This window comes from Cobetia sp. PS-4MA (genome assembly GCF_057670765.1).
The window spans coordinates 1,440,042-1,497,712 of sequence record NZ_CM173107.1 but is presented as its reverse complement, the minus strand read 5'-3'; the positions used below and the strand labels follow the sequence as shown (position 1 = coordinate 1,497,712).

Below are 57,671 nucleotides of genomic sequence, written 5' to 3'. Positions count from 1 at the left end.
CCGCCACGTCAGTGATGCCCAGCGCGATGACATTGGCCAGAGACTGCGCCGGAGAGGGCCGCCCCTTGGGCACCTCATCGGTGGCCACGACATGGTCCACCACCAGCCCATTGCCCTTGCCCCGTGCGACCACCTGCTCGAGCACCTCGCGGGGGTAGCCGGAGCAGGAGCCGATCTTGATGCCCTTGTCGCGCAACCCGTTGATGACCTCCAGCGCGCCGGGAATCAGTGCGGAGTGCGCCCCGATCTTGTCGATCTGCAGCGGCATGAAGCGCTCATAAAGCGCCGTGACATCGGCATCACTTGGGGCGTGGCCACAGGCCTCCTCGAAACGGGCCGCGATCGCAGGGACATCACACAGGGTGCGGATGTGTTCCCATTTGCCCATGCCCATCGGGCCGCGCGCCTCTTCCAGACTGATGGCCACGCCGATTTCCGCAAAGGCCTCGACGAAGATCTGGGTCGGCGCGAAGGAGCCAAAATCTACCAGGGTGCCGGCCCAATCGAAGATGGCAGCCTGCAGACGATCCGGGGTGTGATATTGCATGTCAGTTCTCCAGTCAGTTGAGTGCGACAGCGTCAGCGCACGGACGGGCATCGTCGACACCCAGGGTGGCCAACGCGTCATCCACGGCGGCCAGAAGTTGATCCATCACGCGGACATCCAGCTGCCCGATGCTGCCGATGCGAAAGCTCTCCACCTCGGTGAGCTTGCCCGGGTAGATGATGAAGCCACGTGCCTTGAGCTCGGCGTAGAAACGTGAAAAGTCGAAGTCGGAGTGTGCCGGGCTCAGGAAGGTGGTGATGATCGGCGACAGCCAGGCATCGTCGAGCAGGGTCGTGAAGCCGCGCTGACGCATGCCTGCCACCAGTCGCTGCATGTTGGCGCGATACCGGGCGTGGCGGCCCGCGATGCCGCCCTCCTCGGCGTGTTCCTTAAGCGCCTGGTGGAACGCCGCCACTACGTGAGTCGGCGGGGTATAACGCCATTGCCCGGTACGCTTGAGGTACTGCCATTGATCGTGCAGGTCCAGCGACAGCGAGTGACTACGTCCCTGTGCCGCCTGCAGCGCATCACGCCGAGCGATCACGAAGCCGAACCCCGGCACCCCTTCGAAGCATTTGTTGGCCGAGGAGATCAGCGCCAGAAACGGGGTACGTTGCGCATCGATCTCCAGCGCCCCGAAGCCACTCATCGAATCGAGGATCAGCTCACGACCATGTGCTGCCACCACCTCGGCGATGGCCGCCACCGGATTGAGCATCCCGGAGCTTGTCTCGCAGTGAATCATGGCGACATGACCGATCTCGGGACTTGCCGCGAGTCTGTCGGCCACGGCCCTGGCACACGGCGCCTCGGCATCGCCCCACGCCAGTACGTCGCAGTCGCGCCCCATGCGGGTCAGTAGACTGACCAGCCGCTTGCCATAGGCGCCATTGACCAGCACCAGCGTCGTACTCGTCGGCTCGATCAGACTGCCCAGCGCCGCCTCGACCGCGAAGGTACCGCTGCCCTGCATCGGCACGCACTCATGGTGCTCACTGGCATTGGCACAGCGGAGCAACTGCTGGCAGATCTCGGCGGTCTTGGTGTTGAAGTCCTGATCCCATGAGCCCCAGTCCTTCATCATGGCGGCCTTGACGCTCGCACTGGTGGTCAAGGGCCCGGGAGTCAGCAGGTACGGTTGTTGAATACTCATTGGTATATACCAGTTAATTTGCACAAAAAAAAGACGACCAACGGCGTATCAGGTCGCCTGTCGCCAGCGTTGGGCACGGGTCAACAGCAGATGACTGACCACCGCATGCAGCAGCTTGACGCCCAGACAGGTGAAAAAGATCAGCACTGCCATGGCGGCCGCGCTGGCGAAGTGCCCGGCTTCGTCGAGATGCATCACCGCGATGGAGGCCAGTCGGGTATCGCTGTTGTAGAGAAATACCACCGCCGAGACGGTCGTCATCGCGTTCATGAACAGATAGGCCGAGATATCCAGCACTGACGGCAGGGACACCGGCAAGGTGATGCGGCAGAGGGTCTTCCAGAACGGTACCTTGAGTGAGGCACCGACCGCCTCGAATTCCGGATCAAGCTGCTTGAGCGCAGTCACCGAGGTCAGGTGGCAGACGGTATAGAAATGCACCAGGGTGTTGAGCACCAGAATCGCGAAGGTGCCGTAGATCCAGTTCAGCGGGTTGTCGGCCTTGTTGAAGTAGAAGATGTAGGACAGACCCAACACCATGCCCGGCACGGCCATCGGCATCATCGCCATGAAGTGCAGCCCCTGGCGCAGCGGACGATAACCCTGACTCTTCTCGGTCAGCCAGGCATTGAAGAAGATGACCAGCGTGCCGATCAAGGTGACCCAGAAGGCCAGCGTCAGCGAGTTGAGCCACGCGTCCCAGCCACCGCCCGCCAGCGCCTTGAAGGCGTAGTGATCCAGGGTCAGGCTCAGGTTGTAGGGCCAGAACTGCACGAGCGAGGCATAGATGGCGGTGGCGATCACGGCCAGAATCGCGGCGGCCACGCCGTAGCAGAGCAGCGCGAAGACCCAGTCACGCAGCGGGCTTGGCGTCGGCTGCCAGGGAACGGCGCGCGCCGAGAGCTGCGCGACCTGACGGCGCTGGATCCAGCGGTCCACCGCGAAGGACAGCAAGGCCGGCAACAGCAGGATGACGCTGACCACCGCGCCCATCTGGAAGTTCTGCTGCCCCACCACCTGACGATAGACATCGGTGGCCAGCACACTGAACTGCCCGCCGATGATCTTCGGCACGCCGAAATCGGTGATCGCCAGTGTGAAGGCCACGAAGGCACAGGAGATGATGCCGTAGCGCGCCCCCGGCAAGGTGATGGTCAGAAAGCTGCGCCATTTGGGCGTTCCCAGCGCATCCGCGGCTTCATAGAGACGGGCATCGCTGTTACTGAGCGCCGTCATCATGATCATCAGCGCATGCGGGAAGATCCAGAAGGTCATGCCCATCACGATGCCGATGGGGCCGTAGATGCTCTCCCCCAGCAACGCTTCCTTGAACCAGCCCTGATTGCCGAACAGATACACCAGACTGATGGCTGGCAGCAGTGACGGTGCCAGTAGCGGCAGGATGGACAGCATGCGGAAGACGCGCTTGCCCGGCATGCAGGTGCGGGTGATGCCGTACGCGCACAGGAACGCCAGACTCACCACCGTCAGGGTACTGATCAGCGCGATGCTGACGGAATTGATGATCGAGCCGACCAGCGCCGGCGTCTGCACATAGCGCGCGAAGTTGGCCAGGCCGACGAAGTCGCCGCTGCGGTCCTGCACGCTCTTGATCAGCATGGTGGCCAGCGGCAACAGCAGCCCGATGACCAGCAGCGCCAGGGCCAGCAGCAACATCAACAGACGCAAGCCGGACTCGCCTGACAGCCTTCCCGACAAGGGCAATGCACGCGCCATCATGCCTGCGCCTCCACCAGCGGGTACAGGCGGATCGCCTCGGACGGCAGACGCACACCCACCCGGGCACCGACCCGCACGCCCAGTGACTCACTGTCCTTGAGCGCCACATCCGCCGACAGTGTCTGCCCACAGCCCTCAAGCGTCAGAGTGATACGCAGGAAGGCGCCGAGAAACTCGACGTGCTCCACCTGCGCCGGCAGCCCCTCACCCACTGCGCACAGCGAGACGGCTTCCGGGCGAATGGCCAGACGCGCCTGATCCAGCCCCTCAAGATCATGCGCCGCGCATTCCAGACGCTGCTGACCCAGACGCAGAGTACTGGCGTTCTCGGGACAGCATTGCAGGAAGTTCATGCTGCCGATGAATTCGGCCACGAAGGCGCTCGCCGGCTGACGATAGATCTCGGCGGGGGTGCCGATCTGCTCGATCACACCATGGTTCATCACCACGATGCGGTCCGCCATGGCCAGGGCCTCTTCCTGGTCGTGGGTCACCATGATGGTGGTGACGCCCAGCCGAGCCTGCAGCGCCTTGATCTGACTGCGCAGATGCAGGCGTACGCGCGCATCCAGTGCTGAAAGCGGCTCATCGAGCAACAGCAGCCCCGGCTCGGTCGCCAGTGCCCGCGCCAGTGCCACGCGTTGCTGCTGGCCCCCGGACAGGGCCGCCGGATACTTGCCTTCACTGCCGGCCAGGTCCACTAGGGTGAGCAGCTCCGTCACGCGCCGGCGCATCGCGTCACGCGCATCGCGCCGATTGCGTAGCCCATAGGCCACGTTGTCGAACACCGTGAGATTGGGGAACAGCGCATAGGACTGGAGGACGATGCCGAAGTCGCGCGCCTGCGGCGGCAGCCGCGAGATGTCCTGGCCGCGCTGGTGGATGGTGCCTTCGCTCTGCGGCGCAAGCCCGGCGATGGCGCGCAGCAAGGTGGTCTTGCCACAGCCGGAGGGGCCGAGGAAGCACACGAACTCGCCTTCGCGGATCGCGAGGTCGATCTCGCTCAGGGCCGTGAACTGGCCATAGCGCTTGGTGAGGCCGCTGATCTTGAGGTGGATGCTATCTGACGACGCAGAACGCGAGATGGGTGCCTGAGGCGCTGCGTCACCCGCAGGTGCCCGGGCTGCAGGGCCGGAGGCCGCGCGAGGCGAGGCGCCGGCAGTCGCTGGCAGCGCTTGACGCGAGGCGTGATGACGCGGGGGTGCGGTCACAAGAGACATGCGAGAAACTCCCGGCCCCGGCGCAAGGCGCCGGGGCAATGACGAAGGTGGCTGGGCGTGACTTACTGACTGTCGGACTTGCCGTCGTAACGGCGCTGCCATTCGGCGAGCACTGCATCCCGCTGGTTGGCCGCCTTGGCAAAGTCAGCCTCGATCATCATCTCGGTGATATTGGCCGGATAATGCTCGATCGGCTTGGCCACCCCCGGATAGGCCACGACCGCATAGCCTTCGTTGTAGAGTTCATTGGCCGGCTTGGACACTGCCCAATCCATCAGTGTCTGCGCCGCCTCACGCTTGTCGGTGCCCTTCATGATCGCCGCGGCTTCCATGTCCCAGCCCAGCCCTTCCTCGGGGAAGACCAGGTCCACCGGTGCGCCCTGTGCCTTGAGGCGCGCGCCTCGGAAGGCGAAGGACACACCGACCACGGCCTCGCCGGAACCGGCCAGGTTGCAGGGCGCGGAGCCTGAGTGGGTGTAGCGGGCGATATTGTCGTGCAGGCGGTCCATGTACTCCCAGCCGCCCTCGTCACCCCACAGCTGCAACCAGCTGGCGACATCCAGATAGCCGGTACCGGAAGAACTCGGGTTGGGCATGATCACGTGGCCCTTGAACTCGGGACGCGTGAGGTCTTCCCAAGACGTCGGCTTGGGCACTCCCAGTCGCTCACCTTCGACGGTGTTGTAGCAGAGCGAGGCGACCCAGGCGTCCATTCCGACCCAGGACGGGTCCTGGCTATCACGGTAGGCGGGGTCGACGAACTTGGTATCCAGCGCCTCGACTCCCTTGGGGGCATAACGCGACAGCATGCCTTCCTTCTCGAGCACCAGCAGGCTGGTCGCGGCCAGGCCCCACACCACATCCGCCTGCGGGTTGTCCTTCTCGGCCAGCAATCGTGCGGTGATCACGCCCGTGGAGTCGCGTACCCATTTGATGTCGATATCCGGATGCGCCTGCTGGAAGCGCTCGGCATATTTCTGCAGATCATCGGACTCCACCGCGGTATAGACGGTGAGCTCGGTGGCCGCCTGGGCATTGAGGGAAACGACTAGACCAACGGCACTGGCCAGCAAGGAACGGGTCAAGAAGGACATCGGGACTCTCCAACGCTTGGAATGAATGGCTCTCGCCATCTGGTATATACCAAGAGTATGGGCGGGCCGAATGACACCCCCGTGACAGTCAGTTGAAGGCCCAGTGAAACAGTGTTACCTCATATAGTGTCCCTGTAGCGCGGGTTCAGGGCTTGTTCTTGAGCGTGACGGTGATGCACAGCGCATTGTGCAGCCAGCGCTCTTCGTCATAGCCGATGGGACGATGCTGCTCATCGAAGGTAGCGCGACGTACGGTCAGACCGGGACTACCCATGGCGACCCCCAGCTCCCGGGCGGCCTGCTCCCCCAGCGACTCGGAGTAGAAGCGCAGCTCACGGTGGGCCAGCGTCAGGCCATAGCGCCCGCGCAGCTCCGCCCACAGTGACACCCCGAACTGGCCCTCCTCGAGCAGTCCCGGGGCACGCTCCGGCACCACCCACATCGACTCGCTGAGCACGGCGCGCTCATCCACGAAACGCCGGCGGCGAATATGATAGAGCGGTGTCTGGGCCGCCAGGCCCAGCGCTTGCGCAGCCGGTGGGTAGGCCTGAACATCGGTCAGCAGCACTTCCGTCCGTGGCCGCCGCCCCTGCGCCGTCACATAGTCATTGAAGCCGGAGTCACGCGTGGGGTCGTAATCCAGCCGCGGCGGCGACACGAACCACCCACGCCGATTGCTGCGATGAATGCGCCCTTCTCCCTCCAGCTGCCCCAACGCCTGACGCAACGTCACGCGCGTGGTATCGAAGCGCTCGGCCAGCACGCGTTCCGAGGGCAATCGCCCATCTTCAAAGGCATCAGGGTCCTTCAGCTGTTCGCGCAGGCGATCGGTAAGGTGGAGGTAATACGCATCACTCATGACGAGGGGTCCTGACCAAAGATGATGGGGTTGCCACTACCGGGTAATAACACGGCGCCGCTTGCCCCGCCGGCGAAGAAAATGCCCGGGACTCTGCGCCGCCAAACGGCTGGACGCTCCAGAAACTATCACATTCGCGTGACTCGCACTGGCCTGCCAGCTTACATGCCGCTGGCGCTGCAGGATTTGATGACAGCTGCCTGGTTGATCTCACAAGCGTGGATGGCGGTGGGATGGCACGCTGATGTTCAAAGGGGGGTGAACGCACAATGCGCAGCCTCTAAGGGCTGCGCATTCAATGGGCAAACAGGAAACGAATGACCGGCGGGATAACTCAGAACTCGCTGACGATATTCAGGTACTGCTTCATATCCCCGACCATGGCCTGCTCCAACAGCTTGCCTGTCTCGATGGCATAGGGCTGCTGGAAGTGAATGTCCCACAGGTCTGACTCCGTGCGCCAATGCTCGTATATCACCAGCGTGTCGTCCTGCCCGTCGATGGTATACAGATCAAACACGAGATTGCCCGGCTCCTCACTGCGCGTCTTCGCCACATGCGTGGTGAATTGCTGCAGCAATCGAGCGCGATATTCTTCCTTGATCTTGAAGATAAAGAAGATACTGAATACCTCATCTTCCGGCTGCACGTGCCTGGGGTTCGCATTATGCAATGGCGCCGGGTCAGTATCGTTCAAGGGCATCACCTCGAATGGCGATGCCAACGCCGTTAAATACAAGTCATGCCGAGTAATATTATTTATATAACAAGTCATGTTTTCCATTCTGCTCTGACACGTGTCACGCAACTGAACATCGTCGCCCCCGCTCGTTCAACCATCGTTGACGTGAATGAGAGGCAAGCTTCCCCCGCCAGTGTGTGGACATTGACATGCGAATAATTTATCGTTGCCAGCGAATTTGATAACGAGAGAAAATAAAAAAACACCGTTTCGCCAAGCTTGGGGCTGACCAACAACTCGCATCAGCGCTCTTGCAAGGCTTAACCGATCACAAGGACGCGTATGCGATATCATTATTCCGATGAAGGCAGATGCATGCCACGCCGCCCTCCCCCAAGTTCCCGCCTGACCGGGAAGTGCCACCAACTCCGTCTTCATTGACCGAGATTGCCGATTATTGATGACGCGGCCCATGTGCTGCGCTGGATGCCATTTGCTTGAGCAAATGACGCAGAACTACGTCCACGGCTAAGAACCTTCCCCTCCTTACTCGTCGCTATCGACAACCGTTTGCCCTCGGGCAACTGCGTTGCGTAGCGCCCTGTTTCCCTACCGAGGGCCAGTTCTTGAACAACGAATCGCTATATCAATTCTCTACCCTGACTGTCGTACTGCTGCTGCTTGCCTTCTATGGCGGCACCTACCTGATGACGCTGGGGATCCGCAAGAAAAATGAAGATGCCGATGCCTTCATGGTCTCTAACCATCGCGTTGGCTTCGGCATGGGTGCGGCGAGCATGACGGCTACCTGGATCTGGGCGGCCTCCTTCTATGCTGCCGCTACCTCCGGCTATACCTATGGTGTCTCAGGGCCGATCCACTATGGCCTGTGGGGGGCACTGATGATTCTGTTTATCTATCCCTTCGGCCGCCGCTTCCGCAAGCTGGCGCCCAATGCGCATACACTGGGCGAGCTGATCCATGCGCGCCACGGCTCCTCCAGCCAGCTGATTCTGGCGCTCTCCAACCTGCTGGGTAGTGTGATCAGCCTGATGGTCAACTTCACCGCCGCCGGGGCGCTCGTCTCCGTGCTCTCACCGCTGTCCTTCCAGGCAGGCGTGATCATGGCGGGTGTGGGGGTGCTGTTCTACACCCTGTGGTCCGGCTTCCGCGCCTCGGTACTGACCGACTTCGCGCAACTGGTTGCCCTGATGGCGATCGCCATCGTGATCATTCCAGCGGTGTTCTTCGCCATGGGCGGCCCGACGGAGCTGGTCGCTGGCCTAGATAATCTGACGCCTGAGCAGGCCAACTTCTTCTCGACGGATGCCATCCTGAACCAGGGGGCGCCCTTCTTCGTCGCTGTACTGGCCTATGCGATCGGTAACCAGACCATTTCCCAGCGCCTGTTCGCCGTCAACGAAGACCACATCAAGCCGACCTTCCTCACCGCGACGCTGGGCTATGGCGCCATCGTCATCGGCCTGGGCATGATTGGCCTGATGGCACTGACACTCGGGGTGGAGCCGCTCAACGGCGACATGAACAACCTCATCCCGCAGATGGTGTCCGAGTATCTGCCGCCGTTCTTCATCGCGCTGTTCTTCATTCTGGTGATCGGCTCGCTGTCCTCTACCGCGGATTCCGACCTTTCCGCGCTATCCGCCATCATCATGGCTGATGTCTATGGCAAGAATATCGCCCGCGGCAAGCCAGACCCGAAGCGCATGCTCTTCATCGGCCGCTTGACCATGATCATCGCCACGGTGCTGGGCATCGTCTTCGCCAGCTTCTCACTGGATATCCTGGTGATGCTGGTCTTCGTCGGGGCTCTGTGGGGCGCGATCGTTTTCCCGGTCATCGCCAGCTGCTTCTGGAATCGCGTGACCAACACCGCCTTCACCACGTCGGTCATCGTCGCGATGGTGATGTTCTGCCTGGCACGCTTTGAACTGGTGCCGCTGACGGGCATGAGCGGCCTGTTCTTCGAGCTGCTCGCCAGCATCGGCGGCGGCGTGATCATCGGTCTGATGGTATTCGGCTTCCTGGGGCGCATTCTCGGCATCATCGCTGCTGTCGCCGCCATGATCGCCATGCTGATCTTCGCGACCGACTTCCTGCGTGACTACACCGTTCTGCTCGCCTCACTGACCGCTTACGGCACCAGCACTCTGGTGTGTGTGGTCATGAGCCTCGCCAGCCGCCAGGAGCGCTTCGACTTCGACACCATCACCGCACGTGTCGGCAACTATGACGAAGCACTCGACGCAGACGACCACAAGACTTCAGCGCCCAACCAGCCACAGCCGGCGGCCTGAGCCTCGCATGAAGCTGGATAACGTCTGAAGACGGACAACAGGAGACATGCCCCATGACATTGCTTTTCGCTACCTATGTACTGATATGGCCAGCACTCACCCTGGCGGTATTGACCGTCATCTGTCGCGCGGTCGCACGTGATCGTCGCATCGCACGTGAAGAAAAGCGCGAGCTGGTATGAAGCTCTTGGCGTAATGTGACGCCATGAACGCAAAAGCCCGCCTCTGGAATGTCCAGAGGCGGGCTTTTTTACAGCTTACCGAAGAATAGCCTATCTATCACACCTGCTCGACGATCCACTCATGCGCGGGGTCATTCTTGAACTTCCAGACCCGCTTGGGGCCGGCACTGTCGTTGAGACCACGCTGGCCATCAGAAAATCGAGCACATTTCCACGGGCAAGATCGAAACACTGGCAGGCGATGACGGTCTTAGCACCCTGCTCCTAGAACCATACCTCGCTCTGGACACCGAAGGCCCATTCGCCTCCCGTAAAGCCTGCACTCCCGAGGGCATCGTCTTCGGAGTAATCATTGAGCTCTTCATCCCAGTCACTCCAGGACGCGAACAAGCGAATTTCCGGACGCTTCCAGAAGCCACCGACTTCAGGCTTGAAGGTCGGTGCAATGGTGAACTTGCGATACCCGCCTTCCACGGCATTGCCTGTCGAGCCGGGGTCCAGGTCCATCCATTGATAGCTCAGCTCGTACTGCATCTCGAAATTCGTCGTCAGCTCATTGGCCAGACGCGCATTGAAGGTCGCCCAGGAATACTCATCTCCGTCGTCGTAGCGATCTTTGCTCACCTCTGCCAGAACGGCTGGTGCGAAGCGCCACTTGGGTGCGAGATAGGTCGTGCCGTAAAGCCCCAGACGAGTAGAAGTGGCGTCATCCGTCAGGTTCCCGTCAGCCCCGATGACCTTGGTCTCCGCGCCGAGCCCGCGACCATGCAGCACGGCGGCCTTGAAGCTGCCATCGGCGAGGCCAAAGAAGCTGTCGCCATGGTAGGCCAGCATGGTGTGGAAGCCGGAATCGGCCGCTTCGGCCCCCGTGTCCATGGCGCGCTCTTCATTGTCTGCCGCCGACAGGGCACTGACCATCCACTGCCAGTGGCCGACATAGTTATTCATGGTGAACGTCAGGTTGTCGGTATTGCCGCCAGTATCGGAGTCCTCTGTCGGGTATTCACTGTAACTGCGCCCGTAGACCGAGAAGTTGGCTTTCCAGTCATCGGCAAGCTGGACGTCGTAGATACCTGCGCCGGTCCCGGCGAGGAAGATGAAATCGCTGTCTAGCCAGTGGATATCGAAGTTGTCCCGATCGAAGCGCTTGCCCGCCCAGATGGAGGAGTTCTCGAAGGCGCCGGTAAAGCTCGGCAGATCGCTCAACTCCACGAAGACCTGTCGTACGTTCAGACTGGACTCGTCCGAGGTCCAGTCGTTACTGGTCTCTACTCCGTCGGCAATCATGGTGCGGTAAAGCGCCTTCGTCCCGTTGTCGTAGCGGGTCTTGTAGTTGAATACCGACTCGACGTAGGTGTCGGGCTCGTTCCCCAGCCGCCCGACCGCCCCGCCCACCGAGCCCGCCGGCGTGAGATAGGGGCCGCCTTCGATGCTCTTGCCTCCTTCGCCGATCAATAGCCCAGAGCGAGCATAGGCATTGAAGGAGAAACCTTCTTCGCCACTGGCCTGGCGCTCGACGGCCGCCAGACGCTCTTCGAGGTCCTCGGTCTGCGCGGTCACGCGCGCGGGTTGATCAGCCTCATTCGACTGGCGCTGAACGGCCATCGCGCGCTCTGCCTCGGCGGCGCGACGCTCAGCCGCTCTGGCCCGTTGTTCGGCGTCATCGATACGCTGTTCCAGCTCTGCGAGCCGCGCCTCGATATCGCCTGTCCCGTCGGCATTGGCGAGTCCACTGGTGCTCATGACCGCTATGGCAACGGCCATGACAAGTGGGGTCTTGAGCGGGTGCTGAGGGGGAGTTGTCATGTTGAAGAGAGCCTTTGTTGTTGTTGACGAATCACTCGCTTGGCGATGATCAGCGAAGTGGCGCCCGAATCATTGGCGTTGGAGGGGTTGCCACACTCACTTAATCGTTTAAGACCCTAGTGGCAATCCGGCGCTCCAGACACACGACTTATGTCGAAATTCGACCAAAGGGGAGCGATCACCGCGTAAAACTCCCATTTCTGGCGACATATCGGTGACAGCAAGACCAAAGTTCAGGTTGCGGATATCGACGCCAATCGTTTGACTGTGACTACGCCTTAATCGATTAAGAAGCCACCATCGGACGACGTTGTGACTCTCCCCCACCCAGTCGTCCGATGCGGGTCAAACAACAACAAGTGACGAGGATCCACCATGCAACGCAAGACGCTAATCGCCTCAAGCTTCGCCCTGCTGGGAGCGGCCACCACCGCCCCTGCGATGGGCGCGGACCTGACCATCTCCTGCGGTGCGGTCGGGGCCGAACTGGAACTCTGTGAACAGGGCGTCGCTGCCTGGGAAGACAAGACCGGCCATGAGGTCGATATCGTCTCCACGCCCAATTCCTCGACGGAACGCCTCTCGCTCTACCAGCAGATTCTGTCAGCGCAGTCCGGTGACATCGACGTCTTGCAGATCGATGTGGTCTGGCCGGGCCTGCTCGGCAATCACCTGCTTGATCTGCACCAGACGCTCGGCGAAAAGGCATCGCAGGGCCACTTCAAGACCATCATCGACAACAACACGGTCGATGGCCGCCTGGTGGCCATGCCCTGGTTCACGGATGCCGGGGTGCTCTACTACCGCAAGGACCTGCTGGAGAAATACGGGTTCGCACCTCCCGAGACATGGCAGGAGCTGACAGAGACTGCCACGCAGATCCAGGCAAAGGAACGCGAGGCCGGCAGCGAGAAGATGTGGGGTTACGTCTTCCAGGGGCGTGCCTATGAGGGCCTGACCTGCAATGCGCTGGAATGGGTCGCCAGCAACGACGGTGGCGCCATTGTCGATGCCGATGGCGAGATCACCGTCGACAACCCCAATACGGCCTCCGCTCTCGACCTGGCCGCCAGCTGGATCGGCGAGATCACCCCGCAGGGGGCGCTCAATTATTCCGAGGAAGAAGCCCGCGGTATCTTCCAGTCCGGCAACGCCGTCTTCATGCGCAACTGGCCCTACGCCTGGTCGCTGACCCAGAGCGATGACAGCAAGGTGGCTGGCAAGGTCGGAGTGGTCAAGCTGCCCCACGGCGCCGAGGGAGAAAGCGCGGCGGCGCTGGGCGGCTGGAACCTGGCGGTCTCGAAGTACAGCGAGAACCCCGAGCTCGCCTCGCAGCTGGTGGCCTTCCTCACCGGTGAGTCCGAGCAGAAACGCCGGGCCATCCAGGCCGCCTACAACCCGACCCTCACGGCGCTGTATCAGGACGAAGAGGTGCTCACCGCCGTGCCCTTCTTCGGCACGCTCTACGACACCTTCACCAATGCCGTGGCACGTCCGTCTGCCGTCACCGGTGACAACTACGGCCAGGTCAGTAACGCCTTCTTCAATGCGACCCACAGTGTGCTGAGCGGCGAGCAGAGCGGCGCCCAGGCCGTGGCTCAGCTGAAGGGCGAGCTGGCTCGCATCAAACGTCGTCGCTGGTAACCCGGGAGGTTTCGCATGACAACCACGCTCAATGAGTCAGTGCCGACGGACACGCCCTCGGCCCGGACCCGCAAACGCGGCACCAAGGTCAGACGCCAGCGGGTACGTGCGGCCTGGACCTATCTCGCGCCGATGCTGGTCGCGCTGGCCCTGGTGGCCGGCTGGCCACTGCTGAGAACCTTCTACCTCAGCCTGACCGATGCCTCGCTCTCGGACACGACCGGCGCCGCCTTCATCGGCTTTGAAAACTATCTCGTGAAGGACGACGGCGTCTGGTACGGCCTGCTGGCTGACCCGGTGTGGTGGAATTCCGTCTGGAACACCGTCTATTTCAGCGTCATCTCGGTGTCGTTGGAAGTCGTCTTCGGCATCATCGTGGCCCTGCTGCTCAACGCCGAATTCAAGGGGCGCATGCTGGTCCGCGCCGCGGTGCTCATCCCCTGGGCCATCCCGACCATCGTCTCCGCCAAGATGTGGGCCTGGATGCTCAATGACCAGTTCGGGATCATCAACCACCTGCTGATGGGGCTGGGGCTGATTGATGCGCCCCTGGCCTGGACGGCGGATGCCGATCTGTCGATGTGGGCCGTGATCATGGTCGATGTCTGGAAGACCATCCCCTTCGTGGCACTACTGGTACTCGCCGCGCTGCAGATGCTGCCCAAGGACTGCTATGAGGCCGCCGAGGTCGATGGCATCCACCCGGTGAAGGTGTTCTTCCGTGTCACCCTGCCATTGATCACCCCGGCCCTGCTGGTCGCTGTGATCTTCCGCCTTCTCGATGCACTGCGCGTCTTCGATGTCATCTATGTGCTGACCTCCAACTCGTCGAGCACCATGACCATGTCCATCTACGCCCGCCAGCAACTGGTGGAGTTCCAGGACGTGGGCTACGGCAGTGCCGCCTCCACGATGCTGTTCCTGATCATCGCGCTGGCCGTCGTGGTCTACCTCTACCTTGGCCGCCGCCAACTGGGAGTGGAGAAATGAATCAGACTCCGATGAACCGCTACCAGCTGACCCGACTCGCCAAGCATGTCGGCAAATGGGCCTTGATCGCCATCATCATCGTCTACGCCGTGTTCCCCTTCTATTACGCGGTGATCACCTCACTGAAACCGTCCAGTGAGCTGTTCGAGGTCAACTACTGGCTGACCTCTCTGGACTTCAGCAACTATGCCCAGATCTTTGCGCAGAAGAGCTTCCTACAGGCGATCGGCAACTCGATCCTGATCGCCTTGAGCGTCGTGTTGATCGCGCTGCTGCTGGGCATCACCGCCTCCTATGCGTTGGGGCGCGTGCGCTTTCGCGGCCGCTCCACCGTGATGCTGATCATCCTCGGGGTCTCGATGTTCCCTCAGGTCGCGGTGCTCTCCGGGCTGTTCGAGGTGATTCGCAGCCTGAATCTCTACAACAACCCCGGTGGCCTGATTCTCAGTTACACCATCTTCACGCTGCCCTTCACCGTCTGGGTACTGACGACCTTCATGCGTCAGCTGCCCATGGAACTGGAAGAGGCCGCGATCATGGACGGCGCCACACCGTGGGAGACCATCACCAAGGTCTTCCTGCCCCTGATGTGGCCGGCCATGGCCACCACCGGGTTGCTCGCCTTCATCGCGGCCTGGAACGAGTTCCTGTTCGCCTTGACCTTCACGCTGACCGACAGCGAACGCACCGTGCCGGTCGCCATCGCCCTGATCTCCGGCGGCAGCCAGCATGAGCTCCCCTGGGGCCCCATCATGGCCGCCTCCGTCACCGTCACCATACCGCTGGTCATCCTGGTGATGATCTTCCAGCGCCGCATCGTATCCGGCCTGACCGCCGGCGCCGTCAAAGGATAATTTTCATGTCATTGCTCGAAGCCCAAATGCAGACCTCCTCCAACTGGTGGCGCGGTGGCGTCATCTACCAGATCTACCCGCGCAGCTTCCTGGACAGCAACGGCGACGGGATCGGCGATCTGCCGGGCATCACCGCCAGACTCGATTACGTGGCCTCCCTGGGCGTGGATGGCATCTGGCTGTCGCCCTTCTTCACCTCTCCGATGCTCGACTTCGGGTATGACATCAGCGATTACCGTGATGTCGACCCGATGTTCGGCACCCTGGAGGACTTCAAGGCCCTGCTGGAGCGCGCTCACTCGCTCAATCTCAAGGTCATGATCGACCAGGTGATCAGCCACACCTCCGACCAGCACCCCTGGTTCCAGCAAAGCCGTCAGGACCGCACGAATGACAAGGCCGACTGGTTTGTGTGGGCAGACCCCAAGCCCGATGGCACGCCGCCCAACAACTGGCTGTCGATCTTCGGCGGCTCGGCCTGGACCTTCGATTCGCGCCGCCAGCAGTATTACCTGCATAACTTCCTGACCAGCCAGCCCGACGTGAACTTCCATCACCCGGAGGCCCGTCAGGCTCAGCTCGACAACATGCGCTTCTGGCTGGAACTCGGCGTCGATGGCTTCCGACTGGATACCGTCAACTTCTACTTCCACGATCAGGCTCTGCGCGACAATCCGCCAGTGCCAGCAGGCGAAGCCAAGACACTGGGCGCGCCGGATTCCAACCCCTATACCTGGCAGCGCCACGTCTATGACTTGAGCCGCCCGGAAAATCTCGACTTCCTGAGAGACCTACGTGCCCTGATGGATGAATACCCCGGCACCACCACGGTCGGTGAAATCGGTGACGACAAGCCGCTGGAGCGCATGGCGGAATACACCGCTGGGGGCGACAAGCTGCACATGGCCTACGGATTCGATCTGCTCAATGCGCCGCATTCCGCAGGCTATATCCGAGAAGTCATCGAGCGCTTCCAGCGCCTGGCCGGTGATGCCTGGCCATGCTGGGCCCTGTCAAACCACGACGTGGTGCGCAGCGCCACCCGTTGGGGGGCCCACGAAGACCCGGTGTCCTACCCCAAGGTCGCCTTGGCCATGGTGTTGTCACTGCGCGGCAGCGTCTGCCTCTACCAGGGTGAGGAGCTGGGCCTGCCAGAAGCCGAGGTGCCCTTCGAGCGTATTCAGGACCCTTACGGCAAGGTGCTGTGGCCGGAGTTCAAGGGCCGTGATGGCTGCCGGACCCCCATGCCCTGGCGTCAAGCGGCGCAAGGGGACTTCTCAAGTGTCGAGCCTTGGCTACCGGTCGATGAGCGCCACCTGCCACTGGCCGTGGCCAACCAGGAAGACGACGCTAACTCTGTGCTTCATGCCACGCGGATTCTGCTGAACTTCCGCCGTCAGCATCCGGTCTTGCGTGAGGGGGACATTCAACTGGTCGACGTGGGGGACGAGCTTCTGGGCTTCCTGCGTGAGCATGACGGTCAGCGCATGCTGTGCCTGTTCAATCTCACAGGCACTGAACTAAGTACCGCGCTGCCGCAAGCCTACGCAGGCGGCGCGCGTCTTCTCAAGGGCACGGGTTTCACTGCCGAACTGGATGAGGCTCAGCCCCAGACAGCGCGCCTGGTACTGCCGCCCTATCAGGCTGCCTTCCTGGCACTCGACTAACCTTCTTTCGAAAGCCGGTGCCGAGCACCGGCTGGGAGTCGCAAGATGACAAGCGTAACCCTCTCCAAGATCAACAAGACCTTCGGCAGCACGCACATTATCAAGGACCTGGACCTGAAGATCGGCAGCGGAGAATTCGTGGTCTTCGTCGGGCCGTCAGGCTGTGGCAAGTCGACCTTACTGCGCCTGATCGCCGGGCTGGAATCGATCACCGAGGGTGAGATGCATATCGCCAACGATCTGGTCAATGACCTCCCCCCGCGTGAGCGCGGCGTGGGCATGGTCTTCCAGTCCTATGCCCTCTACCCGCACATGACGGTGTACGAGAACATGGCCTTCGGCCTCAAGCTTGCCAAGACCGACAAGGAAAGCGTCGAACAACGCGTGATGGAGACGGCGCGCATCCTTCAGCTCGAGGAGTTGCTGCACCGCAAGCCCAAGGCGCTTTCCGGCGGCCAGCGACAGCGCGTCGCCATGGGGCGCGCCATGGCGCGTGAGCCGAAGATCCTGTTGTTCGATGAGCCGCTCTCCAACCTGGATGCCTCACTGCGGGTGCAGATGCGCAATGAGATCGCCCGCCTGCACCACCGCCTGGGCTCCACCATGGTCTACGTCACCCACGACCAGGTCGAAGCCATGACCCTGGCCGACAAGATCGTGGTACTGCGTGATGGCCGTATCGAACAGGTCGGCAGTCCCCAGACACTTTATCAGGCACCGGCGACCCGCTTCGTGGCCGGCTTCATCGGCTCCCCGACCATGAACTTCCTGCCGGCGGAGCTATTGAGCAGCGATGCCAATAACTGTCGCATCACGACGGCCGGGATCGGCGAGCTAGGCCTGCCTCGCGATGCCGGTAGCGAGCGCGTTGGTAGCCGTCTGATGCTGGGGGTTCGTCCCGAACACCTCTGCCTGGAAGAGGCCCGTGGCGACAACGCCTTCGAGATCGTCAACGTCGAGTACCTGGGCAACGAAGTCTATGTCTATCTGGATCCGAAAGTCGGCGACAGCCTGCTGATCCACCGCAGTGAAGCCCCCAGTCAGTGGAAGATCGGCCAACGCGTCGCGCTGGTGCCGGACCTGGAGCACGTGCATCTCTTCGACAGCCAGGATCGCGCGCTGAGCCTGACCCAGCAACGCCAGGCAGCCTGACGTTCAGGGCCTGTTCTGCAGGGCTTTTTCTCGAGGGCCTGAGCGTCAGGAGCGAGTATCCAGCGCCTGCTCACGGCGCCTCAGGCCAACCGCTTCATTCTCCGCAAGGACCGCACGGGCGGGAGCCATGGCTCCCGCCCAGGAGACTCGCATGTCCACGATTCGAGACACCCAGGTGTCGGCCCACGATTGGTGGCGCGGCGCCGTCATCTATCAGATCTACCCGCGCAGCTTTCAGGACAGCAATGGCGATGGCATCGGTGATCTGCCGGGCATCCTCGAGCGCCTGGATTACATCGCCTCGCTGAATGTCGATGCGATCTGGCTATCCCCCTTCTTTACCTCGCCCATGAAGGACTTCGGCTATGACATCAGCGACTATCGCGATGTCGACCCGATGTTCGGCACCCTGGAGGACTTCGACCGTCTGGTCGAGGCAGCGCATGCGCGCGGCCTGAAAGTCATCATCGATCAGGTGCTCTCACACACCTCCGACGCCCACCCGTGGTTCGAGGAAAGCCGCCAGAGCCGCGATAACCCGCGCGCCGACTGGTATGTCTGGGCAGACCCCAGACCCGATGGCGCACCGCCCACCAACTGGCAATCGATCTTCGGGGGCTCCGCGTGGCAATGGGACACTCGCCGCTGCCAGTACTACCTGCACAACTTCCTGATCGAGCAGCCGGACCTCAACTTCCATCACCCCGAGGTCGTGACGGCCATTCTTGAAGAAGTGCGATTCTGGCTGGAGCGGGGGGTGGATGGTTTCCGCCTGGACGCCATCAACTTCTGCACACATGGTGAGCTAAAGGATAACCCGCCGCGGCGTGAGATCGCCGAGGGCTTCATTGGCGTGCGCCCGGACAACCCCTACGGCTATCAACAACATCTTCACGACAAGACCCAACCCGAGAACCTCGCCGTTCTCGAACGGCTGCGGAGTCTGCTCGATGAATACCCCGGCACCACCAGCGTTGGCGAGGTCGGCGACGATGACTCCTTGCGCGTCATGGCCGAGTACACCCGGGGCGACCAGCGGCTGCACATGGCCTATTCCTTCGATCTGCTGACCGAGAACGCCTCACCCGGCCACCTCCTGGCGACCCTACAGACGATGGAAGCGCAGATCGGGGACGGCTGGCCGTGCTGGGCGCTGGGAAATCACGATGTCACACGTCTGGCAACGCGCTGGGACGCCGAAGCCTCGCCGGCGCGCCTGCGCCTCTATCTCGCCTTCCTGCTGACCCAGCGCGGCAGCGTCTGTCTGTATCAGGGCGAAGAACTGGGGCTGAGTGAAGCCCAGCTACGCCATGACCAGTTGGTGGACCCCGCCGGCATCACCTTCTGGCCACGCTACAAGGGACGCGACGGCTGCCGGACGCCCATGCCGTGGCAGGCCGGTGAGTCACATGCGGGCTTCTCTCGCGTGTCTCCCTGGTTGCCGGTTCCCGACTTCCATCATGCCTTGGCCGTCGACCATCAGGAACACGACCCGGCATCGCTGTTGAATGCCAGCCGGGAGCTGCTCGCCTTCCGCCGCCGTCACCCCGCCCTCAGCCGAGGAGAGATCCACTTCCACTCGCTGCATGAGGAAGTCATCTGCTTCACGCGTCTCTCAGGCGGCGAGTCGTTGCTGATCGCGCTCAACTTCTCTGCTCAGGCCCTGACTCTGGAGACCGCCTGGCGAGCGGAAGCCCTCGAGGATGCCCCCGGCATGATCAATGGTCACTGGCAGGCAGGTCGCCTGACGCTGCCGCCCCACGGCGTTGCCATCGCGCGCTGTGTTGGCGAGGCGCACTGAATCTCCCGCTTGCCGATCACGCGACTCACAAGGAGGTCATGATGACCCTGTCTCAACTCGATCCTCACGCACGCCTCGACTGGTGGCGTGGTGCCACGATCTATCAGATCTACCCCCGCAGTTTCATGGATGCCAACGGCGACGGCATCGGCGACCTGGCCGGCATCATCGAGCGCCTGCCCCATGTGGCCAGCCTCGGCGTGGATGCCATCTGGCTGTCCCCCTTCTTCACCTCGCCGATGAAGGATTTCGGCTATGACGTCGCGGACTATCGGGATGTCGACCCGATGTTCGGCCACCTGGAGGATTTCAAGCACCTGGTCTCGCAAGCCCACCAGCTGGGGTTGCGCGTGATCATCGACCAGGTGCTGTCTCACAGCTCCGATCAACACGTCTGGTTCCAGCAAAGCCGTCAGGACCGCCACAACGCCAAGGCCGACTGGTATGTCTGGGCCGACCCGCTCCCGGATGGCATCCCGCCCAACAACTGGATGGCAGCCTTCAGTGGTCGCGCCTGGAGCTTCGATGCCAAGCGTCGCCAGTACTATCTGCACAACTTCCTGGCCAGTCAGCCGGATCTGAATTTCCATCATCCCGAGGTGCGCCAGGCGCAGCTGGACAACCTGCGCTTCTGGCTGGATCTGGGGGTGGACGGCTTCCGCTTCGACGTCGTCAATTACTACTTCCATGACCGCGCCTTGACCGACAACCCGGCGATGGCGCGCGAAGGCGTCAACCCGGGCAACCCGCAGAGCTATCAGCGGATGCAGCACAATATCGAGCAACCGGAGAATCTGGCGTATCTGGAGCGCATCCGCGACCTGCTCGATGAGTACCCGGGCACCACCAGTGTCGGCGAGATCGCCGGCAATGACCCTCTCCCGACCATGGCTGCCTATACCGCCGGCCAACGCCGCCTGCACATGGCCTACACCTTTGACCTGCTCAACAGTGATGGCGATGCCCGCGCGCTTTACGACGTGCTGACGCGCTTTGCCGAGCAAGGCGAAGACACCTGGCCTTGCTGGGCCCTGTCCAATCATGACGTGGAACGCAGTGCGACCAGCTGGGGAGAATCGCGCGCCCTGCTCGCCCTGACGGTGTTGTGTTCGCTGCGTGGCAGCCTGTGCCTCTATCAGGGAGAAGAACTGGGGCTTCCCGAAGCGGAGCTGGCCTTCGAGGACCTGCAGGACCCCTTCGGCATCAACCTGTGGCCCGAGATCAAGGGCCGCGATGGCTGTCGCACGCCGATGGTCTGGGATGACAGCCTGAACGGTGGGTTCAGCCGCTGCGCGACGAAGTCCGGCGTTGAGGCCACGCCCTGGTTACCGGTCTCCCCACGCCAGTTGCCATTGTCGGTGGCGCAGCAGGAAAACCGTGATGACAGCTTCCTGTCGCGAGCACGTCGCCTGCTGCGCTATCGCGGGACCAGCCAGGTGCTGCGCGAGGGTGATCAGACCCTGATTGCCCCCGAGCGGCTCCCGGACAACGTCTTCGCCAGCGTGCGCCAGCATGGAGCGAAACGCCTGCTGTGTCTGGCACACCTCGGGACAGGCGATACGCCGAGCGTGATCGACCCGAGTCAACTGGCGCCAGATATCACCACCTGGACCACCCTCGAGATCGCCGGTGTCACGGCGACACACGCCTCTCACCATCCCCTGTCGCTGATGCCAGGCAGCGCCATGTGGCTCGCCCTCAACTGACGCCTGGCAGATTCGATGCTTCACGGGATGCTCGGTGGATGACGGTCATCCCGGACGCCGCAACAACAATCACAATGATGGAGTCGCACGCCATGCCTTCTGTTATCAGCACCCCACGCCAACGGATGCTCACGACCCTCAAGGGTAGCGCCGGTGCCCTGTTGTTGAGCGGGGCCTCATTGACGGCACCCCTCGCACTGGCCACCGAGGTCACGATTGCCTGTGGCCCTGGCGGAGATTCCGACATGTGCCCGGAGCTCGCCCAGCAATGGGCTGAGCAATCCGGCAATCGTGTCAATGTGATCTCCACTCCCAACGACACCACCGAGAAGCTCTCGCTGTATCAGCAGCTGCTGAGCAGCGGCTCCAGTGACATCGACGTGCTGATCGTCGACATGGCGTGGCCAGGGCTGCTCGACGATCACCTGGTCGACCTTTCCCGCTATCTGCCCGACGACGCCACCGAGGGCTTCTTCCCCGCGCTGGTCGACAACGGCACCGTAGCGGGACGTCTGGTGGCCATGCCCTGGTACACCGACGCAGGCGTGCTCTATTACCGCAAGGACCTGCTGGAAAAATACGACCAGCAGGTGCCGGAGACCTGGCAGCAACTCACCGAGACGGCGCGCACGATCCAGGCGGCGGAACGTGACGCCGGCAATGCCGATTTCTGGGGATACAGCTTCCAGGGACGCGCCTACGAGGGGCTGACCTGCAACGCACTCGAGTGGGTCGCGAGTCAGGGCGGCGGCACCCTGGTGGATGATGCCGGTGAGGTCACCATCGACAACTCGCACGCCGCGCAGGCACTCGACCTTGCCGCCTCCTGGATCGGCAGCATCGCCCCGGAAGGAGCGCTGAATCATACCGAGGAGGAGTCACGCGGGCTGTTCCAGTCGGGCAATGCGCTGTTCCTGCGCAACTGGCCCTATGTCTGGAAGCTCAGCCAGGCCGAGGGCAGTCCGGTGGCCGGCAAGGTCGGCATGGCGCCCCTCCCCCATGGCTCACAGGGCGAATCCCGCGCGACCCTGGGCGGCTGGAATCTTGCAGTATCACGCTACTCGGAGCACCCGCAGGCCGCAGCGGAGCTGGTCGCCTATATCACCGCTGCCCCGCAGCAGAAGGCCCATGCCATGAAGATGGGACGCAACCCCACCATCGAACACCTCTATCAGGATGACGAGGTGCTGGCGAGCAATCCCTCGATGGGTGAGCTCTATGAAGCGCTCCGGACCGGCGTCGCGCGTCCGGCCTCGGTGACGGGCGACGCCTACGCTCGCGTCTCCAATGCCTTCTTCAACCGCACCCACCGTGTGCTTTCCGGCGAGGAGACGGGCACCCAGGCGGTGGAAGCGCTAGGCAAGGAGCTTGAGCGCATCGGCCGCCGGGGCTGGTAACACCACCGTCCCCCGCTCCGCCCAGACAACCCACTCTGACCGCACGCTGGAAGGCCTCTCTCATCCAGGCGAGGCCTTTCACGCCTGCCGGCTTCCGTGTGACTAGCGCCGCATCGACGACAAGGAACGTGCAATGACGCCTACCCAACTTCATCGCCATGCCACACACGACTGGTGGCGTGGTGCAACGCTCTATCAGATCTATCCACGTAGCTTCATGGACGCCAATGGCGACGGTGTCGGCGATATCGCCGGCATCATCCAACGCCTGGACTACCTCGCGACCCTGGGGGTGGACGCGATCTGGATCTCCCCCATCTTCACCTCGCCCATGCAAGACTTCGGGTATGACGTCTCGGACTACCGTGACATCGATCCCCTGTTCGGCACTCTGGAGGATTTCACGCGCCTCATCGCCCGCGCACATGAGCTCGGACTGGCCGTCATCATTGATCAGGTGCTGTCACACAGCTCCGATCAGCATGTGTGGTTCCGGGAAAGTCGCCAGTCCCGGGACAATGCCAAGGCTGACTGGTACGTCTGGGCTGACCCACGTCCAGATGGCAGCGCGCCCAACAACTGGCTAGCCGCCTTTGGTGGGCCGGCCTGGACCTTCGATTCGCGGCGCTGCCAGTACTATCTGCACAACTTCCTCGCCAGCCAGCCGGATCTCAACTTCCATCATCCCGAGGTGCGTCAGGCACAGCTCGACAATCTGCGTTTCTGGCTGGAACTGGGCGTCGACGGATTCCGCTTCGACACCGCCAACTTCTACTTTCATGATCGGGCGCTGACAGACAATCCCCCGTCATCGGACGACTATCGTAGCCGCGGGCATCCCCGCAGCTATCAGCTGCTGAAGCACAATGCGGATCAGCCAGAGAATCTCGACTATCTGGAAGAGATTCGTGCCCTGCTGGAGGAATACCCGGGCGCCACCAGTGTCGGCGAGGTCGGGGGCAGCGACCCGCTCCCCGCCATGGCAGCCTACACCGCGGGTCAGCACCGCCTGCACATGGCCTACACCTTCGACCTGCTCAACAGCACGGGAGATGCCATGGCATTGCACGCCGTTCTGGCACGCTTTGCCGAACATGGCGATGACGCCTGGCCGTGCTGGGCGCTGTCCAATCATGATGTTCCGCGCAGCGCCAGTCGCTGGGGTAGTGACCGTGCCCTGTTGGCTCTGACAGTTCTCTGCTCATTGCGGGGCAGCCTCTGCCTCTATCAGGGCGAAGAGCTTGGATTCGAGGAAGCGGAGTTGAGCTACGCCGAGCTGCAGGACCCCTTCGGAATCGCGCTCTGGCCCGAGGTAAAGGGACGCGATGGATGTCGCACGCCCATGGTGTGGGAGCCTCATCGCCATGGTGGATTCTGCGCCGACTCCCTGTCGCCCTGGCTCCCCGTCCATGTTCCACATCAGTCACAGGCGGTCTCGTTGCAACAAGAGGCGCCCGAGAGTCTGCTGAATCACGTTCGCCAACTGCTGGAACTGCGTCGCGAGAATGCGACGCTGAAGACGGGGCAACAGACACTCATCTCCCCGTCCGTGCTGCCGAAGGGTGTCTTTGGTGTGATACGTCACGACCGTCATCAGCGGATGATGTGCCTGGCCAACCTGGGACACCAATCAGGCCACAAATCAGGCCACGACAACTCTCCCGTCATGCTCGATCTGACAGCCCTGCTGGGCTCGCGAACGCTGCATGGCCAGTGTCATGACCCGATAGAGATCGTCTCATTGCCCGGTATGGCCACGCCTATCCTTGAGACAGGCCAATTGAGACTGTCGCCGGGGATGGCAACCTGGCTGGTCGTGCCAGCCGATGCGTCAAGAGACCAGGATGGGTAAAGGAAAGGACCAGCAAGGGGCGCTTGCGACCGACCACCTGCCCGGGGCATTGTCCCGGGCAGATGGCGTGCAAAGGCAGCTCAGTCTGGTCGCACCGCCTCCATCACTTTCTGGGCATTTCTGGTACGTGGCGATATGCTATCTCTGCACTTAATCGTTCAAGCTTTTCATCTTCAGGAACCCGACGCCTGTGTCATCGCCTCGCCGTATCACTCTCAAGGAGCTAGCCGCAGAACTGGGCGTCTCCACCGCCAGTGTTTCCAACGCCTTCAACCGCCCCGACCAGCTCTCGCCTGCATTGCGCGAGCGGATTCTCGAGGAGGCCAAACGGCTGGGCTATCGTGGTCCGGACGCCAAGGCGCGAAGCCTGCGTACGGGGCGCTCACGGATCATCGCCGTGGTACTCGCAGAGACACTGACCTACAGCCTCAAGGATGCCGTCGCCAGCGAGCTGTTGTCGGGCATCGCCGAAGTGCTGGACGCCCACGGCCATACCCTGCTGCTGCTCTCGGGTCGCCAGGATGCCTCTCAAGTGCCGGGGTCTTACAGCATTGCCGATGGCTTCATCGTCTACGGGCTGATGGCCAGCATGGCGCTGGTGGAAGAACTCCAGAGCGCGGGTCACAAGCCCATCGTGGCGGTCGACTTCGATCTGGGCGACCACCCCGCCATCCACGTGGATGATGAGCCCGCCTGCTACGCCATCGCGCGACATGCCCTGAAGACACCCGCCAGTCGCATCGGCATCGTCAACCTGCGCCTGACCGAAACAGCCTGCAACGGCCGCATCACCGAAGCCCATGCGCTGCTCCCGGCGGGTCGAACCATCACCCGCTCGCGACTGGCGGGTTTTCATCGTGCGCTGACTGAGCGGGATATCTCCCCCGATTCTGTGACGATGTGGAACATCGAGGAAAACACCTACGAGGTCTGCGCGCCGGTGCTGGCAGAGATTCTGGATCTTCCGGCCAGTGAACGGCCAGACCTCCTGATGTGCATGTCCGACCGCATCGCGTTGACCGCCGTGACCTTGGCGGAACAACGTGCCATCCGGATTCCCGAAGACCTGCGTATTACCGGCTTTGATGGTATCGAGGAAGGGCAATATCGCTCACCACGCCTAACCACGGTCCAGCAGGATAGTACCGAGAAAGGCCGCCTTGCCGCGCGAATGATTCTAGGGCTGGAACCCGCCTCGCCTCGCCTGCTCACTACCCAGCTGATCCAGGGTGAAACCTGTCCGTGAAGAGACCTCGCGGAGAGTGACGCTATGGGACTTGGCAGGTATTATCCCCAGCCCGTTCATCGCACCCGAGGGAGGTTCCCATGCCGATCCTGCACAGCATCATTCACCGTATCGACAAGGGCAATAGCGAGACGCCGGCCCAGCTGGTGCCTGCCGCCACCACCCTGGCGGCATCCGATGCACTGGAGGATCTGGTGTCCGGGCTCAATGATGCCTACCACGGCAAGGCCAAGAACTGGGGCCGTTTCAATGAAGACGCGCCTGCCGCCTTCCCCACGGAACTGGCGGCCTTCCTCGCAGGTGATAGCGATTTCGCGAACCTGACCCAGACGCTTGCCAGTCGTCTCATGCCGTTGATCGATGACAACCTCCCGACAGGCGGCCATCTGCTGGTGGTGGATCACCAACAGGGCGAGACGCGTCATCTGTTCATGGCGTTGCTGCATCATCGTGATGGCTTCGCGATCAACGAGACCCTTGCGGTGACGCCTGCCCGCCAGCTCAACCTGACCCAGATGTCATTGGCCGCGCGACTGGATATCAGTCAGTGGCAAGGCAGTTCGACCTCTCACCCCTATCTATCCTGGGCGCGTGATCGCGGACGCACCAAGCTCGCCGAGGCCTTCGCCGAAACGCTGGGTGCACAGGAGCAGCGGGATGCCGGCCAGGAAACCCGTACCCTGCTCAAGGCGTTCAGCGACTATGTCGAGAAGGAAGACATGGCCGAGCAAGCCAGCCGCGAGAAGACCGACACCCTGGTCGATTATGCCACCGACCAGGCCAAGCTCGGTGAGCCGATTACCCTTGATCAGCTGTCTGAGCTGATCGATGAGGAGCGCCCGCAGGCCTTCTACGACCACATTCGCAACAGCGACTATGGGCTGTCACCGGAAATCCCGCCGGACAAGAAGACGCTCAACCAGTTCAAGCGTTTCACCGGGCGCGCCGCGGGCGTCTCGATCAGCTTTGACTCGCACCTGCTGGGCGACTCAGTTGAATACGATGAGGCCAGCGATCGTCTGATCATCAAACAGGTCCCGACGGGCCTGCGTGATCAACTCAAGCAGCGCTGAAGCCTCAGATCAGACAACATCGCCTGATTCATATCCGTCAGACACACGAAGGCCAGGCAGATGCCTGGCCTTCGTGTGTCTGACAAGAAACCGTGTGCCCCGGCCTTTACAGCCCTTCGAGAATCTCATTCATCTGGGCACGCACACTCTGCAAGCCATTGCCGGAGAGATACCAAAGCCCCGGGGATAGTACGGTGACACCAATGTCCGCGCCGCCAGCATCGGCCAGCGCGGCCTTAAGCGCGTCAGCATCCATTGGGGTCTGGCCAATGGCAGCACTGCGATCAACCACATACAGAGTATCCGGCGCCATCTCGGCAATATTCGCTGGCGTCAGCGGATAGAAAGTACGCTCACCACGGCTGACCGGCTCCACGGAGTTCGGCAGCGCCGGCTGATCGATCTGCAGCAGCTCAGTGACGATCGGCTCCTGGCGCAGAACATAACGACCGTCGTTATGGATCACGACCAACGCGTCAAGATTTTCCGCCAGCCCTTCACGCGCCGTCGCAATATCCGACTCGAGCGCTGCCAGCTTCTCACGTGCCTTTTCTTCAGCATGATACGGGGACGCCAAGCTCAGTACCTTGCCGCTCAGTGCCTCGAAGTAGTTGCCTTCTTCGAGAGTGACATCACGCGTCTCCGCCACAGCCTTGAGTGCCTCAAGTGATCCAGATTGACGACCGGTGACCAGAATCAGGTCCGGCTCCAATCCCGCGATCGCCTCGACATCAGGCTCCTTGAGCCCGCCGATATCTACCCGACCTTTGACCAGGTGTGACACATAGGCGGGCGCAGACTGATGTGGTACCCCGACGAGATGCTCGGCTAATCCCAGCTCATCCAGCGTATCGGCAGCGCCCCAGTCCAAACTCACGACGGAAGGGCCATGCTCTCCCCCGCCGACTTCGTGTGCCTGGGCACTAATAGGTAAAGCAGCCAACAACAGAGTAGAAACAGACAAGGTGAGCCCAGCGACGTTCATCGACATTCCTTTTGTTGAATAATAATTAATATCATTTGCGTTTGCGATCCTAGCACGGCTATTTCCTCAAAATCATGCAACTGTGCGTTGCACAACCCGCAATTTACGAACGACTCCATGCCACCACTGAGGGTTGCGCAGAACGCAACTCTGACAACAAAGAAACACACCTAAACTAAAAAATACGAATGTTTATCATTTGTTTTCTTAAATACGAAAAAAAAGATCGACACTGATGCGATGACGTCTGTCGTATTCCTTACCCGAAGTCGACGTCAACAGAGCACTCAGTGGCCCACAACCCTAAAAAACCTCGTGGCTCAATAACGACATAATCGCGACCTCAAGGATCCAGGAACATGACAGTCCCCGCACTCCCCTTTGCTCGATCGGCCTTGGCTATCGGTATCGCCGCCGCTTGCCTACCTGCTGGCGTACAGGCTGACGAATCCAGCCAGTTGGAACCTGTGGTGGTGACAGCTTCCGGCTACGAGCAGGTGATCTCGGATGCCCCTGCCAGTATCTCGGTCATTACCGGCGAGCAGCTAAACAAGCAGTCGTACACGGACATCACAGATGCCATGGATAATGTGCCTGGCGTCTATGTTACGGGGGGCGGGAATTCTCAGGACATCAGTATTCGAGGGATGGACAACAGCTACACGCTTTACATGATCGATGGCCGCCCTCTCTCGGCTGGCCGCTCCGTCAATACCAATGGCAATGATGAAGGCAAGCAGATTGGCCTCCCCCCAATCTCGATGATCGAGCGAGTGGAAGTGATTCGCGGACCGATGTCATCGCTGTACGGCTCACAAGCCATGGGCGGCGTCATCAACATCATCACAAAAAAAGTGGCGGATGATTGGTCGGGGTCTGTCACGACGGAATACACCCATTCGCTCAACGACATCAGCAATGACGGGCAGCAACTGAGCTTCTATACCAGCGGGCCGCTCATCGAAGGCCTGCTCGGTCTCAAGGTCCACGGAAACTGGACCGGTTATGAAGAAAGCGATTACCAGGGCGGTAGCGACAATGCTGAAAGCATGCCCGACAGCGACACACGTCAAGGAGGTGCCGAGTTCACGCTGACACCAGATGAGGACAATGCGTTCACGCTCGGCTATACCGCCTCCAAGAAAGAATACACTCACAATGCTGGCGTGAGCATCGCAGATGATTCCGAAACCAGTCGTTATCGCTACGACAAGGATGTCTATACCCTTGGCCACAAGGGAAGTTACGGCAGCTTCCTCACGGACACCTATCTGCAGCACGACATCTCGGAGAACGTGCTGGATTCCGATGATGAGAAACGCGAAGAAGTCACCACGCTCAACAACCAGACCACGTACTTCTGGGGCGACCATATGCTGACCTTCGGCGGTCAGTACAAATTCGAGCAGCTGACCGATGAGACCAATGGTTTGCTGGATTCGAATGTCCCGGGGGCCGTCGATAACGTCGATCGCTGGATCGCGGCGCTATTCGTCGAGATGGAATGGAGTCTGACCGAGGACCTCAACGTCACCACCGGCTTGCGCTACGACGATGACGAGCTGTTTGGCGGACATCTCTCGCCGCGCGTCTACGCCAATTATCACCTTGACCCGCAATGGACACTCAAGGGCGGGGTTTCCACGGGCTATAGTCAGCCGAGCCTATCCGCTGCGACAGAGGGCTTTGGACGTCGAACCGGTCGGGGCAGCGCTGTCATCATCGGTAACGAGGAGCTGGATCCGGAAACCAGTACCAACTACGAGCTGGGCACCGTCTTCCAGAACCAGTCTGGCACGCTCAGCGCCGGCGCCACCCTGTTCTACACCCAGTTCAAGGACAAGATCTCCGAAGACCGCCTCTGCCAGGGCCCGGATGAAGGTTTCTCCGATCCCGCCTTCCGCGAGTGCAGCTATGCCGGCACTGATTACTATTTCGTCAGCACCTACCGCAACATCGACGAAGCTGTCATGCAGGGTATCGAGCTGTCACTGGACTATGCCATCACGCCAAGCGTGAACCTTAGCTCCAGTTACACTTACACCGATTCCGAGCAGAAAAGTGGTGAATTCAAGGGCGAGCCCTTGAACAAGATTCCGGAACATATGCTCAACGTGGCGCTGGACTGGCAAGCCACTCACGACCTGAACCTGTGGGCACAGGGGAACTACCGTGGCGAAACCAGTGATTATCTGTCACGGACCAGCATGAGCGAAGGCACGCCCAGCTATACCTTCTTCGATGTGGGTGTCGTCTATGCCTTGAACGAGAACGCTCGCGTCAAGGCTGGCCTCTACAACATCGCCGACAAGGAAGTCACCAATGATACCTACGGCGTGGTACTGGATGGCCGCCGGTTGAACCTGGGGCTGACCATGGACTTCTGACCCTCAACTAGAAGCATTCATGCTGACGCGACAAGGGGAGCCGAGGCTCCCCTTGTCGCGTTTCAGTTCATAACCTAAAAATAGGACGTCAGGCATGAGGGCCGGTGTCATCATCAGCATCTTCCATCAGATCCACGATACTCGCTGCCATTTTCCTCCAAGAACCACTCGCGGAAAGCTTGCACCTTGGCAAGTGTTTCAATTGCAACTTGCAGCTCCGCAGCGGAGTTATTCACCGATGACCCATGACGTGTTGCGAGTGGGTTACCTGGCAGTCGTTCTCAAGGATTGCTCGAACCTGTCCAGGAAGAGGTCGGCTTCCGAGCGTTCGATGCACAGTGGCGGGCGAATCTTCAAGGTACTGCCGGACTTGCCGGCCCCGCCGATCAACACGCCATTGCGCTTGAGGTCGTTGATCAACGCCGTGGTGCGCTGGGCGTCCGGCGCTCCGTCACGCGTCGGGTCACAGAGGTCCAGCCCCAGGAACAGCCCGGCGCCTCGTACATCGCTCACCTCCTCGAAGCGTGCCTGAATGTCCTGCAGCTGTCGCTTGAAGTACTCGCCCTGACGCTCTGCATTGGCCATCAGGTCTTCCTCGGCGATCACGTCCAGCACCGCCGTGCCCGCCGCCACGGCGACCGGTGAGCCGCCGAAGGTATTGAAGTAGCCCACATCAGCGTTCAGGACCGCCAGCAACTCCTCGCGTGCCGCCAGCCCGGACATCGGGAAGCCGTTGCCCATCGGTTTGCCCATGGTCACCACATCCGGCGTCACGCCGTGGCGCGAGAAGCCCCACATCCCCTGCCCCGTGCGCCCGAAGCCGGGCTGGACCTCATCGGAGATGAACAGGCCGCCCCGGGACTGCAGGAGTTCGACCGCGGGCTTCAGGAAACCTGCGGGGTCGGCATAGATGCCATCGCTCGAGAAGATGGAGTCGACCAGCAGCGCCGCGCATCCATGGCCCCTCGCCTCCAGCTGTTCGATGCCGTACCGCACCTGCTCGGCGAACCAGACGGCCGGGTCTGCCTGCTCACTCATCCGGGAGATCGGCAGGATATGTACGTGATCCGGCGGCGTTCCCTGTTTGTAGGAAGACGGTGAAACTTCCGTCACGGCGGCCGTGTTGCCGTGGTAGGCCGCCTCGGTGACGATGATCCCCTGCCGGCCCGTCCAGCCACGCGCCAGCCTCAGCGCCATGTCGTTGCTTTCACTGCCGGTACACATCATCACCAGTCGATTGAGCGCGCGCGGCAGCGTGTCCAGCAGACGCTCGGCATAGCGATGGATGCCTTCGTGCAGATAGCGGTTGTGCACGTTGAGGGTCCCCATCTGTTCAGCGACCGCCTGGACCACGCGAGGATGGCAGTGGCCGATGGACGGCACATTGTTGTAGACATCCAGGTAGCGCTTGCCTTGATCATCGAACAACCAGACCCGCTCGCCCCGGACGATGTGCAGCGGCTCCTCATAGAAGAGCATGGACGTCGGCCCTACCGTTTCCAGCCGCTTGCGCACCAAGGCGCCGATTCGCGCATCAGCCTTGTCGATATGCGCCATGCTGAAGGCGTTCTGATCCAGAATCCCGCGTACCTTTTCCATCACGCCATCCTCACCTTGTCATTGATTGTCCGATCTGTACCTGTCCGATCAACATCCGCCTGATCGTCGTGTTCCTGCATGCCCGGTGTCTGCACGACACCTTGCTGGCCCTCTCGTGACTGGCCCCCTCGTTGCTGAACATAGCGCCGCGCCATGATGGCCGTATCCCGGCTGAAACCATCACTCAGTGTCTTGCCTTCCTTGCTCTCCTGATGCGTGGCCAGCCAGGCACACAGCAGAATGCGACGCAGCATGATGAAGGTATCCAGCATTGCCTCATCTGCCGACGAGAACTCGGCCACCGAGCGGTACCCCTTGATCCAGGCATCGCGCAGCTGCGGGACGCTCGGATCCGTCTCGTGGAAGCTGATCGCCGCAGCGAAGTCATAGGCATACCAGCAGAAGCCGCAGTCATCGAAGTCGATGATCGCCATGCTGTCCTGTGACACCAGCAGGTTGGTCAAGCGCAGGTCGGCATGGACCAGACCGAACTGCTGTGGCGCCGTGCCATACAGGGCAATCTCCGACTTGAGATAGGGGATGGCAGCATTGATGGCCTGGGCCTCTTCCACCGTCATGCCCGGCGCATTTCGCCAATCGCCCCACAGCCCACGGGGCGAGATCATGCTTTCCAGGTCCCAACGCTTGCGCACGAAGCCCTCCGGGGGCTGCCAGCGACGGCTGTGTTCGTGCAGCGTGGCATTCATCGCGCCCAGCCGTTCAAACCACTGCGGCAAGTCATCGCCGATATCCGGCTCACTGCCGACCACATGCTCGAAGGCCACCACGTACAGGGATTGCCCGCCGGCGGAGATGCTCAACACAGGGCTGCCTGTCGTGGTCATGACCGGGGCCGGCGTATTGATCCGTGCCGTCGTGCGCAGATCATCGATCCAGGCCAGCTCGGACTCGATCTCCTCCCGGCAGTGATAGTCCGGGCGGTGAACCCGAATGATGATCCTGCGTCCCGCCTCGTCATCCTCGGCCAGAAAGGTCGCGTTCTCTGACATGGTCAGCAGCGAGATCCGCGAGGTTTCCGCCATGTGCCATTTTTCCAGGCAAGTAACCAACTCGTGTCTTGTTTGATTTATCAGAGTTTCCGTATACATCTCACCACCTCGCTGACATGGGGAGACCGGGGATCTTGCGGTCTCGGTGTCACACTTCGTCTGCGGCCAGAAGCCAGTGGCCAATCTCACGACCCACGATCTGGCTCACGGCATGACTCTGTGCGCGAAAGTTGCATGACTCAGACTAACGACAGCGCGAGGTGATGCGTTATCAGCATCCGGCAAAGCTGAAAACACCAACAAGAACAATGAGTTGATTGATCAATGCACGAAGATGTATCACGAACGGACGACAGTGATGCCACCTGGCAGCACGGGATTTTCGAGCATGCACCAGGCAAGTGCACACGGGAGGCATGGGACGTCAATGAACAGGCGCATAACCTGACCGACTGGTCGCAACACTACGATCAGTACGGTCAGGGCGCCTTCTACGGACGTATCGATGAACTCCATCTGCCGGGAATGCAGGTATTCAAGGAATACACCAGCCAGGCATTGGATCAGCAATGTCATGTCTGGCCGGATTCGCTGTGGATCGGTATTCCCGCCGAGCGACAGCCCTGCCGGATCAATGGCTACGCGCTTGAGAAAGGCGACATCATGTGTCAGCCGGGTGGGCAGGATTTCGCGCTGACCACGCCCGATACCTTCGCGATCCATTGTCTCGTGTTACGGCGTGACTGGCTGCTCGAGGTCGCGGGGGAGTCGGCACTGACGCTAATGGAAGGGGATCCGCAGCACACGATGCGACTCGGGGTGACGCAAGGAACTCGGCGAGGGGTCACCTTCCTGATGGACCGCCTGATCAAGCGACAGGGGCCGGGATTCGAGGTTCAGGTGCATCAGGGCATCCTGTCACTGGCTGTTGCCGCTATTCTTGAGGAATGGACACCTCTCACCGATCGCTACCCCAGCTATCACCACCGACGGCAGGTAGTGGAGCGCGTACGCGAGCATGTAAACCGAGGGGAGCCTGCACCGGTCAGCATCGAGAGTCTCTGTCGTATCGCCCACGTCAGTCAGCGGACACTGCACAACAGCTTTACCAGCATCCTCGGTCTCAGTCCGATGCAGTTCATCCGCTTCAACCGACTCAATCAAGTGCGGCGGCGGCTTTGCGATCCTCAGTCAACAAGCACGATCGGTCAGATCGCCAGCGACTGGGGCTTCTATCATCTGGGCCAGTTTGCCCAGGACTATCGCCGTCTGTTCGGTGAGAGTCCCTCGGGTACCCAGGCGCGCTATCGGGCGAGATAAAGCGTCGCCGTGAAAATAGGCGGGGTGATATGTGTGCTATCAAAAAACCGACTAGATATAAGCTCTAAGCCAAACCATTTTAGTACTGCCGCTGAGATGGCTGGGTTGCGAAACAAGTACAGACTTGATGATGGTCTGAGGGCGGAGCACGCCGGATATCGAGACAGACGAGGCCATATCGACGCTCATCGGGAATTACTTCATAATCGCAACGCAGATGATAATGAGATGCAACCTGTCCCGCATCGATCATAGCCGTGCGGGCGCCAGCATGCGCGATGCATTTTTCTCTCCCTCCCAGCGAGTCACACATGAAGCCTCTGCTTTCCATGACAGCCGGCGGCCTGCTATTGGCCTCCAGCTTCGGCGCTGCCGCCGAAGAGATCACTTTGACGGACATTGCCGGCCGGCAAGTCACCCTTGATGCCCCGGTCGAGCGCATGATTCTGGGCGAAGGTCGCCAAGTCTATCTGCTAGGCGCACTGGAGCCCGAGGCGCCCTTCAACAAGGTAGTGGGCTGGCGTGAGGACTTCTCTCAAGCCGACCCGGACAACTATGCCCACTATGCCAAGCGCTTTCCGGAACTCGAGAAGATCCCGACCTTCGGCGGCTTCAAGGATGGCACTTTCGATGTCGAGCAGGCGGCAGCCCTGAAGCCGGATGTGGTGCTGATGAACCTGGAAGCCCGCCAGGCAACCGAGGACGCTGCCTATGACGACAAACTGGCTCAGCTGGATATCCCGATTGTCTATGTCGACTTCCGCGAGGACCCACTCGCGAACACCACGCCATCGATGCGCCTGGTGGGCCAGTTGCTGGGCAAGGAAGACAGGGCGGAGGCGTTCATCGCCTACACCGAAGAGCAGATGGCACGCGTCACCGATGTCATCGCGGAGCAGGATCCACAGCGCCCTGATGTCTTCATCGATCGCGCCGGCGGCTACTCCGACGACTGCTGCATGAGTTTCGGTCCGGGCAACTTCGGCGAATACGTTGACCTGGCCGGCGGCCACAACATCGCCGAAGGCATCATTCCCTCCACCTTCGGCACCCTGAACCCCGAGCAGATCATCGCCGCCAACCCTGAGCATGTCGTCGTGACAGGCGGAAGCTGGGACGCCTATGTGCCAGGCGGCAAATGGGTCGGTGTCGGCCCGGGGGCCGATCAGGACCTCGCTCGCGAGAAGCTTCAAGCGCTGACCCAGCGTACCGCCATGACGGGCATTCAAGCCGTGGATAACGACAACTTCCACGCCATCTGGCATCAGTTCTACAACAGCCCCTACTACTTCGTGGCGGTTCAGAAGATGGCCAAATGGTTCCACCCGGAGCTGTTTGCCGATCTTGACCCGGAAGCCACCATGCAGGAGCTTCACGAACGCTTCCTGCCCGTGGACTACGCACCTGGCTACTGGGTCTCGCTGAAAGATGAATGATGTCACCTCTTCCGCTCCCCTCTCGCAAGGGGGGAGCCACTACCGCGCCTCGGTGGTCAAACGGCAGCTGATCCTGGTGTCACTGGGCGTGGCGCTATTCTTGAGTCTGTGTCTGGACCTTTCGCTCGGGCCGGCACGCTTCCCTCTCGATGAGGTCATCGCGGCATTGATCTCACCGGACTCCGTGAGTGATCAGGTGCGGGTCATTCTGTGGGAAATCCGCATGCCCGTCGCCCTGATGGCGCTGGTGGTCGGTGCCAGCCTGTCGGTGGCCGGCGCTCAAATGCAGACCATCCTGAGCAACCCCCTGGCCAGCCCCTTCACCCTAGGCATCTCGGCCGGGGCCAGCTTCGGTGCCGCGCTGGCACTGGCCTTTGGCGTCGCGATCATCCCCGCCGCCATCGATTATGTGGTTCCCATCAATGCCTTCGTCATGGCCATGATCACGGCCTTCTTCATCCACGCCTTGAGCATGAAGCGTGGCGTGACGATCGAGACCATCGTGTTGCTCGGCATTGCCATGGTCTTCATCTTCAATTCGTTGATGGCCCTGATCCAGTTCTTCGCCAGCCAACAGGCCGTGGCCGCCGTGGTCTTCTGGACCATGGGCAGCCTGACCAAGGCCACCTGGCCCAAGTTCTGGGTCTCACTCGGCGTTCTGGCCATCGTGCTACCGCTGCTGGCACGTCATGGCTGGGCACTGACGGCCATGCGCCTGGGAGATACCAAGGCGGAAAGCATGGGCGTCAAACCCAAGGCGCTGCGCCTGGAAGTGCTGGTACTGGTCTCACTACTGGCTGCCATCGCCGTGGCCTTCGTCGGCACCATCGGCTTCATCGGTCTGGTCGGTCCGCATATCGCGCGTCTTCTGCTGGGGGAAGACCAACGCTTCTTCGTGCCCGGCTCCGCCCTGTGTGGGGCGCTGATTCTCTCGATCGGCTCGGTGCTGTCGAAGATCATCCTGCCCGGTACGGTGATCCCGATCGGCATCATCACCTCACTGGTCGGCATTCCCTTCTTCCTGTTCCTCATCCTGCGACAGAAGTCATCCTCATGGTAACGCTCACGCTTGATCGCTTGTCCGCTCACTATGGTCGCCGCCAGATTCTGGCGGAGGTCACGACGCCCTGCTTCGAAGGGGGCCAGGTGGTGGCCTTGCTGGGGCCCAACGCCGCCGGCAAGTCGACCTTGTTCCGGCGCATCCTCGGGTTGATCGACGGCGGTGGGGAAGCACGCGTCGATGGCGCGACTCGCCAGCGCCCCATCGGCTACATGCCACAGGACACCGGCGTCAATGCCGTGCTGACGGTCTATGAATCGGTACTACTGGCGCGCATGCAGGGGCGCAGCCTGAAGGTTCAGCCTGAGGACATGGCCGAGGTGGAGCGCGCGCTGGACGATCTGGGAATCAGCGCGCTGGGCGAGCGGGATATCGGTGATCTGAGTGGAGGCCAGCGCCAGCTGGTGGGTGCCGCCCAGGCGCTGGTGCAGTCACCCGAGATCCTGCTGCTGGATGAGCCAACCTCCGCACTGGATCTGCATCGCCAGCTGCAGCTGTTGACCATTCTGCGCCGCCTCGCCCGCGAGCGAGGCATGCTGATCATTGCCGCGCTGCACGACCTGGGCCAAGCACTGCGCTTCACGGACCAGGCCATGCTGCTTCAGAACGGCCACCTCATCGCCAGCGGCCCGACCGCTGAGGTGGTCACTCCGGAGCGGCTGCGAGAGGTCTATCGCGTGGCTGCCCGCATCGAGCCCTGCTCCCAAGGGCAGCCACAGCTCATCGTCGAAGAGGCCATTTGATCTGACGCCCTTCGAAGGCGGCCAGCCCTGCTCCTGCCAGCATCAGGGGCAGGGCAAACAGGAAGCCGCTCGAGATGGGAGCATGGAAGATCAGCAGGTCCGCCAGAATCGGCCAGAGCAACGCGACATACTCGAAGGGTGCCAAGCGGGACGCTTCGGCGTAGCGCAATGCCAGTGTCATGCAGATATGCGCGGCACCCCCGAACAACCCCGACAGCACCAACAGCCCCAGCGCCTCTTGTGAAAGCGGCGCCCATCCCATCGGTAGCGTCGCCAAGCCTGCCAAGGCCGAGACCAGGATGAAATAGAAGGCGATCGCTCCGGCCGTCTCGGTACGCGAGATTCGCCTCACCGTCAGCAACGCGCCAGTCGTCAGCAGTGCCGAGAGCACCCCCAGCACGTAGCCGGTCACATTGCCGGTACTGCTCTCGAGGTTCAGCGACGGCAGAATCAGCACCAATACTCCCGCCAAGGCCAGCCCCAGCGCCAACGCCCGCTGGCGACTGAACCGCTCCCCCAGCAACACCACACCGCCTACGGCCATCATGACCGGGGTCAGCTGTGCCAGTAGCGTCGCCTCCGAAATGGGCAGCAAGGCAACCGCCGCAAAGGAGGCAAACATCGCGGCCGCACCGAAACCGGAGCGCAGCAGATGTCCTCCCGGTCGACGGGTCGCCAGACCGCGCGGGAACTCCTTGCGCCACATCATGAAGATCATGATCGGAATCAAGGCAAAGGCCGAACGAAAGAACACCGTCTGCCCCACTTCCACCGTCTCGCTGACCGCCTTCACACACACCATCATGCCGGTGAACAACACACCGGACAGCAATCTGAGAACAATTCCGGCCAAAGGCCGATCCACCAACTCCGTCATGACTGTCGATTCGCTACGCGGCTGAAAGAAAGGCAGCATTCTCCCGATTCCCTCGATCGAATGCCATGACAACGTGCCATGCCAGAGGCGAATTTTCGCGATATTGAGACCAATCCCGAATAGACACCTCTTTTCCCGGTGAATGATATTTACGGCCTCTCATTCATCTGCTAGATTCGATTTATCGAGGCAAAATCCTCGATCGGGTTTGGCGACTCGAATACCTCTAGGCGCATCAGCGCCCCAGACCATGGTTGGCGCTTTTTTGTGTCCGCCATGCGTTATGGCGGTCGTGCGTGGGAGACCCTAGGGTCTGCCGGTTTCCTAGAGTGCCGGTTCGCCAACCTGCGTACGGCCGCCCCCATCACTGTTTGGCGACAGCGGGTGCGGCTCCTCAACTCTAGGAGCTTCAACCATGGTCATTCAGACTACGGCATCTCCGCGTAGCCCCGATCTGCCCACCCCCTATGGCGGATATCCAGCCCCCCCTTCCCAAGACTGTCATGCACGTATCGTTGACAACTGCAGCGAGGTGCTGTCATGACCTCGAATTCTTCTCACACCACACCAACCCGCTCATCTACCCCTCTTGCGCCTTCTGCTACGGGCAAGGCAAAAGCCGAGTCATCCCAGTCGCCTGAGACTTCGGCGTCACACGACTCGTCATCTACCGTCACCTCAGAGAGCCAGCATCGCTCTCCTCCCCCTCACACCTCGAGCACTCCCACATTCCAAGATTCCTCGACTGCCGCAGCTTATCGGCGAGGACAGTTGATCAAACAGCACTTCCAGCAGTGGCTGAAAGCCTTGAAGGATAAACCGACTCATTTCACGAAAGTCAGCTGCCGCAACGAGCTGATGAAACATCCGGAGTTGGCGGGCTATAAACCCATTATTGTCCTGCAGCGTGTCGGTGACTTGATCGATCGCCTGGTCATTGATGGTCACGTTGTGCAATCCGACACCATCGGCAAGCGTCGCCGCGTCTATCAACTCATCGATAGCACTTCGGAGCGCTCACCGGATATCCCCTTGCCGAGCAATCGACAGGATCTTGCCACGTCGAAAACCGATAGCACATCGCATCTACCGCTCGATGCAGCACTGCAGGAACAACGTCGGGCCTTGAAAAAATCCATGCGGGCCGCGAGCGCGGAAGCCGAGCACCTCTATCAATTGGCAAAGGACTATCCGGAGGCGAAACCCGACATTGCTCCACTCCAAGAGGATGCAATTCAGCGCGCCTGCGAACTCCAGGGACAACTGGCTGCCGTGCTGGCGCTCTCTGCAAAACGCCATGCTGGAGGTGCCTCATGACGCCACGTCAGATCAATCGATTACTGCCCTCTCTGACAAGCCCGACACTCAGAGCCTGGCAAGCGCGTTGTATTGAGACAGCGCTTCAACGGCTTTCGGATCAGCGGCCCCATTTCCTGTGCCAGGCCACCCCGGGTGCGGGCAAGATGCTGATGGCCGCCGTCCTGGCTGAGGAGCTGATTCTCAACGGGAGCATTGATCACGTCATCTATCTCGGCCCCACCTCTGCCGTGGTGGAGCGTGCACGCGAGACGTTTTCGCAGATTCTGGGGCGCCCCATGCAGGGCAGGCTGGGGGACATCGGTATCGCGCTGACCTATCAAGCGCTCAGCTTCCGCCTGGAGGACCTCAAGCAACTCTGTCGCCAAGGGCGTGTCCTGTTGGTCTGGGACGAAAGCCACCATGCCGCCGGCGCGACAGCGTGCACCGCAAAAAACACCTACACCAGCTCCGCAGCCACCGGCGCCAATCAATGGGGATTGGCGCTCTTGGCATTGGAGCGCGATGTTCGCTTTACGCTCGCCTTGTCAGGCACTCCTTGGCGCACCGATGGCAGCTGCCTTCCCATGCTGCGTTATATGGCACCGAGCCATGAAGACGCCTCACCGTCCGAGCCATCGGTGCCAACCCTGCCATCGGCCGACAATGACCGCCTCGCGCTGATCCCAGACTTCACTTATCCCCTGCGTGATGCCATCCAGGATGATGTCTGCCGTACTCCCCAGATCTATTTGATAGATAACGACGATATACGTCTGGTGGCAGAACAGCATGCGCAGCGCGAGACACTGTATTACCAAAGCATCCCGGCCTTGCTGCGTCACCCAGGGGTGCATTACGCCGCCTTGCTGCGTCACCCGGGGCCTCAGCAGCATTTGCTGGACGTCAGCTGCCAACGCTTGCGACAGCTTCAGGAGAAAGACCCGACCGCCGCAGGATTGGTGGTGGCATCCAACATTGCTCATGCAGAAGACATCGCTGATTGTCTGAAACAGATGGGACAGACGGTGTGTCTGGTTACCAGCCAGACAGAAGGAGCGCACGCACGACTTGAGGCGTTTCGCTACGGTCATACCTCGTGGATAGTCTCCGTCAACATGGTCAGTGAAGGGATCGACATTCCCCGCTTGCAGGTATGTTGCTATCTCAGCCACGTCAGGACCGAACAGTATTTTCGCCAAGTGCTAGGCCGGATCATACGGCGTCGACATGCACAGGATGATGCGTGCTATTTCTATGCCCTCAACGAAAGCACGTTACGACACTACGCCTATCGACTGTTTGACGACTTGCCCGACGAGCATGCTGCGATCCAACTGGATCCCTTCTCTTCCCCGACACTACCCGCCCCAAACGTCTATCCAGCCAATGATTCAATAGCCTCCAACGATCCTGGCACAAGCGGAGAACACCCCACGATTGACATGCATGGCGCGCTACATGCTCAGCCCCCCATGAGTGAGTGTGTGAGCCTGTCAGAGGGAATACGAGAGATCACTCTTGATCTGGCAAATGATGTGGCGTTCTCCAACGCCTTCTTGGCGCGCCTAGTATCGCTCTGATTACAGGGGGCGGCTCGGCAGCCACGCCCGCGCGACCACCAGATGATTTAACTTTTTTATAGCTTAACTCTAATCATAAAATCTACAAATCGCACATTTACCAGTGGTATTACTCGGACAAACCTGCGTATGCGTGACTCTCAACTCTCCATGCTTTCTAGGGCATGCATTTCGGGTTGGCTGATTTACGAAGGGTGATAGCGTGAAATTCCATGGCCACCTCACAGCGCATATCGGCCCTCATTCCAACTTTTCGACATCGATGGAGATCCCTCATGGTGTCCAGACCACCGACAGGCATCCACCCGCCTCAAAGACGGAGACATCAGGCAATGCAAGTGATCCCCTATCAGGGAAACCAGGACTCTCTGCCGGGACTTTGCCTGACGGTCTCGGCACGAAAGCTGATCATGGCAAGCCTTGCACCGAGTACCATCCGAGCCTTCCAAAGCGACATACGGATGTTTCTCAGACGTGGCGGCACCCTCCCCAGCACCGACACGGAGATTGCCAACTACCTCACCCGGTGTTTCGAGGACGGTTATAAACCGAATACGCTCAAGCGACAGCTGTGCTCGTTACGGCGTTGGCACCTTGTCATGAATTGCCCCACCCTGGGCAATGAGCAAATGATCAAGGGGGTTATGCGCGGCTGTGCACGCCTCAATGAAGTGCCGGTGAAACGTGCACCAGCCTTGATGCGAGACGATCTGCATCAGCTGCTGAATAGCCTGGATTTGAGCGAGTTGCGAGATCTGCGCGACGCCGCCATGTTCTGCCTGACGTTCTATGGAGCATTTCGTTACAGCGAAGTCCTCAACCTTCGTGTCGAGCACCTCACATGGGATACACGAGGCGTGTTGGTCAGGCTCTCCCGCAGCAAGACCAATCAAGAAGGACGACATGAAGTCAAAGCCATTCACCATGCGGATACCTCGCTCCCCTACTGCCCCGTCAATCTCCTGTATCGCTGGCTGGAAGCCGCCCATATCCAGAGAGGTGCGGTATTTCGCAGCGTCTCGCTGGGCGGCAGGCCTGGAGGCTCGAAACTCTCTCGAACTGCCTTTCAGAATGCGTTGATCAGGGGGCTTGAGCGGTCAAACCTGGCTTCACGCGGATTCAGCACACATAGCATGCGTGCTGGCCTGATCACTGAAGCTCATCTGCGGGGGAAGAGCCTGGAGCAGATACAACGCGTGACAGGTCACAGACATCTCAGCACCTTGACGGAGTACATTCGGGTCGCAGACCCCTTCGAAAACAGCGCCAACGACTTTTGATAAACATGAGCAATGCATTACCGTTCAATAATCGATGAATTGACAAAAGCAATCACTCAAGAACTCGTAATACAAAATATCTACCAAGCTTGACGTCGAAAAGCCCTAATGCTCTCGAAACGGTCGATTTTGACGGTTAAAAGATACCTTAGATTCTTGCCACTTGAGTTATGCTATTAGTACACACTGATTCAGCTTGGATATATCAGGAGGCGGCACTCCCAGAAATATCGTTCTACAGGTCGGGTGTATTACTCGGCTGATCATCACTACTCAAAGTTACCCGCGTTTGCTGGACATGAACTCGACGAATGATTCTCTCATACGTCTCGGCCCCCCTTTGTCCATCGTTGGAGTCATCAATATGCCAGATGCTACCTATACACCGTCACTAGTGAAAATCAGCGCTGACAAGACGCTTGTCATCCATCAGCGAGTACTCGAGGTGGACACCGCCGAGCTTATGAACGAGGAGCATGCTTTTCGACCAACGATCGCGACAGAGAACCTGCCCCTAGCGCCTGTCCGCTTCCGCAGCAACGTTCAGTCGACTCACACTTCCGAGGAGTTCGTGAATTTTCATGTCATCAAAGCCATCGTATCCACACAGAAAGTGCCCGTCTCACAAAGTGTATTTTGCATCGAGATCGATATCGGCAGACTCAACGAAGATGAAGTCCAGGTGCTGAGATTCTATTACCAGATACTACAGCCTCTGCTCGAGCTTGGCTGGGAATGGATCAATATCCACAAGCTAAATACCACTGGCGATATCAAAATTAACGAAAAGAAGTTATGGAACAATATACTCAGAAACTTCATTAGTGATAAAAGATTACAATGCGCATGGAGCAATGTAGTTACTCAACAAAAATTGCCAATAAAATGCAAGCAAGTCTCTTCAATGTTCAAGCATCGTTATTCTGTTGACTCGATCAGGAAATTTATGAACGAAATAAATAAAAACACAAATACCCATCAAAGCGGTGTATCTAAAGATAGGAATACGGTACCCGCCGCTACTGCCGATGAAACAAATAGTAAAAACGCTCATAGTAAACGAAAAGATAATAGTAAGCAGCAACCAGATATCAATAAGAAAAGCAACGCTAAAGAAAAAAGCAAGCACTCGAATAACAAGGAGGAAACCGACTCGAATCCGCAAATGGGACTTGCACTTTCAAGTTCGCTTGACTGATAAACAGGAGGCTCTCACGTGAGTGAACACCAACTACCTGACCAAATATTGGCTAATTACGACCTCAATGCGATCGGGTCCCGCTGGCCCCTTATACCGGAGTGGCTCAAGAGGAGCCTCCCACCCTTGATTGCCTCAGAATATCGCCTCAGTGCTCGCCTCTTTGCCGCCGATTACTTGGTGCCAGATCTTGTGCCCCAAGTAGAAGAGTTTCTAGAAAGCCAATTTTTTATGGAAGATGAGTCACATCGAAATCATAGAATGTCTCACTGCCTTCATTACACGGTGAACTACCGATTTACATCGCTCATTGATCCTCGCGTAAGCAGTATCCGACAGCTGCTTAGACTGATTTTTTGTCAGCCTCGTCGTACTGTGAGACGTAGCTCTGCCATCAAATATTACACCCAGATACTTGAGCTTAGAAAGACGCTTAAGCGGCTACTTGACTGGGGCGACCTGGATGATATTCAAAACAGTTTCCCCAGACCCATTTCCCCTACCCTGGGAGAGCAGTTAGTTCCTCCTCCCGAGCATTTTTCCGATGCTGATTTGGAGCTGCTCGAACAGTTTCTTCATGCCTATGATACAGCAACTGATCGTCCATCGGAGCATCCCAACCATCTGCGCAATAAGAAAGCGACACGCGCTTTGCTTGACGAAATTTATCAGTCGAGCCAGCTCACTCGTAGCCCAATAAGAAAACAGCATAGAGCTCGCAATGAAAATCAAAAAAGACGTCAATATGTCGATACCATTCTTCGTGATTCGCCACTTTGGGCCAGTGACAAATCTAACAAAATTCATGCTGAATATACCGACTATCGCTCCCTTGACAGGTCAATCCAAGCACTTGACCATGCCTTAATAGAGGATGATGAAGAGCTCATAGATGACAATGAACATCAGAATGAATCATCACCTAATGAGCTGAACCAAAGCAGTATCTCACCCCTCGACCCAGTGAAAGAGCTATTCCATAACACGCTGCTTTCACAAGGCGATCAGGCGCTTCACCTTGAACGCGTTCAGCTCTTGCAACAGGCCCGCAGTCTCAAGACATCTGCAGACATCAGCCTACGCCCACAAGAAGAGGTTCTAGCAGCTTTACGTATCTTCCAACCACCGAAAGATGAGGAATTTCTCATAGAACCTGGGAGTGCCATTGCTGATCGACAAGCTTTGGCATTTCTTAGCATTCTACTTTGCAGTGGAATAGCGCCTGAGCGCTTACTGCAGACGACGGTAATCTCCCGATCCCCAAAGCTGCCTCTCAATAGCGACAGTAATCGTGAGTGGATCATCTGCCAGACGCTGGATCAAGTTCCCAGCTGGTCACCGGAGGAGGGGCTACTCCATTACTCTGTCAACAAGGCACCTAACGAAGCCATCATCACGCTGCCCTTGCCCAACGCTCTCAATCAGTCACTCATGGCCGAAAAGGTATGGCTCCCCGGCGCCCAGCCTTTCGAAGCACTGAAATCACTGATCGAGAAAAGACTCAAGCGCTGGGGGGATAACCGTCCCGGAAGTACTCTGACGTTGAGGCGCGTGTCCGCCAGTCATCATCATTGGGTGATACCTGCCTGTGAAGATGAAGTGATCGCGACCTGGTTGCGAGGCGAGCTCCCGCTCTCACTCTCTGCCCCGGCAACGTATCGAACGATACCTCTGCACAAGATTCAGAAGGCTTTTCTCTCGGCTCAAGCTGCGCTTGGCCTATTTCCCTTGTTAGAAGACGACTGTCGTACACCTCGCGAAGATCACACCGTGGGATCCACAAAAGCCCAGGAGCCGAGCTATTTCAAACGTTCGCTTCATTTGCTGACGCAACTTACCAAGAACCACGCCATGCTGGTTACCTCATTGATTACCTCACAAGGGAATCGTAGTAGCGACTTACGGGCAGTCGGCGAAGCCATTGCCCGGCAAGGTCAGATACTGGGGGCGCTGGCCTTACTTGCATGGCAGCTCTGCACCTTGGCTCGCCCAATTGGATCCAAAACCCAATGTGAGCAGCTGGAAAATACGCTCTGGCTACGCGACAAGGATTCGGCTCGGGCACAGGAAAGCCGCCAAATTCCACTTGTCCCCGCCCTTGGCGCATTGCTCCGGCTTCAGCATGAGTGGCGGGAGGAATGGCAACGATGGTGGAAACGCCAGGGTGGTAAGGGAGATTTTCTTGGGGATGAGCAAATCGCCTACCCCGTTCAATGGAAGTTCAATGCCTCGACAATGATGTTGACGCAGCAATGCATGCAGCATGCTGACTGGCGGCAGTGGCTCAAGGATCTTCCAACATTCATGCCTTCGCCTTTGGCAACTGAATTGAGCCAATGGGGCCGCCAGCCTTCCAATATCACGCGCCATAGCATGATCACCGCGCTCCAATCGCGACTTTCTCACGCTGAATTTAGCGCGCTCGCTGGACACACCACTCAGGGACATTCACTCCAATCCCCGTCCAGTGATCGGAACCTGATTCAATCGGCGACACGAAGCGCACTAACCGATATCGCCAGACTATGCGGCTTGACACCGAATCTGCTTCACAGAGACGACCTCCCATGGCCCATTGAGCACGCCGGACCAGCCATTCAAGGAGATAGAGGATGAGCGCTGTTACTACCATTGATCTTCGGAAGAAAACCGATGTACCTGCCCAGGGCACTCTCAAGGCGCTTACAGCTCCGAAGCTGCCTCCGATCGAGCTTTCGAAAACACTGGGTAGGATATTCCGTCGCTGGGATGATCCAGATCATCGCCTTTTCTCCTCTTCTGAAGAGCTCAGACATTTCCGCAAGAATGTCGCACGCTACGCCTGGCGACGGCATAAGAAAAAGGTAACCAGGGCACAAGCCAGAGCGCAAAGTGCGCCTTCCACCAAGCCGTCTCGCGCTCGACACAATGCCACACGCTTGAACCAGCGAGATGTACAAGCCTTGATTCGCAACGCCATCCAGCTTGCCAAGGAAACTGAACTTGACTTCAGCTCCCGAAAGGTCACCAAGGAAGTCGCGCTTGTACTGACTCATCTCAACCGAGAGCCTGACTTCGAGGCTACGATTCCGACCAGTATCAAACGCCCGGTCAGACCCTCATCCGCGGCTACCTCATCACGAGATATCAAGGTTCAGCAACGGGTGCTGGATTCGGTACGCGCCCTGCAGCGCATTCCCGCCAACCAATGTACGCCAGAGCAGTCTCTTCTCTTCCTAGCCTTGAGCATGGGTACCCTGCTGGGGATGGAGGAAGAAGTGATTCGCCATACCTTGCTGAACTTGAGCCCAGAGCACCTGCCACGCCTGAACACCAAGCGCGGCCCCCACCATTGGTTCATCGGCTGTCTGCCAGAGTTATCTCGATCACATCCAGCCCATTACCGGCTAAAAATCCCGAATCATCTCAGGAGGCTACTCAGGGCTTGCCGTCAGTCCCCTGTTCCATCACCAGCCACCTCCTCCCAGCAAGCCGATGTATGGTGGTTCTCCTCGGATGCTATGCTGGACCTGAACAGTCCATTGGAAGCGCGAGCTGCCCATCTGGATCAGCTCTTGGTCACCGGTCTGTCACAGCTGCTAGATAGCCAGGCACCACGCAGGACTGGTTCCTCCGCTTCGCTGAAGAATGTCCGATCATTGCTTCGTCATGCCTTCCGGTGCACGACATTGCTGGGCCCTGCGCCCCTCTGGTCACAGCTGCTTCGGCGCTATCCCCTGCCAGTGTGTAGCTGGCGTTCTCCTTGGCAGCATGACGAAAGCCTCCTTTTATCGGCGGCCCCCCTCCCTACCTCCGGTACGTCGAGCGCTTCTGGAGCCATGGATGTCTCTGAACCGGAAGACATCGAGACCGATCTTCACACCCCTGAACTCCTTATGGGAGGAGGCGACAGGAGCAACGAATCGTCACCATCTACCTCTCCCCGATACCGGCAGGATCAACTATCAACAGACTGGTATGTGAAAGCAGGCAACCAACTATATGCGTATATCACCGAACTGGAGCATGAAGGTCTGATAAACCCCAGAGGGGGATCCGCAATCCAGCGGCATGACGCCATTACGTCTCGCTACGCGAAGAAGCTGATACACATGCTGGGCGAAGACAGCTACCCACTCTGGATACTGCTATGGCTGTCTTATCAATCGAGCACTCAAGGCAATAAAGCCAGCACGCTCAGGACTTACCTGAGTCGTCTGACGCCCACCTCCATGATGATGTTGCCCGATATCCCATGGTTGACGCTCTGGGATGGAGAACTGATGGAGGCGATCAGCGAACAGCTACCGACTCAGAAAGGCTGGGACACTTCGACATCCCACAACTTCTTCCAGACGTTCAATCAGTTCATCAGCTTCTGCCAAGGTAACGATCGATTAACGGGTATTCCCCCCGTGCAGGGTGAGGGAGGTCGCTTCATCAGTACATTGCGTACACATCTGATCATGCCGCACGAGGCGGAACATCTGACCCGGGCGCTCTCCCAAAGACGGAGTGGATTGCGGCGCAGCTGGCTGATCGCCTTCCTGCTTGGCTACTACGGGGGCCTGCGAGCTGGAGAAGTCATGGCATTGACACTGCATGACGTCATCATCAATCAGCCGGGAGACGACGGCCCCACCTACTGTTACGTAGAAATCCATGCTGGGAAGACCGCAAATGCTCGTCGCAGCGTTCCTCTTCACCTTTTGATATCCCCAGAATTGATGACGCTGGTGAAAGAATGGATTGATAGGCGCCGAGAGTCCTTTGCTGGCCAGCATCGTTTGAAGAACATTGCCTTGCTGGGGCCAGAAAGCTCTCCGCTGGGCTATTCAAGAGAGAGCCTGCTGACCCCGCTCATGGCATGGGCCCGGCAGTCTCTCCGAGGTGCCCTCACGCCCGGACTGAAGTTGGAGGACATCCACTTCGATTTTCATCTCTTGAGGCACAACGCGATCTCGTGGCTCGTACTTCGCCTCTACAGCGACGACTACCCTCAGCTCCTGGATCGTCTTTCCTCCGCCTGCCGAGGGCATTGGTCCTTCACTCCCCCAGCCCTGGCGAACTGCCGCCGAGCGGTCTACGACGTACTGGAAAAGGATGCCAAGGCACGAGGTCATCGTCTCGAGTTACTCGCCAAGTTGATCGGGCACCGCAACTCTCAAACACTGACACATCACTACACGCACGTGCTGGGTGAGATACATGGTGAGGTACTTCTGGAGCTGATGAAGCGACGCTGAAGGCGAAGGCCGCATACTCGTATACTGGCTGTCGCCTATCGAAGCCGAAGCGCAGGTGGACGGCGGGCTAGAGATAGCCCAACCCCGATGCATCACCCTCCATCACTTGCGGTGTTGCACTTCAGAGTCCACCTGCGCCATCTCACGCCCGGCGGTCGGGATGAATCAGGAGGTGCAGTGGGCCGTCCGAGTCTGTACACACGGATGGAGCATTAGCAGTTCATGCGTGGTGCGATGATCTCCTTGATACTTTGACAACCTGATCGCCCTCAATTGTCCTGAGAGGGAAAAATTGCAGCACTTGCAACCCGCACACCAACTATTTTCCCTATAGGGAAAAATTAAGGCCTACTCCGGTATACCTAACTAATTTTCCCTATAGGGAAATTTTTAAGTATACTAAATTGTTTGCAACAACCCGCTTTCTTATCGTGAAAGGTCTTAGCATGCCCCTATCACAAGCAGTTCCCATTCATGATGCCGCAACGCTTGGCAAGTTGATTCGCCGCGCTCGCAAGCAGCAAGGGCTAAATCTTGAAACCCTTGCAGGTCTTTGCGGGTTGAGCATTCGCTTTCTGAGTGAGTTGGAAAACGGCCGTGACAGCTGCGGGCTGGGTCGCATATTGATCGTACTTGATACGCTAGGCATCGAGCTGTCCGCTGTTCCTCCGGAGGGATTCGAATCATGATATTGCCGGATTCGTTGAACGTATGGCGCGACACGCAGCATGTAGGGACGTTGTGGCGCGGCACGGATGGCCGACTGATGGGCTTCGAATACAACGATACCTGGCGACAGAACGGGCATGCCATTTCGTACAGCTTGCCACTAAGCCAAAAGGCTTGGCAGCCCCAAGACCTTCTGGCGCATCACTGGTTCGCAAATTTGCTGCCTGAAGAGCAAGCCCGGGCGGCGCTGATCAAGCGCCTGGGTATACCAGACGACGACTTCTCGCTACTGGCGACCATCGGCGGCGATTGTGCTGGTGCGCTGACGATCCTTCCGAGCGATCACATGCCGCCGTCAAGAGCCCTACCGTCATCCCTCGATGACAACTACCGCGAGTTGCCGCTCGATCGACTTGCGCAATGGGCTGGTGCTCGCGAGCGGTATGCCCTGATGAACGAAGGAGCTCTGGCCAAACGCCCTCGTCTCTCGCTGGCCGGCGCGCAGGACAAGATCCCTGTGCGACTGTGGAACGATACACTCTATTTACCTATCGGAATCGAACCCTCTACCCATATTCTGAAATTCGCCGTCGAAGGGCGTGAGCAAGTCATTCTGAATGAGCTGTATCTGAACAATCTGGCACGCTTGGGGGGGATAGCCTGCCCGAGGACCACGATGGTCTATGCCGGCCGACATCCTTACTTGATGGTCGAACGCTACGACCGCTTGGGTATTGAAAGCGGGCACGTCGAGCGTTTGCATCAGGAGGATCTGTGTCAGGCCATGGGCGTGTCGCGGAATCAGAAATACCAGGCTTACGGTGGGCCACGTTTCGGAGAAATCGTGCAAACAGTCCGCGAAGCCTGCCGACCCTCAGCGGCATCCATTCAGCAGCTGCTTCGCTGGCAAATATTCAATGTGCTGGTTGGCAACAGTGACGGCCATGCCAAGAACGTGTCCTTGTTACAGGACTCCCGAGGTCGTTGGCAGATCGCCCCAGCCTATGACCTCGTTGGCACCATAGTGCTCGGTTACGATTCAGACATGGCCTTCTCCCTCGGCGGGGAGTTCAATTCGATGCAGCTGCTACCGCGCGATTGGCAGGCCTTTTCGGATGAGTGCCGATTCAGTTATCCGTTTGTGAAGCGCCAAATTCAACAGATGGTTACCATGCTCGCTGATCTATCCGACTCAGTCATACTCAAGGAGCAGCTACAGCAAGCCGGTCTCGAAGGCAAAGGCTGGACGAGGTTGCAGCAGCAACGTCAACACATTCAAAAGCAGTGCCGCCGTGCCGAGCGATGGTAGTGCCTGTCAGCGAAATTCAAGTTTGGATGTTGCCTCGTTCGGGGCCGTGAAGGCAGTCATCACAACGCCTGAGTGACACGACACTGGGGGAAGGTCGAGCAACCCAGAAACTGCTGGCCCTGCTTCGGGCCTGACTTGACCACGCGAACCACCATTGCACTGCCGCATTTCGGGCACTGACGTGTCGCCGGGGATTCATTGCGCTGCTTGAGATGCTTCACATGAGCGCGATGCGTCACCAAGGTCGGTGCCAGGCGCCCCGTCAACAATGCCTCGTGCATGGCCTCGACCTGTGCCTCGCTGAAGACGGGCGTCGCGAAAGAGCGGATATACGACACGAAGCCAGTGCCACGCGTCACATTGGGCGGCATCTCGGTCTTCAGGACCGCGCTACCCACGAAGATGATCACCGAATGCAGGTACTCGGAAGGCACGCCGAGCGTCGCCTCCAGCGCTTTGAGGTGCTTGTAGTTCTGGCGCAACGGGTTCTGGAAACTGAAGGAACGGCGATGGAGCTTCTGTGTCCAACGCGCCTGCTTCTCGCTACCGAAGATCCAGCCCTTCATGTTCTTGGTTTCCAGCACGAAACACCCATACGGCGAGAGCAGGACGTGATCGATCTGAGTGGTGCCGTCCGGCGTCTTGAGGGTGACATTGTGCACGGCACGATAGACATGCTTATCCAGACGACGACGTGCCACCCAACGCACCAGCCACTCGCCCAGAATCCCCTTGAACCATGAAGACTTGAAGATCCCGACAATCAGGACAAGGGGCAATATCCAGGCAAACATACTCCATACTTGCGTAATGACGGGTGTGAAATCCATTTCACGAACTCCATATACTATTATCGTGGCCGAGCACCCTGTCATGCTGGCTCGCCTGGCCATCATGACAGGGTGTTGGGGAATGACATGACGATGTGATGCGCTTGCAACTGGTCATGAGGTGTAGCGCCAATGACTGACGAGAGATCGATATCTCGCAGCAAGCGCAGCCTGTCTATCAAGCCCGCTCAAGGGACTAGCGACATCGTGTCACTGCCTGCCGTAGAGCGAAGACACGAATTCATTGACGGGCTTCGACAGCAGATCCTGGGGCCGGTCCCCACCCAGGGTCGCCAACCCACTCTGGCCCTTCGCTATCGCGGAGGCTTCGACGGTATTGGTCGCGACGTCTATCACCTGAACCTTGACCTCGATTTGATCAGGCTTGCCGGACCATTCTGTCGCCCTGTCCTCCCAGTGCACAATAGTAGGGAATACCAGATATATAGCGCCTGCCTGCATGGCAGCGTCCCACGCCTCACTTCTTGATTGAGTGGAATTGCCATAACTCACGTTATCTGCGTACTTGAGAAAGGCGCCCTGAAGTATCTGAGCCGTGGTCATCCCAGACCCGGTATACCGCTGCGAACCATAGACGCCATCACGTGGGACCGAGACGTACAGGGGCTCGTCGGGGGCCATCGAAAAGCCGGATGTGCTGTTCGACTTCATGAGTTGGTGACTATCCGCACATGCCGCCAACAAAAACATTGCCGACAATAATGACAGCGCTCTTATCATTCTTCGCATCTTGTCATCTCCGTCCGAGTTGGAGTTATCAAGCTATAGCTCATGTCCAACATGCGGTGATTTGGATCAGCGGGTCAAGCCAAGGCTGTCAGCCTTCAGCTCTGAGTGGTATCACTCCACCTCCAACGTGACCTTGTCGCCATCAAACGCCAGCCGCCCGGCGATCGCCTGCATCTCCTCGATGGGGTGATCGTAGCTCCAGGCGATGTCGGAAAGATCCGGCAGCGAGTAATAGGTACTGTCGCCCTTGAAGGGGCAATGGGTGACGGTGTGAGAGACCGAGAGCTTCGCCATCGCCACATCGCCGCGCGGCAGGTAGCGCCGCGGCGGATAGCCCTTCTCGCGCAATTCCAGCGCGTCGCCAGTGTCGGCGATCACTGTCTCACCGACCAGGATTCGCACCCGCGAGGATAGCGGGTGCAGCGTGATACGCGGTTCGGGGTGATCGGCCATGAACACTCCTTTTCGGGTTGGAAAATAGAAGCGGCAGATGAAGGTGCTTGGAGGCGAGTTCTGAAGGGCGTAAGCCCATCATGCCCCACCGTCCTTGGCGAGACGGAAGCCGGAGAACGCCCAGCGCGCCTCGGGCGGAAAGAAGTTGCGATAGGTCACGCGGATGTGGTCTGCCGGCGTGGCACAGCAGCCTCCGCGAAGCACCATCTGGCCGGACATGAACTTGCCGTTGTATTCGCCCAGGCTGCCCGGCAGCTTGCGAAAGCCCGGATACGGACGATAGGCGCTCCCCGTCCACTCCCAGACATCGCCGAACATCTGACTCGGTGTGCCTTCGGCTTTCGCGGCTGCAATTGGCTGCAGATGATCCTGATCGACGAAGTTACCCGAGAGAGGGACATCCTGAGCCACCGTTTCCCACTCGGCCTCGGTGGGCAGGCGCGCACCCGCCCACTGCGCATAGGCATCGGCCTCGAAGAAGCTGACGTGGCAGACCGGCGCGCTCAGATCCACCGGCACCAGGCCGCCCAGGGTGTAGTGATGCCAGACGCCATCGCGTTCGACCCAATAAAGCGGCGCCCGCCAACCTTCCGCCTTGACCGTCGCCCAGCCATCCGCCAGCCAGTGCTCGGGGTTGGCATAGCCGCCTGCCTGCATGAACGCAAGAAACTCGCCGTTGGTCACCGGACGATCGGCCATCTGGAACGCTTCAACGAACTGACGGTGACGGCCCATCTCGTTGTCGTAGGCGAAGCCGCCTTGGGCTACATCATGGCCGATCTCGCGAATCCCGGCAGGATAATCCAGCCAGCCCAGCGGCGGCACCTCCTGCTCAGGTGTCGGTGCCAAGCCTGGCGCCAGATCAACCCGATAGGCCGGGCACAGCGGGTTCTGCGCCAGGATGTGCTTGATGTCCATCAACAGCAGCTCCTGATGCTGCTGCTCATGCGGCAGACCCAGCTCCAGACGGCGCAGAATCTCCGGCAGATGTTCCTGGGGTGGATTCTCCAGCAGCGCTTGCATGGCCCGATCGACGTGCGCGCGATAACGATAGACATCGTCGACGGTCGGGCGCGAGATTGTGCCACGCTCGGCGCGCGGGAACGGCACACCATGGGTTTCGTAGTAGGAGTTGAAGAGATGATCGTAAGCGGGATCGAGCGTCTGATAGCCGGGCTGAAACGGCTTCAGGATGAAGGCCTCGAAGAACCAGCTGACATGGGCGATGTGCCACTTGGGCGGGCTGACATCCGCCATGCTCTGCACCATGTAGTCTTCCTTGTGCAGCGGTGCACAGATCGCCTCGGTAGCAGCTCGCACTCGCTGGTAGGTACGTAGCCACGTCTTCGCCTGCTCGAGGCCGTGAGTGTCGCTCAAGGGTTGCGGTGCATATGACATCGAGACGTCCTTTTGGGTGTTACAGATCCATTTCCGAGATACTGATGTCGGGAGGTCGTGGCCGGCTTTCAAGGGGCTGCCCCGTGCAGAGAGTTGCCCTGCACGCTGGCCAGTCGCGACATGGCCATGCCCCCCCCTTCCTTCACTCGTATTTCTTCTGCCAACTCTTCACGGCGATGCGCTCCTTGAGCAGTTCCAGCATGTCGATCAGCACTTGTTCGGTGATCTTCTCCGTCCTTGGGTCAGTGCGTGCCCAAGCATCGAAACCACTCTCTGCCAGATGCCCCACCAGCGCCGAGAACTCCTTGGAGCGCAGGCCCGCCAAGGCTTCATCGACAAGGTGACAGGCCAGATCCGACAGCGAGCTTTCCAGCCCTTTCGTCAGCTGGGTGCCCATGGGCAGGCGCGAGACACGCTGGAGCTCCGGGCTCTCCGCCAGGGTGCGACTGACCAGCCCCTGCACATAGCGCAGGGTATCGTCGCGGTTCTGGGTGTAGATATCCCCTGCCATGGTCTCGAGTCGTAGGCTGATCTCTTGTATCAAGGCGTGCTTGCGAGGCTCCACCACACGCTCGATCACCGACGATGAGAGGTCATCGCTATCGCGCAACTGCTGCTGCACGTTATCGAGCATGCGCAGGGAGATACGGTCCGTCAGCTCCTCCAGCAGGATGTCGAGATACTTGGCCGCCACTCCGTAGAGGTACCAGCGGCGAACATCGATCATACCGAGGCGTTGCAGACGGAACAGCAGCGAGATCACACGCAACACACGCAACAGACGGAAGCCGCTCAGCGGGATACACCCCAGCACGTCATACCAGTGCACGAAGGGATAGAAGAACCAGCGGTGGTAGCGCCGCTCCGCGATGGCCACTGCCCATCCCGCTAGCACATCGAGCAGGAAGACGGCGACGAACGCCAGGTCGATGGAGAAGAAGTTGGCGTGGATGTTCTGCTCATAGGCCGCATGCAACCCGGGTGTTACGGCCTCGAAGGCCGTGTTCAGCGGGGGGATCAGGAAGAGGCTATCGAACAGCAGCAATGCCAGATTGGCGATCACGAGCACGATGATGAACAAATCCCACCACAGATGTATCCGCTCCCTGGCGGACGAGGGCGTGCGGGTGGCTGGCATGACAACTCCTTGGCGATTGTTTCAGAATGCGTAACGCGTCTTCCTGACTCAGCCTACAACGCATCAGACGACCACGCTGGAAAGGTCGCTGTCTGCGAGAGCCACCAGCGCTCCCGGAGCACGTCCACCGGAAAGCACAGCCCCGAAATCGCCGTAGACAACCTATTAGTGAGGGAGACATCCGCATGAAACAAGCGCAAGTGATGACATGGGCTGCTGTGATGAGCGCAGCACTCACCCTGGGCGGCTGCGCAGGCGCTCAATACGCTGGGGATTATCAAGGTGTCGACGAGCCACTGGAGAACACCTATTGGAAGCTGGTGACACTCGATAACCAGCCAACACCTGTGGTGGAGGGCAAGCGTGAAGCCCATATCGTTTTACATACACAAGACTCGCGAGTAGCCGGCTCCACCGGCTGCAATCGCCTGATGGGGGAATATCACCATGACGAGCAAGAACTCGACTTCAGCCGTCTGGCCACCACGAGGATGGCATGCCCCGGTGAAGTAGCAACGCTCGAACGCGATTTCCTCGCGACACTCAATGACGTATCGGGCTGGCAGATAGAAGGCAAGACATTGACGCTGACCGATGAGCAAGGTGTGTCGCGTGCCCGCCTAGAGGCCGTTCACCTCTATTGAAGAGCCATAGGCCCCAGTGACAAGGTGAAGTGGACCCCATCCTTTGGACCACCTGACGGGTCGTCTAAGCTCGGATCAGGTCATCATCGGCGTCAGGCCGCCTGGGTCAGTGGTTGAGAGAAGTACACTTCATCAGGTGTAGCATCGTCCAGCCCTTGGTGGGGCCGCTCCGTGTTGTACCAAGCGAAGTAACACTTCAGATCCCTTCGCAAGTGGGCGCCACTCTCGAAAGCCTTCAGGTAAACGCACTCGTACTTCACGCTGCGCCAGAGTCGTTCCACGAAAATGTTGTCCTGATAGCATCCCTTGCCATCCATGCTTATCCGGACATCATGGGCTTCCAGCACTTCGGTGAACGCCTGGCTGGTAAACTGACAGCCTTGATCTGTATTGAATATCTCGGGCTTTCCATAGCGCGCCAAGGCTTCCTCCAAAGCATCGATACAGAAGTCCGTATCCAGGGTGTTGGAGACCCGCCAGGCCAGCACGCGACGGCTGTGCCAGTCCATGATGGCCACCAGGTACATGAACCCGCGCGCCAAGGGAATGTATGTGATATCGGTCGCCCACACTTGATTGGGGCGGTCGATGACCCGCCCCCGCAGCAAGTAAGGATAGATCCGATGCCCCATGCCCGGCCGGCTGGTGCATGGCTTTGGATAAATAGCCTGTAGGCCCATCTCGCGCATCAATCGCTGAACGCGCTTGCGGTTCACCGCGTATCCCTGGCGATTGAGATGGGCTGACATCCGTCGTGAGCCATAGACCGGTGTGCGCAGATGCTCCGCGTCGATCAGACGCATTAACTCCAGGTCATAGGCCCCTAGCGCCTTGCGCTGATAGTACATTGAGGAGCGACTGATACCGAGTAGCTGGCACTGACGCCGGAGGCTGATGTCGGGCGCCTGCGGCTCGACCAGTGCCACGCGCTGGGCCCGGCTCAACGACCGAGCCCGCGTGACAAAAAATCCCGTTCCACCGTCAGCTTGCCGATCTCGCGGTAGAGCGTATCGATCTCCTCCTGGGTCTTCTGAGCGGTTTTACCGGAACTCTTGCTCTCGAAGACGCCGGTGGCGTTGTCCAGCAGTTCGCGTTTCCACTGACTCACCATGGTGGGGTGGATCTCGAAGCGGGCCGCGATCTCCGACGTGGTCTGCTCTCCCTTGAGGGCGGCGAGGGCTACCTTGGCTTTGAACTCACTGCTGTACTGTCGACGTTTCCTGCTCATGATCAAGCTCTCCTGGTCGGTCTGATCAGAGCTTAGCGCCTGGTCCGAATTCCGGGGACCACTTCAAAGGTGTCGGGACGGGAAGAAATGCCGTGCACTGCTTCATCGCGCCTGAATCACTTGTCCCGCTCCAATTGTTTGCGGCATCCACGCCGCAAGACATTCCTGTCATCTCGCATGTTCGGACTGCAGGGAGCATGAAGGGACTCACCTCAGCATCACGCCTTTATCAGACGGTGAATTGTTTCTGGTAAAGGTCTATACCGGATA

The 57,671-nt window shown here is 59.5% G+C and carries 45 protein-coding genes (1 of these 45 only partly in view); 27 read left to right on the top strand and 18 right to left on the bottom strand.

The features are described 5' to 3' along the window. The 7 genes from phnX to AC26AR_RS06370 form a co-directional block, all read right to left on the bottom strand. A protein-coding gene (gene phnX, locus AC26AR_RS06400; protein WP_284727484.1) for a phosphonoacetaldehyde hydrolase crosses the window boundary here: on the bottom strand, positions 1-547 show its 5' portion. 272 nt of this gene lie to the left of the window's left edge; only the first 547 of its 819 coding nucleotides appear in the window; its start codon is at positions 545-547; its stop codon lies beyond the left edge, outside the window. A 13-nt stretch (positions 548-560) separates the two neighbouring features. Beyond that, a complete protein-coding gene (locus AC26AR_RS06395; RefSeq protein ID WP_284727483.1) occupies positions 561-1,700 on the bottom strand; it encodes a 2-aminoethylphosphonate--pyruvate transaminase in 1,140 nt (379 codons plus the stop codon). A gap of 48 nt (positions 1,701-1,748) precedes the next feature. Continuing rightward, on the bottom strand, positions 1,749-3,437 hold the full coding sequence (locus AC26AR_RS06390; RefSeq protein ID WP_404627001.1) for a putative 2-aminoethylphosphonate ABC transporter permease subunit: 1,689 nt from the start codon (positions 3,435-3,437) through the stop codon (positions 1,749-1,751). Then, positions 3,437-4,660, bottom strand: a complete 1,224-nt coding sequence (locus AC26AR_RS06385) for a putative 2-aminoethylphosphonate ABC transporter ATP-binding protein (RefSeq protein ID WP_488107764.1) — start codon at positions 4,658-4,660, stop codon at positions 3,437-3,439. Before AC26AR_RS06385 ends, AC26AR_RS06390 begins: the two co-directional genes overlap by 1 nt. A 62-nt stretch (positions 4,661-4,722) precedes the next feature. Beyond that, positions 4,723-5,754, bottom strand: a complete 1,032-nt coding sequence (locus AC26AR_RS06380) for a putative 2-aminoethylphosphonate ABC transporter substrate-binding protein (RefSeq protein ID WP_488107763.1) — start codon at positions 5,752-5,754, stop codon at positions 4,723-4,725. Positions 5,755-5,899: 145 nt separating this feature from the next. Further along, the gene (locus tag AC26AR_RS06375) at positions 5,900-6,613 is read right to left on the bottom strand and encodes a UTRA domain-containing protein (RefSeq protein WP_153635505.1); all 714 of its coding nucleotides are present in this window, start codon (positions 6,611-6,613) and stop codon (positions 5,900-5,902) included. 334 nt (positions 6,614-6,947) lie between these two features. Next, a complete protein-coding gene (locus AC26AR_RS06370) occupies positions 6,948-7,310 on the bottom strand; it encodes a putative quinol monooxygenase (RefSeq protein WP_488107762.1) in 363 nt (120 codons plus the stop codon). A gap of 611 nt (positions 7,311-7,921) precedes the next feature. On the opposite strand from AC26AR_RS06370, the gene AC26AR_RS06365 reads away from it, so the two are divergent. Together AC26AR_RS06365 and AC26AR_RS06360 are read left to right on the top strand one after the other, a co-directional pair. After that, positions 7,922-9,613: a sodium:solute symporter family protein gene (locus AC26AR_RS06365; RefSeq protein ID WP_175090550.1), complete on the top strand. Its 1,692-nt coding sequence runs from the start codon at positions 7,922-7,924 to the stop codon at positions 9,611-9,613. Between the two features lie 53 nt (positions 9,614-9,666). Next, positions 9,667-9,795 (top strand): putative transporter small subunit, encoded by a 129-nt coding sequence (locus AC26AR_RS06360; RefSeq protein ID WP_284727478.1) that lies wholly within the window; start codon positions 9,667-9,669, stop codon positions 9,793-9,795. 264 nt (positions 9,796-10,059) lie between these two features. On the opposite strand, the gene AC26AR_RS06355 is transcribed toward AC26AR_RS06360, so the two are convergent. Next, complete coding sequence (locus AC26AR_RS06355) at positions 10,060-11,601, bottom strand: carbohydrate porin (RefSeq protein WP_286173705.1); 1,542 nt, start codon at positions 11,599-11,601, stop codon at positions 10,060-10,062. 375 nt (positions 11,602-11,976) lie between these two features. On the opposite strand from AC26AR_RS06355, the gene AC26AR_RS06350 reads away from it, so the two are divergent. The 11 genes from AC26AR_RS06350 to AC26AR_RS06300 all read left to right on the top strand — a co-directional run bounded on the left by AC26AR_RS06350 (position 11,977) and on the right by AC26AR_RS06300 (position 26,983). Next, positions 11,977-13,245 (top strand): ABC transporter substrate-binding protein, encoded by a 1,269-nt coding sequence (locus tag AC26AR_RS06350; protein WP_284727477.1) that lies wholly within the window; start codon positions 11,977-11,979, stop codon positions 13,243-13,245. 15 nt (positions 13,246-13,260) lie between these two features. After that, positions 13,261-14,235, top strand: coding sequence for a carbohydrate ABC transporter permease (locus tag AC26AR_RS06345; protein WP_175090552.1), 975 nt, complete (start codon positions 13,261-13,263; stop codon positions 14,233-14,235). Positions 14,236-14,246: 11 nt separating this feature from the next. Continuing rightward, entirely contained in the window at positions 14,247-15,089 is an 843-nt protein-coding gene (locus AC26AR_RS06340) for a carbohydrate ABC transporter permease (protein WP_084208934.1), read from the top strand. Between the two features lie 26 nt (positions 15,090-15,115). Beyond that, positions 15,116-16,756: an alpha-glucosidase family protein gene (locus AC26AR_RS06335; protein WP_175090568.1), complete on the top strand. Its 1,641-nt coding sequence runs from the start codon at positions 15,116-15,118 to the stop codon at positions 16,754-16,756. Between the two features lie 45 nt (positions 16,757-16,801). Beyond that, entirely contained in the window at positions 16,802-17,908 is a 1,107-nt protein-coding gene (locus AC26AR_RS06330; RefSeq protein ID WP_175090554.1) for an ABC transporter ATP-binding protein, read from the top strand. A 151-nt stretch (positions 17,909-18,059) separates the two neighbouring features. Next, complete coding sequence (locus tag AC26AR_RS06325; RefSeq protein WP_284727476.1) at positions 18,060-19,709, top strand: alpha-amylase family glycosyl hydrolase; 1,650 nt, start codon at positions 18,060-18,062, stop codon at positions 19,707-19,709. 38 nt (positions 19,710-19,747) lie between these two features. Continuing rightward, on the top strand, positions 19,748-21,415 hold the full coding sequence (locus AC26AR_RS06320; protein ID WP_378080033.1) for an alpha-amylase family glycosyl hydrolase: 1,668 nt from the start codon (positions 19,748-19,750) through the stop codon (positions 21,413-21,415). A gap of 125 nt (positions 21,416-21,540) precedes the next feature. Then, on the top strand, positions 21,541-22,812 hold the full coding sequence (locus tag AC26AR_RS06315) for an ABC transporter substrate-binding protein (RefSeq protein WP_417286482.1): 1,272 nt from the start codon (positions 21,541-21,543) through the stop codon (positions 22,810-22,812). A gap of 133 nt (positions 22,813-22,945) precedes the next feature. Next, positions 22,946-24,664, top strand: coding sequence for an alpha-amylase family glycosyl hydrolase (locus AC26AR_RS06310; RefSeq protein ID WP_175090557.1), 1,719 nt, complete (start codon positions 22,946-22,948; stop codon positions 24,662-24,664). A 190-nt stretch (positions 24,665-24,854) separates the two neighbouring features. Beyond that, positions 24,855-25,910, top strand: a complete 1,056-nt coding sequence (locus AC26AR_RS06305; RefSeq protein ID WP_488107761.1) for a LacI family DNA-binding transcriptional regulator — start codon at positions 24,855-24,857, stop codon at positions 25,908-25,910. A gap of 80 nt (positions 25,911-25,990) precedes the next feature. Continuing rightward, the gene (locus AC26AR_RS06300; RefSeq protein WP_488107760.1) at positions 25,991-26,983 is read left to right on the top strand and encodes a nucleoid-associated protein; all 993 of its coding nucleotides are present in this window, start codon (positions 25,991-25,993) and stop codon (positions 26,981-26,983) included. A 106-nt stretch (positions 26,984-27,089) separates the two neighbouring features. On the opposite strand, the gene AC26AR_RS06295 is transcribed toward AC26AR_RS06300, so the two are convergent. After that, on the bottom strand, positions 27,090-27,968 hold the full coding sequence (locus AC26AR_RS06295; RefSeq protein ID WP_488107759.1) for an ABC transporter substrate-binding protein: 879 nt from the start codon (positions 27,966-27,968) through the stop codon (positions 27,090-27,092). A 359-nt stretch (positions 27,969-28,327) separates the two neighbouring features. On the opposite strand from AC26AR_RS06295, the gene AC26AR_RS06290 reads away from it, so the two are divergent. After that, entirely contained in the window at positions 28,328-30,355 is a 2,028-nt protein-coding gene (locus AC26AR_RS06290; protein ID WP_488107758.1) for a TonB-dependent receptor domain-containing protein, read from the top strand. A 264-nt stretch (positions 30,356-30,619) separates the two neighbouring features. Here the strand turns inward: AC26AR_RS06290 and AC26AR_RS06285 are convergent, their stop codons facing one another. Then, positions 30,620-31,954, bottom strand: a complete 1,335-nt coding sequence (locus AC26AR_RS06285) for an aspartate aminotransferase family protein (RefSeq protein WP_024952243.1) — start codon at positions 31,952-31,954, stop codon at positions 30,620-30,622. Beyond that, positions 31,954-33,063, bottom strand: coding sequence for a phosphotransferase enzyme family protein (locus tag AC26AR_RS06280; RefSeq protein ID WP_488107757.1), 1,110 nt, complete (start codon positions 33,061-33,063; stop codon positions 31,954-31,956). Before AC26AR_RS06280 ends, AC26AR_RS06285 begins: the two co-directional genes overlap by 1 nt. Positions 33,064-33,288: 225 nt before the next feature. Between AC26AR_RS06280 and AC26AR_RS06275 the strand changes: the two genes are divergently transcribed. From AC26AR_RS06275 to AC26AR_RS06260, 4 genes are all read left to right on the top strand, one after another. After that, positions 33,289-34,284 carry a helix-turn-helix domain-containing protein gene (locus tag AC26AR_RS06275; RefSeq protein WP_417285514.1) on the top strand — a complete coding sequence of 332 codons (996 nt, stop codon included), beginning with the start codon at positions 33,289-33,291 and terminating at the stop codon, positions 34,282-34,284. A 311-nt stretch (positions 34,285-34,595) separates the two neighbouring features. Next, positions 34,596-35,720: an ABC transporter substrate-binding protein gene (locus AC26AR_RS06270; RefSeq protein ID WP_417285515.1), complete on the top strand. Its 1,125-nt coding sequence runs from the start codon at positions 34,596-34,598 to the stop codon at positions 35,718-35,720. After that, positions 35,713-36,780, top strand: coding sequence for a FecCD family ABC transporter permease (locus tag AC26AR_RS06265; protein ID WP_176676771.1), 1,068 nt, complete (start codon positions 35,713-35,715; stop codon positions 36,778-36,780). The genes AC26AR_RS06270 and AC26AR_RS06265 overlap by 8 nt, the downstream gene beginning before the upstream one ends. After that, positions 36,774-37,523 carry an ABC transporter ATP-binding protein gene (locus tag AC26AR_RS06260; RefSeq protein ID WP_417285516.1) on the top strand — a complete coding sequence of 250 codons (750 nt, stop codon included), beginning with the start codon at positions 36,774-36,776 and terminating at the stop codon, positions 37,521-37,523. The genes AC26AR_RS06265 and AC26AR_RS06260 overlap by 7 nt, the downstream gene beginning before the upstream one ends. On the opposite strand, the gene AC26AR_RS06255 is transcribed toward AC26AR_RS06260, so the two are convergent. After that, entirely contained in the window at positions 37,501-38,400 is a 900-nt protein-coding gene (locus AC26AR_RS06255) for a DMT family transporter (RefSeq protein WP_417285517.1), read from the bottom strand. The two genes, AC26AR_RS06260 and AC26AR_RS06255, sit on opposite strands and share 23 nt — an antisense overlap. Before the next feature lie 771 nt (positions 38,401-39,171). Here AC26AR_RS06255 and AC26AR_RS06250 point away from each other — a divergent pair. The 8 genes from AC26AR_RS06250 to AC26AR_RS06215 all read left to right on the top strand — a co-directional run bounded on the left by AC26AR_RS06250 (position 39,172) and on the right by AC26AR_RS06215 (position 50,960). Further along, positions 39,172-39,717 carry a hypothetical protein gene (locus tag AC26AR_RS06250; protein ID WP_024952248.1) on the top strand — a complete coding sequence of 182 codons (546 nt, stop codon included), beginning with the start codon at positions 39,172-39,174 and terminating at the stop codon, positions 39,715-39,717. Beyond that, positions 39,714-41,279 carry a DEAD/DEAH box helicase gene (locus AC26AR_RS06245; protein ID WP_488107756.1) on the top strand — a complete coding sequence of 522 codons (1,566 nt, stop codon included), beginning with the start codon at positions 39,714-39,716 and terminating at the stop codon, positions 41,277-41,279. Before AC26AR_RS06250 ends, AC26AR_RS06245 begins: the two co-directional genes overlap by 4 nt. A 332-nt stretch (positions 41,280-41,611) precedes the next feature. Then, positions 41,612-42,559 (top strand): site-specific integrase, encoded by a 948-nt coding sequence (locus tag AC26AR_RS06240; protein ID WP_024952250.1) that lies wholly within the window; start codon positions 41,612-41,614, stop codon positions 42,557-42,559. A gap of 364 nt (positions 42,560-42,923) precedes the next feature. Continuing rightward, the gene (locus AC26AR_RS06235; RefSeq protein WP_417285519.1) at positions 42,924-43,757 is read left to right on the top strand and encodes a hypothetical protein; all 834 of its coding nucleotides are present in this window, start codon (positions 42,924-42,926) and stop codon (positions 43,755-43,757) included. Between the two features lie 126 nt (positions 43,758-43,883). Next, a complete protein-coding gene (locus AC26AR_RS06230) occupies positions 43,884-46,373 on the top strand; it encodes a hypothetical protein (RefSeq protein WP_417285520.1) in 2,490 nt (829 codons plus the stop codon). Further along, positions 46,370-48,982, top strand: coding sequence for a hypothetical protein (locus tag AC26AR_RS06225; RefSeq protein ID WP_488107755.1), 2,613 nt, complete (start codon positions 46,370-46,372; stop codon positions 48,980-48,982). The genes AC26AR_RS06230 and AC26AR_RS06225 overlap by 4 nt, the downstream gene beginning before the upstream one ends. A gap of 446 nt (positions 48,983-49,428) precedes the next feature. Then, entirely contained in the window at positions 49,429-49,671 is a 243-nt protein-coding gene (locus AC26AR_RS06220; RefSeq protein ID WP_136938067.1) for a helix-turn-helix domain-containing protein, read from the top strand. After that, positions 49,668-50,960, top strand: coding sequence for a type II toxin-antitoxin system HipA family toxin (locus tag AC26AR_RS06215; protein ID WP_279855651.1), 1,293 nt, complete (start codon positions 49,668-49,670; stop codon positions 50,958-50,960). Before AC26AR_RS06220 ends, AC26AR_RS06215 begins: the two co-directional genes overlap by 4 nt. Before the next feature lie 59 nt (positions 50,961-51,019). Here AC26AR_RS06215 and AC26AR_RS06210 read toward each other — a convergent pair whose 3' ends face one another. From AC26AR_RS06210 to AC26AR_RS06190, 5 genes are all read right to left on the bottom strand, one after another. After that, the gene (locus AC26AR_RS06210) at positions 51,020-51,754 is read right to left on the bottom strand and encodes an NERD domain-containing protein (protein WP_488107754.1); all 735 of its coding nucleotides are present in this window, start codon (positions 51,752-51,754) and stop codon (positions 51,020-51,022) included. Positions 51,755-52,000: 246 nt separating this feature from the next. Further along, positions 52,001-52,462, bottom strand: coding sequence for a DUF4823 domain-containing protein (locus AC26AR_RS06205; RefSeq protein WP_488107753.1), 462 nt, complete (start codon positions 52,460-52,462; stop codon positions 52,001-52,003). Positions 52,463-52,651: 189 nt separating this feature from the next. After that, entirely contained in the window at positions 52,652-52,993 is a 342-nt protein-coding gene (locus tag AC26AR_RS06200) for a DUF427 domain-containing protein (RefSeq protein WP_488107752.1), read from the bottom strand. 78 nt (positions 52,994-53,071) lie between these two features. Further along, positions 53,072-54,391 (bottom strand): ergothioneine biosynthesis protein EgtB, encoded by a 1,320-nt coding sequence (egtB, locus tag AC26AR_RS06195; RefSeq protein WP_488107751.1) that lies wholly within the window; start codon positions 54,389-54,391, stop codon positions 53,072-53,074. A gap of 142 nt (positions 54,392-54,533) precedes the next feature. After that, positions 54,534-55,529 (bottom strand): ion transporter, encoded by a 996-nt coding sequence (locus AC26AR_RS06190; RefSeq protein WP_488107750.1) that lies wholly within the window; start codon positions 55,527-55,529, stop codon positions 54,534-54,536. A gap of 185 nt (positions 55,530-55,714) precedes the next feature. On the opposite strand from AC26AR_RS06190, the gene AC26AR_RS06185 reads away from it, so the two are divergent. Then, positions 55,715-56,173, top strand: coding sequence for an META domain-containing protein (locus tag AC26AR_RS06185; RefSeq protein ID WP_488107749.1), 459 nt, complete (start codon positions 55,715-55,717; stop codon positions 56,171-56,173). 92 nt (positions 56,174-56,265) lie between these two features. On the opposite strand, the gene AC26AR_RS06180 is transcribed toward AC26AR_RS06185, so the two are convergent. Then, positions 56,266-57,401, bottom strand: a protein-coding gene (locus AC26AR_RS06180; protein ID WP_488106879.1) for an IS3 family transposase whose coding sequence is annotated in 2 segments (ribosomal slippage) — positions 56,266-57,143 and positions 57,143-57,401 — 1,137 coding nt in all. Because the reading frame shifts where the segments join, the coding sequence is not laid out codon by codon here. Positions 57,402-57,671: the final 270 nt, after the last annotated feature.

What these genes read in the sequence shown, in the direction of transcription:
- AC26AR_RS06320 (WP_378080033.1), top strand. Translation starts at nt 19,748, where the DNA reads ATGATGACCCTGTCTCAACTCGATCCTCACGCACGCCTCGACTGGTGG.
- AC26AR_RS06245 (WP_488107756.1), top strand. Translation starts at nt 39,714, where the DNA reads ATGACGCCACGTCAGATCAATCGATTACTGCCCTCTCTGACAAGCCCG.
- AC26AR_RS06285 (WP_024952243.1), bottom strand. Translation starts at nt 31,954, where the DNA reads ATGGAAAAGGTACGCGGGATTCTGGATCAGAACGCCTTCAGCATGGCG.
- AC26AR_RS06255 (WP_417285517.1), bottom strand. Translation starts at nt 38,400, where the DNA reads ATGACGGAGTTGGTGGATCGGCCTTTGGCCGGAATTGTTCTCAGATTG.
- AC26AR_RS06280 (WP_488107757.1), bottom strand. Translation starts at nt 33,063, where the DNA reads ATGTATACGGAAACTCTGATAAATCAAACAAGACACGAGTTGGTTACT.
- AC26AR_RS06360 (WP_284727478.1), top strand. Translation starts at nt 9,667, where the DNA reads ATGACATTGCTTTTCGCTACCTATGTACTGATATGGCCAGCACTCACC.
- AC26AR_RS06335 (WP_175090568.1), top strand. Translation starts at nt 15,116, where the DNA reads ATGCAGACCTCCTCCAACTGGTGGCGCGGTGGCGTCATCTACCAGATC.
- AC26AR_RS06310 (WP_175090557.1), top strand. Translation starts at nt 22,946, where the DNA reads ATGACGCCTACCCAACTTCATCGCCATGCCACACACGACTGGTGGCGT.
- AC26AR_RS06220 (WP_136938067.1), top strand. Translation starts at nt 49,429, where the DNA reads ATGCCCCTATCACAAGCAGTTCCCATTCATGATGCCGCAACGCTTGGC.
- AC26AR_RS06235 (WP_417285519.1), top strand. Translation starts at nt 42,924, where the DNA reads ATGCCAGATGCTACCTATACACCGTCACTAGTGAAAATCAGCGCTGAC.
- AC26AR_RS06315 (WP_417286482.1), top strand. Translation starts at nt 21,541, where the DNA reads ATGCTCACGACCCTCAAGGGTAGCGCCGGTGCCCTGTTGTTGAGCGGG.
- AC26AR_RS06210 (WP_488107754.1), bottom strand. Translation starts at nt 51,754, where the DNA reads ATGTTTGCCTGGATATTGCCCCTTGTCCTGATTGTCGGGATCTTCAAG.
- AC26AR_RS06225 (WP_488107755.1), top strand. Translation starts at nt 46,370, where the DNA reads ATGAGCGCTGTTACTACCATTGATCTTCGGAAGAAAACCGATGTACCT.
- AC26AR_RS06290 (WP_488107758.1), top strand. Translation starts at nt 28,328, where the DNA reads ATGACAGTCCCCGCACTCCCCTTTGCTCGATCGGCCTTGGCTATCGGT.
- AC26AR_RS06325 (WP_284727476.1), top strand. Translation starts at nt 18,060, where the DNA reads ATGTCCACGATTCGAGACACCCAGGTGTCGGCCCACGATTGGTGGCGC.
- AC26AR_RS06355 (WP_286173705.1), bottom strand. Translation starts at nt 11,601, where the DNA reads ATGACAACTCCCCCTCAGCACCCGCTCAAGACCCCACTTGTCATGGCC.
- AC26AR_RS06295 (WP_488107759.1), bottom strand. Translation starts at nt 27,968, where the DNA reads ATGAACGTCGCTGGGCTCACCTTGTCTGTTTCTACTCTGTTGTTGGCT.
- AC26AR_RS06240 (WP_024952250.1), top strand. Translation starts at nt 41,612, where the DNA reads ATGCAAGTGATCCCCTATCAGGGAAACCAGGACTCTCTGCCGGGACTT.
- egtB (WP_488107751.1), bottom strand. Translation starts at nt 54,391, where the DNA reads ATGTCATATGCACCGCAACCCTTGAGCGACACTCACGGCCTCGAGCAG.
- AC26AR_RS06270 (WP_417285515.1), top strand. Translation starts at nt 34,596, where the DNA reads ATGAAGCCTCTGCTTTCCATGACAGCCGGCGGCCTGCTATTGGCCTCC.
- AC26AR_RS06330 (WP_175090554.1), top strand. Translation starts at nt 16,802, where the DNA reads ATGACAAGCGTAACCCTCTCCAAGATCAACAAGACCTTCGGCAGCACG.
- AC26AR_RS06390 (WP_404627001.1), bottom strand. Translation starts at nt 3,437, where the DNA reads ATGGCGCGTGCATTGCCCTTGTCGGGAAGGCTGTCAGGCGAGTCCGGC.
- AC26AR_RS06395 (WP_284727483.1), bottom strand. Translation starts at nt 1,700, where the DNA reads ATGAGTATTCAACAACCGTACCTGCTGACTCCCGGGCCCTTGACCACC.
- AC26AR_RS06340 (WP_084208934.1), top strand. Translation starts at nt 14,247, where the DNA reads ATGAACCGCTACCAGCTGACCCGACTCGCCAAGCATGTCGGCAAATGG.
- AC26AR_RS06190 (WP_488107750.1), bottom strand. Translation starts at nt 55,529, where the DNA reads ATGCCAGCCACCCGCACGCCCTCGTCCGCCAGGGAGCGGATACATCTG.
- AC26AR_RS06205 (WP_488107753.1), bottom strand. Translation starts at nt 52,462, where the DNA reads ATGAAGTCGAACAGCACATCCGGCTTTTCGATGGCCCCCGACGAGCCC.
- AC26AR_RS06200 (WP_488107752.1), bottom strand. Translation starts at nt 52,993, where the DNA reads ATGGCCGATCACCCCGAACCGCGTATCACGCTGCACCCGCTATCCTCG.
- AC26AR_RS06300 (WP_488107760.1), top strand. Translation starts at nt 25,991, where the DNA reads ATGCCGATCCTGCACAGCATCATTCACCGTATCGACAAGGGCAATAGC.
- AC26AR_RS06350 (WP_284727477.1), top strand. Translation starts at nt 11,977, where the DNA reads ATGCAACGCAAGACGCTAATCGCCTCAAGCTTCGCCCTGCTGGGAGCG.
- AC26AR_RS06265 (WP_176676771.1), top strand. Translation starts at nt 35,713, where the DNA reads ATGAATGATGTCACCTCTTCCGCTCCCCTCTCGCAAGGGGGGAGCCAC.
- AC26AR_RS06375 (WP_153635505.1), bottom strand. Translation starts at nt 6,613, where the DNA reads ATGAGTGATGCGTATTACCTCCACCTTACCGATCGCCTGCGCGAACAG.
- AC26AR_RS06215 (WP_279855651.1), top strand. Translation starts at nt 49,668, where the DNA reads ATGATATTGCCGGATTCGTTGAACGTATGGCGCGACACGCAGCATGTA.
- AC26AR_RS06380 (WP_488107763.1), bottom strand. Translation starts at nt 5,754, where the DNA reads ATGTCCTTCTTGACCCGTTCCTTGCTGGCCAGTGCCGTTGGTCTAGTC.
- AC26AR_RS06185 (WP_488107749.1), top strand. Translation starts at nt 55,715, where the DNA reads ATGAAACAAGCGCAAGTGATGACATGGGCTGCTGTGATGAGCGCAGCA.
- AC26AR_RS06260 (WP_417285516.1), top strand. Translation starts at nt 36,774, where the DNA reads ATGGTAACGCTCACGCTTGATCGCTTGTCCGCTCACTATGGTCGCCGC.
- AC26AR_RS06275 (WP_417285514.1), top strand. Translation starts at nt 33,289, where the DNA reads ATGCACGAAGATGTATCACGAACGGACGACAGTGATGCCACCTGGCAG.
- AC26AR_RS06385 (WP_488107764.1), bottom strand. Translation starts at nt 4,660, where the DNA reads ATGTCTCTTGTGACCGCACCCCCGCGTCATCACGCCTCGCGTCAAGCG.
- AC26AR_RS06345 (WP_175090552.1), top strand. Translation starts at nt 13,261, where the DNA reads ATGACAACCACGCTCAATGAGTCAGTGCCGACGGACACGCCCTCGGCC.